This is a genomic window from Pseudomonas sp. Tun-23181, assembly GCF_057415455.1.
Genome location: NZ_CM171630.1, coordinates 776380 through 833821, shown reverse-complemented (window position 1 = coordinate 833821; position 57442 = coordinate 776380). Strand labels below are relative to the sequence as shown.

52 protein-coding genes, 3 pseudogenes and 1 other annotated feature (2 of these 56 running past the window's edge) are annotated in these 57442 nt (G+C 55.8%); of the genes and pseudogenes, 28 read left to right on the top strand and 27 right to left on the bottom strand.

The window, feature by feature from the left end:
- A protein-coding gene (locus ACDI39_RS04310; protein WP_410045657.1) for a GNAT family N-acetyltransferase crosses the window boundary here: on the top strand, window positions 1-385 show its 3' portion. 95 nt of this gene lie to the left of the window's left edge; only the last 385 of its 480 coding nucleotides appear in the window; the start codon falls outside the window, past its left edge; its stop codon occupies window positions 383-385.
- A 254-nt stretch (window positions 386-639) separates the two neighbouring features.
- Here the strand turns inward: ACDI39_RS04310 and ACDI39_RS04305 are convergent, their stop codons facing one another.
- Together ACDI39_RS04305 and ACDI39_RS04300 are read right to left on the bottom strand one after the other, a co-directional pair.
- Window positions 640-1623 (bottom strand): IS5 family transposase, encoded by a 984-nt coding sequence (locus tag ACDI39_RS04305; protein WP_486537746.1) that lies wholly within the window; start codon window positions 1621-1623, stop codon window positions 640-642.
- Between the two features lie 268 nt (window positions 1624-1891).
- Window positions 1892-2785 carry an NAD(P)-dependent oxidoreductase gene (locus ACDI39_RS04300; RefSeq protein WP_410045916.1) on the bottom strand — a complete coding sequence of 298 codons (894 nt, stop codon included), beginning with the start codon at window positions 2783-2785 and terminating at the stop codon, window positions 1892-1894.
- 397 nt (window positions 2786-3182) lie between these two features.
- On the opposite strand from ACDI39_RS04300, the gene ACDI39_RS04295 reads away from it, so the two are divergent.
- The gene (locus ACDI39_RS04295; protein ID WP_410045917.1) at window positions 3183-3497 is read left to right on the top strand and encodes a c-type cytochrome; all 315 of its coding nucleotides are present in this window, start codon (window positions 3183-3185) and stop codon (window positions 3495-3497) included.
- A gap of 327 nt (window positions 3498-3824) precedes the next feature.
- Here ACDI39_RS04295 and ACDI39_RS04290 read toward each other — a convergent pair.
- A pseudogene (locus ACDI39_RS04290) lies at window positions 3825-4737 on the bottom strand (AraC family transcriptional regulator).
- A 137-nt stretch (window positions 4738-4874) separates the two neighbouring features.
- Window positions 4875-5252 carry a PaaI family thioesterase gene (locus ACDI39_RS04285; RefSeq protein WP_410045918.1) on the bottom strand — a complete coding sequence of 126 codons (378 nt, stop codon included), beginning with the start codon at window positions 5250-5252 and terminating at the stop codon, window positions 4875-4877.
- 484 nt (window positions 5253-5736) lie between these two features.
- Here ACDI39_RS04285 and ACDI39_RS04280 point away from each other — a divergent pair, with 484 nt between their 5' ends.
- The 13 genes from ACDI39_RS04280 (at window position 5737) to ACDI39_RS04220 (ending at window position 19634) form a co-directional block, all read left to right on the top strand.
- Window positions 5737-6804 carry an NAD(P)-dependent alcohol dehydrogenase gene (locus tag ACDI39_RS04280; RefSeq protein WP_283725567.1) on the top strand — a complete coding sequence of 356 codons (1068 nt, stop codon included), beginning with the start codon at window positions 5737-5739 and terminating at the stop codon, window positions 6802-6804.
- A gap of 83 nt (window positions 6805-6887) precedes the next feature.
- Window positions 6888-7409 (top strand): nuclear transport factor 2 family protein, encoded by a 522-nt coding sequence (locus tag ACDI39_RS04275; RefSeq protein WP_283725566.1) that lies wholly within the window; start codon window positions 6888-6890, stop codon window positions 7407-7409.
- A 55-nt stretch (window positions 7410-7464) separates the two neighbouring features.
- A complete protein-coding gene (locus ACDI39_RS04270; RefSeq protein WP_283725565.1) occupies window positions 7465-8301 on the top strand; it encodes an oxidoreductase in 837 nt (278 codons plus the stop codon).
- Window positions 8302-8391: 90 nt separating this feature from the next.
- Window positions 8392-9324, top strand: a complete 933-nt coding sequence (locus ACDI39_RS04265) for a DMT family transporter (protein WP_283725564.1) — start codon at window positions 8392-8394, stop codon at window positions 9322-9324.
- Window positions 9325-9701: 377 nt separating this feature from the next.
- A complete protein-coding gene (locus ACDI39_RS04260) occupies window positions 9702-10922 on the top strand; it encodes an OprD family porin (RefSeq protein WP_283725578.1) in 1221 nt (406 codons plus the stop codon).
- A 313-nt stretch (window positions 10923-11235) separates the two neighbouring features.
- The gene (locus ACDI39_RS04255; RefSeq protein WP_410045919.1) at window positions 11236-12141 is read left to right on the top strand and encodes a LysR substrate-binding domain-containing protein; all 906 of its coding nucleotides are present in this window, start codon (window positions 11236-11238) and stop codon (window positions 12139-12141) included.
- Between the two features lie 215 nt (window positions 12142-12356).
- Complete coding sequence (locus tag ACDI39_RS04250; protein ID WP_410045920.1) at window positions 12357-12842, top strand: (2Fe-2S)-binding protein; 486 nt, start codon at window positions 12357-12359, stop codon at window positions 12840-12842.
- Window positions 12839-15028 (top strand): xanthine dehydrogenase family protein molybdopterin-binding subunit, encoded by a 2190-nt coding sequence (locus ACDI39_RS04245; RefSeq protein WP_410045921.1) that lies wholly within the window; start codon window positions 12839-12841, stop codon window positions 15026-15028. The genes ACDI39_RS04250 and ACDI39_RS04245 overlap by 4 nt, the downstream gene beginning before the upstream one ends.
- Before the next feature lie 247 nt (window positions 15029-15275).
- Window positions 15276-15626 carry a Zn-ribbon domain-containing OB-fold protein gene (locus ACDI39_RS04240; protein ID WP_410045922.1) on the top strand — a complete coding sequence of 117 codons (351 nt, stop codon included), beginning with the start codon at window positions 15276-15278 and terminating at the stop codon, window positions 15624-15626.
- Window positions 15623-16768 (top strand): thiolase family protein, encoded by a 1146-nt coding sequence (locus ACDI39_RS04235; protein ID WP_410045923.1) that lies wholly within the window; start codon window positions 15623-15625, stop codon window positions 16766-16768. The genes ACDI39_RS04240 and ACDI39_RS04235 overlap by 4 nt, the downstream gene beginning before the upstream one ends.
- Before the next feature lies 1 nt (window position 16769).
- Window positions 16770-17534, top strand: a complete 765-nt coding sequence (locus ACDI39_RS04230; RefSeq protein ID WP_410045924.1) for an SDR family NAD(P)-dependent oxidoreductase — start codon at window positions 16770-16772, stop codon at window positions 17532-17534.
- An 11-nt stretch (window positions 17535-17545) separates the two neighbouring features.
- The gene (locus ACDI39_RS04225) at window positions 17546-18352 is read left to right on the top strand and encodes an enoyl-CoA hydratase/isomerase family protein (RefSeq protein ID WP_410045925.1); all 807 of its coding nucleotides are present in this window, start codon (window positions 17546-17548) and stop codon (window positions 18350-18352) included.
- 61 nt (window positions 18353-18413) lie between these two features.
- The gene (locus ACDI39_RS04220) at window positions 18414-19634 is read left to right on the top strand and encodes a CaiB/BaiF CoA transferase family protein (protein ID WP_410045926.1); all 1221 of its coding nucleotides are present in this window, start codon (window positions 18414-18416) and stop codon (window positions 19632-19634) included.
- 30 nt (window positions 19635-19664) lie between these two features.
- On the opposite strand, the gene gcvA is transcribed toward ACDI39_RS04220, so the two are convergent.
- Together gcvA and ACDI39_RS04210 are read right to left on the bottom strand one after the other, a co-directional pair.
- Window positions 19665-20573, bottom strand: coding sequence for a transcriptional regulator GcvA (gcvA, locus tag ACDI39_RS04215; RefSeq protein ID WP_283725555.1), 909 nt, complete (start codon window positions 20571-20573; stop codon window positions 19665-19667).
- A gap of 136 nt (window positions 20574-20709) precedes the next feature.
- The gene (locus tag ACDI39_RS04210; RefSeq protein ID WP_486537740.1) at window positions 20710-22143 is read right to left on the bottom strand and encodes an aldehyde dehydrogenase family protein; all 1434 of its coding nucleotides are present in this window, start codon (window positions 22141-22143) and stop codon (window positions 20710-20712) included.
- Between the two features lie 300 nt (window positions 22144-22443).
- On the opposite strand from ACDI39_RS04210, the gene ACDI39_RS04205 reads away from it, so the two are divergent.
- Together ACDI39_RS04205 and ACDI39_RS04200 are read left to right on the top strand one after the other, a co-directional pair.
- Window positions 22444-23784: an MFS transporter gene (locus ACDI39_RS04205; RefSeq protein ID WP_283725553.1), complete on the top strand. Its 1341-nt coding sequence runs from the start codon at window positions 22444-22446 to the stop codon at window positions 23782-23784.
- 286 nt (window positions 23785-24070) lie between these two features.
- Complete coding sequence (locus ACDI39_RS04200; protein WP_410045928.1) at window positions 24071-25780, top strand: ABC transporter ATP-binding protein; 1710 nt, start codon at window positions 24071-24073, stop codon at window positions 25778-25780.
- Between the two features lie 7 nt (window positions 25781-25787).
- On the opposite strand, the gene ACDI39_RS04195 is transcribed toward ACDI39_RS04200, so the two are convergent.
- Both ACDI39_RS04195 and ACDI39_RS04190 read right to left on the bottom strand, forming a co-directional pair.
- The gene (locus tag ACDI39_RS04195) at window positions 25788-26711 is read right to left on the bottom strand and encodes a LysR family transcriptional regulator (protein WP_486537737.1); all 924 of its coding nucleotides are present in this window, start codon (window positions 26709-26711) and stop codon (window positions 25788-25790) included.
- Window positions 26712-26842: 131 nt separating this feature from the next.
- Window positions 26843-27742 (bottom strand): LysR family transcriptional regulator, encoded by a 900-nt coding sequence (locus ACDI39_RS04190; RefSeq protein WP_410045930.1) that lies wholly within the window; start codon window positions 27740-27742, stop codon window positions 26843-26845.
- A gap of 131 nt (window positions 27743-27873) precedes the next feature.
- Here ACDI39_RS04190 and ACDI39_RS04185 point away from each other — a divergent pair, with 131 nt between their 5' ends.
- On the top strand, window positions 27874-28704 hold the full coding sequence (locus ACDI39_RS04185; protein ID WP_410045931.1) for an oxidoreductase: 831 nt from the start codon (window positions 27874-27876) through the stop codon (window positions 28702-28704).
- A gap of 32 nt (window positions 28705-28736) precedes the next feature.
- Window positions 28737-29021: a DUF2790 domain-containing protein gene (locus tag ACDI39_RS04180; RefSeq protein WP_283725612.1), complete on the top strand. Its 285-nt coding sequence runs from the start codon at window positions 28737-28739 to the stop codon at window positions 29019-29021.
- A gap of 311 nt (window positions 29022-29332) precedes the next feature.
- Here ACDI39_RS04180 and ACDI39_RS04175 read toward each other — a convergent pair whose 3' ends face one another.
- Both ACDI39_RS04175 and ACDI39_RS04170 read right to left on the bottom strand, forming a co-directional pair.
- Entirely contained in the window at window positions 29333-29710 is a 378-nt protein-coding gene (locus ACDI39_RS04175) for a hypothetical protein (protein WP_486537734.1), read from the bottom strand.
- A 100-nt stretch (window positions 29711-29810) separates the two neighbouring features.
- Window positions 29811-30779 carry a toll/interleukin-1 receptor domain-containing protein gene (locus ACDI39_RS04170; RefSeq protein ID WP_410045933.1) on the bottom strand — a complete coding sequence of 323 codons (969 nt, stop codon included), beginning with the start codon at window positions 30777-30779 and terminating at the stop codon, window positions 29811-29813.
- 345 nt (window positions 30780-31124) lie between these two features.
- On the opposite strand from ACDI39_RS04170, the gene ACDI39_RS04165 reads away from it, so the two are divergent.
- Window positions 31125-31955: an oxidoreductase gene (locus ACDI39_RS04165; protein ID WP_410045934.1), complete on the top strand. Its 831-nt coding sequence runs from the start codon at window positions 31125-31127 to the stop codon at window positions 31953-31955.
- A gap of 163 nt (window positions 31956-32118) precedes the next feature.
- Complete coding sequence (locus tag ACDI39_RS04160) at window positions 32119-33153, top strand: phenylacetaldoxime dehydratase family protein (RefSeq protein WP_410045935.1); 1035 nt, start codon at window positions 32119-32121, stop codon at window positions 33151-33153.
- 60 nt (window positions 33154-33213) lie between these two features.
- Here the strand turns inward: ACDI39_RS04160 and ACDI39_RS04155 are convergent.
- The 5 genes and pseudogenes from ACDI39_RS04155 to metC all read right to left on the bottom strand — a co-directional run.
- A pseudogene (locus tag ACDI39_RS04155) lies at window positions 33214-33498 on the bottom strand (alcohol dehydrogenase); the annotation flags it as partial.
- 132 nt (window positions 33499-33630) lie between these two features.
- Window positions 33631-34389, bottom strand: a complete 759-nt coding sequence (locus ACDI39_RS04150) for an amino acid ABC transporter ATP-binding protein (protein ID WP_283724213.1) — start codon at window positions 34387-34389, stop codon at window positions 33631-33633.
- A complete protein-coding gene (locus ACDI39_RS04145) occupies window positions 34386-35036 on the bottom strand; it encodes an amino acid ABC transporter permease (protein ID WP_410045936.1) in 651 nt (216 codons plus the stop codon). Before ACDI39_RS04145 ends, ACDI39_RS04150 begins: the two co-directional genes overlap by 4 nt.
- 3 nt (window positions 35037-35039) lie before the next feature.
- Entirely contained in the window at window positions 35040-35861 is an 822-nt protein-coding gene (locus ACDI39_RS04140; RefSeq protein WP_486537731.1) for a transporter substrate-binding domain-containing protein, read from the bottom strand.
- Window positions 35862-35970: 109 nt separating this feature from the next.
- A complete protein-coding gene (gene metC / locus ACDI39_RS04135; protein ID WP_283724210.1) occupies window positions 35971-37137 on the bottom strand; it encodes a cystathionine beta-lyase in 1167 nt (388 codons plus the stop codon).
- A 118-nt stretch (window positions 37138-37255) separates the two neighbouring features.
- On the opposite strand from metC, the gene ACDI39_RS04130 reads away from it, so the two are divergent.
- Window positions 37256-38167 (top strand): LysR substrate-binding domain-containing protein, encoded by a 912-nt coding sequence (locus ACDI39_RS04130; RefSeq protein WP_410045938.1) that lies wholly within the window; start codon window positions 37256-37258, stop codon window positions 38165-38167.
- Window positions 38168-38481: 314 nt separating this feature from the next.
- Window positions 38482-39039, top strand: a complete 558-nt coding sequence (locus ACDI39_RS04125; RefSeq protein ID WP_486537728.1) for a hypothetical protein — start codon at window positions 38482-38484, stop codon at window positions 39037-39039.
- Between the two features lie 700 nt (window positions 39040-39739).
- Here the strand turns inward: ACDI39_RS04125 and ACDI39_RS04120 are convergent.
- From ACDI39_RS04120 to ACDI39_RS04080, 9 genes and pseudogenes are all read right to left on the bottom strand, one after another.
- Window positions 39740-40549: pseudogene (locus ACDI39_RS04120) on the bottom strand (Tn3 family transposase); the annotation flags it as partial.
- A gap of 79 nt (window positions 40550-40628) precedes the next feature.
- On the bottom strand, window positions 40629-41468 hold the full coding sequence (locus tag ACDI39_RS04115; protein WP_228480256.1) for an SdiA-regulated domain-containing protein: 840 nt from the start codon (window positions 41466-41468) through the stop codon (window positions 40629-40631).
- 210 nt (window positions 41469-41678) lie between these two features.
- On the bottom strand, window positions 41679-42443 hold the full coding sequence (locus ACDI39_RS04110) for an IS6-like element IS6100 family transposase (protein WP_043936525.1): 765 nt from the start codon (window positions 42441-42443) through the stop codon (window positions 41679-41681).
- Window positions 42444-42949: 506 nt separating this feature from the next.
- On the bottom strand, window positions 42950-43450 hold the full coding sequence (locus ACDI39_RS04105) for a GNAT family N-acetyltransferase (RefSeq protein ID WP_000376623.1): 501 nt from the start codon (window positions 43448-43450) through the stop codon (window positions 42950-42952).
- 127 nt (window positions 43451-43577) lie between these two features.
- A complete protein-coding gene (sul1, locus tag ACDI39_RS04100; protein WP_000259031.1) occupies window positions 43578-44417 on the bottom strand; it encodes a sulfonamide-resistant dihydropteroate synthase Sul1 in 840 nt (279 codons plus the stop codon).
- Window positions 44411-44758, bottom strand: a complete 348-nt coding sequence (locus ACDI39_RS04095; protein ID WP_000679427.1) for a quaternary ammonium compound efflux SMR transporter QacE delta 1 — start codon at window positions 44756-44758, stop codon at window positions 44411-44413. The genes sul1 and ACDI39_RS04095 overlap by 7 nt, the downstream gene beginning before the upstream one ends.
- 207 nt (window positions 44759-44965) lie before the next feature.
- Entirely contained in the window at window positions 44966-45766 is an 801-nt protein-coding gene (locus ACDI39_RS04090; protein WP_000846390.1) for an oxacillin-hydrolyzing class D beta-lactamase OXA-10, read from the bottom strand.
- A 68-nt stretch (window positions 45767-45834) separates the two neighbouring features.
- A complete protein-coding gene (gene aadB / locus ACDI39_RS04085; RefSeq protein WP_000381802.1) occupies window positions 45835-46368 on the bottom strand; it encodes an aminoglycoside nucleotidyltransferase ANT(2'')-Ia in 534 nt (177 codons plus the stop codon).
- Between the two features lie 108 nt (window positions 46369-46476).
- On the bottom strand, window positions 46477-47277 hold the full coding sequence (locus tag ACDI39_RS04080) for an oxacillin-hydrolyzing class D beta-lactamase OXA-10 (RefSeq protein ID WP_000846390.1): 801 nt from the start codon (window positions 47275-47277) through the stop codon (window positions 46477-46479).
- Window positions 47278-47433: 156 nt separating this feature from the next.
- On the opposite strand from ACDI39_RS04080, the gene intI1 reads away from it, so the two are divergent.
- The 4 genes from intI1 to ACDI39_RS04060 all read left to right on the top strand — a co-directional run bounded on the left by intI1 (window position 47434) and on the right by ACDI39_RS04060 (window position 53686).
- Window positions 47434-48447: a class 1 integron integrase IntI1 gene (gene intI1, locus ACDI39_RS04075; RefSeq protein WP_000845048.1), complete on the top strand. Its 1014-nt coding sequence runs from the start codon at window positions 47434-47436 to the stop codon at window positions 48445-48447.
- Between the two features lie 353 nt (window positions 48448-48800).
- On the top strand, window positions 48801-49361 hold the full coding sequence (locus ACDI39_RS04070; RefSeq protein WP_010921730.1) for a recombinase family protein: 561 nt from the start codon (window positions 48801-48803) through the stop codon (window positions 49359-49361).
- Window positions 49362-49364: 3 nt separating this feature from the next.
- Complete coding sequence (locus ACDI39_RS04065) at window positions 49365-52331, top strand: Tn3 family transposase (RefSeq protein WP_126880448.1); 2967 nt, start codon at window positions 49365-49367, stop codon at window positions 52329-52331.
- Window positions 52332-52463: 132 nt separating this feature from the next.
- Window positions 52464-53686, top strand: a protein-coding gene (locus ACDI39_RS04060; protein WP_126880470.1) for an IS3 family transposase whose coding sequence is annotated in 2 segments (ribosomal slippage) — window positions 52464-52749 and window positions 52749-53686 — 1224 coding nt in all. Because the reading frame shifts where the segments join, the coding sequence is not laid out codon by codon here.
- Window positions 52742-52858 (top strand) — a sequence feature (AL1L pseudoknot). It overlaps the preceding gene by 117 nt.
- Window positions 53687-53781: 95 nt before the next feature.
- Here ACDI39_RS04060 and ACDI39_RS04055 read toward each other — a convergent pair.
- From ACDI39_RS04055 to ACDI39_RS04045, 3 genes are read right to left on the bottom strand one after another with little or no spacing between them, the layout of a single operon-like run.
- Window positions 53782-54183: a Mov34/MPN/PAD-1 family protein gene (locus ACDI39_RS04055; RefSeq protein ID WP_157737748.1), complete on the bottom strand. Its 402-nt coding sequence runs from the start codon at window positions 54181-54183 to the stop codon at window positions 53782-53784.
- Window positions 54184-54227: 44 nt separating this feature from the next.
- A complete protein-coding gene (locus tag ACDI39_RS04050) occupies window positions 54228-55892 on the bottom strand; it encodes a ThiF family adenylyltransferase (protein ID WP_075116584.1) in 1665 nt (554 codons plus the stop codon).
- A gap of 3 nt (window positions 55893-55895) precedes the next feature.
- Window positions 55896-57068: a CBASS cGAMP synthase gene (locus ACDI39_RS04045; protein WP_019396235.1), complete on the bottom strand. Its 1173-nt coding sequence runs from the start codon at window positions 57066-57068 to the stop codon at window positions 55896-55898.
- 81 nt (window positions 57069-57149) lie between these two features.
- Between ACDI39_RS04045 and ACDI39_RS04040 the strand changes: the two genes are divergently transcribed.
- Window positions 57150-57442, top strand: partial view of a Cap15 family cyclic dinucleotide receptor domain-containing protein gene (locus ACDI39_RS04040; RefSeq protein WP_015648365.1) — the 5' end (the start) only. It continues 406 nt past the right edge of the window; only the first 293 of its 699 coding nucleotides appear in the window; it begins with the start codon at window positions 57150-57152; the stop codon falls past the right edge of the window.

The window sequence follows — 57442 nt, the reverse complement described above, 5'->3', positions numbered from 1 at the left end:
TTCACCTGACGTTATCGCTGAAGTTGAGCGTAGTTTCGCTCCAGAAGCCATCAGCGTACTGCTCGATAAGCGCAAGGTTTTCGTCGCTTTGCTAGGCGAGAATATTACCGGTACGGCAAGCCTCGACGGGGAAGTAGTTAGAAGTGTTTTCGTTGATCCTGCGTACCAGGGTGGTGGTATCGGTCGACAGCTGATGGATGTCATTCATGCTGATGCTGCCAGTGCTGGCGTTGGCGTTTTGCGGGTGCCGTCGTCGATTACAGCGGAGAAGTTCTACGCAGCGTTGGGTTATCAGAAAATCCGCGACGAGTTTCATGAGGCTGAGCGCACCATCATTATGGATGTGACCGTCGCGAAATACGGACACTTTCCGTCCCGTCCGTAATTCGCGGCCTATAGCGCTTCCGTTTGCACTCAGGACATTTTTTTAAGAAAGCGCCCTGATTATTTGCAACTTTTTCTAAGAAAGTGTCCGAATTTTTTGCAAACTTTCGGAAAGTGTCCGCGATAAGTGCAATAAGCTAAGGAAACTCCGAACAAGTTACTCATCATCCGGAAATGGACGGCTTGGGAACGCCGAAAAGCCCGATTTCAGACGCTGATTATGGATAACCAAGGCAACGCCTTGGTTATCTGCCCTCACGGGCGCACCTCTCCCGCACCAGACAATAATTGGTGGCGTGCCATCCACAGATTCGACAGGGCAAACAGCGTGGTCAATTGCGCCGTGTTCTTGGCCAAGCCACGGAAGCGGGTCTTCACATAACCGAACTGGCGCTTGATCACACGAAATGGATGTTCGACCTTTGCTCGCACCTGCGCTTTGACCTTCTCGATCTTGCGTCTGGCTTTGTGGAGCACGCTGCGTTTGCTCAAGTGCTTGTAGGTGCTACGACGAGCCGCAATCTGCCAGATCACCGGCCGCCCCTCATGCTCCGGCCGTTTCTCGACGCCGGTATAACCCGCATCGGCACAGACAACGTTTTCATCGCCATGCAACAGGTGGGCGACCTCTGTTACATCAGCCACATTCGCCGCTGTGCCGTGGACGTGCTGCACCAAGCCCGACTCAGCATCGGCACCGATATGCGCCTTCATGCCGAAGAAATACTGATTACCCTTCTTCGTCTGGTGCATTTCAGGATCGCGTTTACCTTCCTTATTCTTGGTCGAACAGGGAGCGTGGATGATGGTGGCATCGACGATGGTGCCCTGGCGCAACGACAGCCCCTTGTCTCGCAGGTAATTGTTGATGGTTTCCAGAATCCCCGAGGCCAGTTCGTGCTTCTCCAGCAGGTGCCGGAAATTCATGATTGTCGTGTCTTCGGGGATCGGAGCACTGAGCGTCAGGCGAGCAAACTGGCGCATCGAAGTGATCTCATAAAGCGCCTCTTCCATGGCTGGGTCGCTCAACGAGAACCAGTTCTGCAGCAGATGAATACGCAGCATGGTTTCCAGTGGATACGGCTTGCGACCACCGCCGGCCTTTGGGTAGTGCGGCTCGATCAATGCCACCAAACCGCTCCACGGTACCACCTGCTCCATCTCGGCCAGGAAACGCTCGCGACGGGTTTGCTTGCGCTTACCGGCGTACTCGAAATCGGAAAAGCTCATCTGACTCATGGGATGGAGGGCTTGTAGAGGGTAGTTGGACGGAGGGCTATTTCAGCACAGGTCAGACGGCCTGTGGTGACTTGATCGGAGAATCCTTAAAAACATTTTTAAGGGTTTATTTTTTAAATTGCCACGCATAATAACTCAGTGGTTACTGGTAGAAGGTGGCTGTACAGTGTTGCAGCAAGGAAAGGCGATGACTTACGATATTATCGTAAGTCATCGCCAGCTAACCACACTCCTTCCTTATGAAGCGAATTTTAATGTGTCTCGACATTTAGCCCTGAATTTTTACTCCCGCCAACCCCTCTAGCACCTCCACAACGTGGCTCATGTCGCGTGCCTTATCGCCCTGGCTCATGGCTTGATCATAGAACTGTTTGACCACAGCGGAGGTGAAGGCAGGCGAACCGTTTTTTTCAGCCTCAGCGAGAAACAGGCGAATGTCCTTGTGCATCAAGTCCAAGCGGAATCCGAAGTCGAATTCTCGACTCAACACTGAGTTCGCGATCAAAGCTTCGCTAGTGAAGCTACGAGCCGTACTTGCGTTGAGGATGTCGAGCATCTGCTTAGGGTCTAAACCGGAGTTGATACCGAATAGCAATGCTTCAGAAGTCCCGACGAGTGTGGAGGCGACGATCATGTTATTGACTAGCTTCAAGGTCTGCCCGAGACCTGGCCGATCGCCAATGTGCTCAATCTTTCGACCGAATGCACCGAATACTGGCAGGCATTGCAAGTAGGCTGACTTATCGCCCCCGACCATTACCGACAAGGTGCCAGCTTTGGCTCCAATGACGCCGCCAGCAAGCGGTGCATCAAGAGCAATAATGTCTTTAGTCGCCAAGACTTGGTGTATGTGCCGGGCCATGCTCGGCCCTGTGGTGGAATGATCTACGACGATCTTCACCGCTTTGCCTTCAATCACCCCATCCACGCCGAGAATCACCTGGTCTACGACTTCTGGAGTAGGGACGCAAGCCAAGACAATTTGAGCTGCATCGGCAACTTCTTTTGGAGAAGCATGGCTGCGTGCACCGCACTCGACCAAGGGTACCACGGCGTTGGGATTGGGATCGTAAACGTTGAGATCGAAACCGTTGACGATTAGATGCATGGCCATTTTTTGACCCATTGCACCAAGTCCGATGAAGCCAATTTGTTCGCTCATTATTGTTGTCCTTATGCGATGTCGGGAATGCCCCAGAAATAGCCAAAGCACGGGGCCGGAATTACGTGCGACTCTGTACATCGCGCCCATGGCCCTGTCCAGTTCCGATCCTAGGCAGGACACCAGGGCGGAGACAACGCACTTATTCTCGCGACTGAGTTGAGAAAAGATCAAACAGGTTCCAGTATCATGACTGAAAGTCCCGCGACTGCTTATTCAAAATCATTGGTTGCAACAGAGTTGCGAGTGGTTATCAATAAGCCAACATTATTTCTGCTTGGCATAAACCATTAATTATTTATAATCATTGCTTTTCACTCATGGTTACAAAAAAATAATCCGACACTTTAGTTCGCAACTAATATCAGCTAGTCAGTTCTGCACTGGAGCAAGGGCCATGAAAAAAATCACATCCGGGATTGCGGTTTTCCTTTCGTTTGCAGGGCAGGGCGTACATGCACAGGATGTACCCAATCTCCTGCAAACTAACGCTTGCACTGCATGTCACCAGGCAACGACCCGCACCGTGGGGCCAGCGTGGAAGGAAATCGCTGATCGTTATCGTGATGGGAGTAAGACCGCGGTTCAGCTCAGCGAGAGCATAAAAAATGGGGGGGCAGGTGCGTGGGGGCAGGTTCCAATGCCACCCCAGGCTCAGCTGAGCGAGGCGGATCGTATCAGCATTGCCAAGTGGATCCTGACCAGCAACTAAATTCTTCGTAAGTAAGCGAAAGAGGTATAGCTAAATCTTGTCGCTCTGATTAGGGACAATGGAAATTTGACTGGCCCTCTGCGCGCACGCTTCAGAACCCTTGGCATTAATAGCTATTCCCAGGTTGGCGCCGGTGCGATAGGGAATCGTTGTTGCGTTAGTAAGCTGCTGTTCGATAATGAGGATCTAGGCCCGGGGCGTTTAGTTCGTCATCGTCTGGTTTATCTCTCGCAGATACGTCATCGGATGGGCTACGGCCAAGTAGGCACCGAAGTTAATCGATAGCTGCTCTCGAATAGCCTAGTAATGTTTATATGCAAAGCGGATCTATCCCGCTTGCGCCTTTAATCGGGCCATGTCCTTGCTCGGTGAAGCGCCGAATAGACGACTATACTCGCGGCTGAACTGCGAAAGGCTTTCATAGCCCATTTTATAGCCGATCGATGAGACATCACTCTGTTCAGCGAGCAAAAGGCGCCGTGCCTCCTGGAGTCGCAATTGCTTCTGGTACTGCAGTGGGCTCATAGCTGTCACCGCTTTGAAACGGTGATGCAAGGCTGAGGTACTAAGATTGATCAACTGTGCCAGGTTCTCGATGCTTAAGGGCTCTGCGTAGTGGTTGTTGAGCCATTCGATTGCGCGATTGACACGATGGGTCTGAGAGTCGGGAATGGCTATTTCGTGTAAGCGTTGCCCTTGCTGCCCCCGCAAAAGTCGATAGTAAATTTCCTGCACTGCAAAAGGGGCGAGGGCTGCAATGTCATCTGGCGTTTCTAACAGACGTAGTAACCGCAGAACAGCGTCCAATAGCGATACATCAGTACGCTCAAGAAATAGCCCTCGCTCGCCATGGCGCGGAACGGGCACTCCGATTGGGCTTACATCTGCGATCAAGCGGCAAAGCTGAGCAGAGATAAGGCTGCTCAGCGCTGGCCTCGATAACCTTGCCTACGATAGGCAGGGTCACCGATACCACCAAATAGTTGAGCGGGTCGTAAATGTAGGTTTCGTTGGCCAACCGCACCTCTTTGCGCCCATCGATGACTACGCATAGTGCAGGCTTGTGTACTTGGTGGAGGTCTTGAGTAGGGTGATCACTGCGGATCAGGTGCAGATCCTTGATCGCGGTCTGGTGAATGCCAAAGCCTGTGGCGAATTTCTTGATTAAGGCCGCCAGTTCGGCCCGTCTCAGATCAATGCCATCCGGAAGCTGCAGATCAGCTGAGGTAGAGTAAGACATACTGGTCACTCTCCGAGGCCTTGGTTGTATCGCATCAGTAAAGCCGATTATGGAGGCGTCGGCTAGTACAGCTGTGTCACACGATCTTGCAAAATCCACCCGTGCTGAGCGTTCGTTCTCTCGGTTACTGAGCCGGCTCATCGACGCTTGAATGTCCCTTGGGCAGTCGCCAGCAGTTCTCCTTGGTTAGATGTAAGCGTGCCCTGGACGAAGTAGAGGCTGCGGCCGCTCCGCGTCACTTTCCCTTTGGCAATCACGGTACCTTCACGAGCTGCACTCAAGTAGGAAATGTTCAGCATGACCGTCACGCCATGAATTTCCTCCTCATGCTCCGATGCGTGAAGGCCGGCATAACCACAAGCTGCATCCAGCAATGTAGCGACCAGTCCACCGTGCAGCATGCCTTGCCGGTTAAGGTGTTGGGCCTGAATGGGCATGTGAAATTCGGCTTCCCCATCAACCCAGGTAACCAATTCGACACCCAGGCCTTGCAAAAAAGGGTTGTTCAACTGCATCCGCTCTTCCTCGTCTAAATGGAACCGATCAGCTATTCAATCAGGTGGGGAGCGTTTGCTTTGCCCTCAAAGTTCTGAAAATACTGTTGAGTCTGAAAAGCCTTGGCAAGTGATATAAACAGCGCTTCGCTTGAGCAAATCTGATGCTGGCTTTCATGCGCGGCTTCAAGGTGACACCCTTGGGAAGGGAAACGCAGCGACCTCAACATGGCCATTGTGAAGTTTTCCTTCAAGCCCCATGTTTGAAAACGCGCCAATTAACTGCGCGAAGGCGTTTTTATTAATAATTTCAACTATTTTCACGTGTTATCTAGTGATTCAGATCACGCTTCGCTCGTTTGGCCGGACAAAATGTACTGTGCTAGACCTTCAAGCTCACGTGCATTTGCAGTGGGTACAGGGAGTCCATGAGGCTACCTTGTTCTGTCGCCTATCACCCCACCACCATGTGCACCCGCTTGCCTACAGACGGTGGAGATTGGTTATGAAAATGCGCGCAGCCCGAATGCACGGCTACAAACAACCGCTTGTCATCGAGGAAGTTGACGTACCGGATATCCTTCCAACAGAAGTACTTGTTCGTGTCGAAGCAGCAGGGATGTGTAGAACAGACTTTCAATTGGTCGATGGCTACTTCACAGCGCTGAATCTTCCTTTCCCAGCAACTCCAGGTCATGAAATTGCGGGCTCCATTGCAGCCGTAGGTACTGGTGTGCCTGCAGCTTCCGGCCTTGCTAAAGGTGATCAGGTCGTGGTGGTCGGTGGCTGGGGCTGCGGAGAATGCGACCAGTGCCGTGTAGGTAACCACCAGATCTGCGGTAATGGACGCTGGCCAGGCTTCGGTCTTTATGGCGGTTATGGCGAATATGTTCCGGTGCCCTACCAGTGGCTGATCCGACTGGGCAGTGAGAACAACCTAAAGCCAGAGGAGTTGGCGCCGCTGACCGATGCCGGTCTGACGCCGTACCGTGGCATCAAGAAACTACAGCAGGCTGGGGTGTTGGGCCCCAACAGCATCCTTGCGGTCAACGGCCTCGGCGGCCTTGGAATGTACGCGGTTCAGTACGCAAAACTGCTGTCTGGTGGCTCCGTTGTGGTGGCCTTGGCACGCAGCGATGAGAAATTGGCAATCGCCAAGGAGTTTGGCGCCGATGTGATCATCAACGTCAGAGGGAAGAGCCTGGATCAGGTTCGTAAAGATCTGATACGGGAGACTGGGCGGGGCGAGTTCAATGCCGTCATCGACTGCTCTGGGGCAGAGGAAAGTATTCGCCTTGGCACCGGCATGCTCGCTACCAGCGGGGCGTATTGTTCAGTGGGGCTAGTTGGCAATCGCATCGACATTCCGCTGTTTCCGCTCGTGGCACGCGAGTACACCTACTACGGCTCATTCTGGGGTAACTACGTTGATCTCAGCGAGGTGATAGAGCTTGCCAAGAAGGGCCAGATCAAACACCAAATCAACATCGTGAAGTTCGAAGATGTAAACGACTGTCTGGATCGACTGCGAGATTCTGACTTCGTGGGCAGGGCCGTCCTGACGTACAAGTGAGGCGATGATACCGGACGCTGACGAGCAACGTGCTAGGCAGCGTCTGAGTGTATTTACCAGAATGACACGACGAGGACTGAGAGATGAAATCCATGACGTGTTCCTTTCGAAAGGAGCTCCTGGTTGTTCCCTGGGCTGTGGTTGGTCTGTTGTTCGTGAACTCGATCAACGTGGTGCAGGCGCAGCAGTCCGGGCTGGACAAGTCAAACAATACGGCCCTGATTCAACAAGCCTTCAATGCATGGGCTGCTGGCACTGGTGGGCCCTATGACTTGCTTGCGGATGATGCTACCTGGACGATCACTGGCAACTCCCTCGCGTCGAAAACTTACAAAAATCGGGAAGCATTCATGAGCGAAGTCATTCGCCCCTTCAATGCGCGGATGGGCGAACGGCTCAAACCAAAAATTACCCGGATCTACGAAGACAAAGGGACAGTGATCGTCCTCTTTGATGCAAACGGTACTGCCAAAGACGGGAAACCTTACTCCAACACCTATGCCTGGTTCCTCGACATGCGCGAGGGAAAAATTGTGAAGTCGACCGCCTTCTTTGATTCCGTGGCATTCAATGAATTGTGGCGTCGGGTTCAACCAACCCCATAGCCCAAGGCTTCGAGCTTTCCAATCGGCATGAGAAAACGCCTTCAAGGGGAAGACGATGAAAACTTGGTTTATCACCGGTGCATCCCGCGGCTTTGGAGCCAGGGTCGCTGAGCTCGCACTTGAGAAGGGCGAGAATGTCGTTGCCACCGCGCGTAACACGGCTGCCTTGATCAAACGGCTGGGCATTCGCCCGAATTTGCTGTCACTCCCGCTAGATGTCACGGACGAAGCTCAGGCACGAGCGGCGGCAGAGCATGCTGTTCACAGGTTTGGTCGCATTGATGTCCTGTTGAACAACGCCGGGTTTGGGCTGGTCGGTGCCGTGGAGGAGGCAACAACGGATGAGGTGGAACGGCTTTTTCGAACCAATGTGTTCGGCGTACTTTGGGTCACCCAGGCAGTGTTGCCTTACATGCGCGCTCAGCGCTCCGGGCGCATTCTGAACATTTCGTCGGTTGGAGGGTATCGAGGTGGAGCCGGTTTCGGTGTCTACTGCGCCTCGAAGTTTGCAGTGGAAGGGCTGACGGAAGCGCTGTACCAAGAGCTGGCTCCGTTGGGTATCCATGCAACCGTGATCGAGCCTGGATATTTCAGAACTGACTTCCTCGACTCGATATCGCTCGCAATGAGCCGTGCGCACATCGAAGACTACGCCAGTACTGTCGGGGCTGTTCGCAACCGCGCCGCTAATATGAACCACATACAACCGGGTGATCCAGATCGCCTCGCACAGGTGATTGTGGAATTCTCTGACGCCCCCAATCCTCCAGTTCGCTTGCCCTTGGGCAGCGATACTGTTTCTGCAATTGAAACCAAAAATGCTGCAGTTGCAGACATTCTGGCCCGCTGGCGGCATGTGTCAGTGTCGACAGATTTCCCGAAATCCGATTGAGACCCACTGGGATCCCCCGGCGCCCGTCGGCCCGTGAGGGAAGCACCAGTGCAAGACAACTTCCCGGCGCTCAGCGTCATTGAGGGGAACATGAAAGCTGACGTGGTGGCGCACTCATCGCAGGCCAGGCGTGAGCGCTATGGGCTTGCTTTCGGGATGATCGCTGCCGTGATTTGGGGCGGCTACCTGGCCGTAACGCGGCAAGGCATATCGGCTGGCCTGACAGCTGAAGACCTATCCTTTCTCCGCTATTCGACGGCAGGCATCATCATGTTGCCATGGATTTGTCGCCATCAGCCCTTGCAGCTTGCCGGCATTGGCTGGGTTAAGGGCTCAGTCCTTGCGCTACTTGCAGGCCCGCCGTTTGTGCTGGTCGGAGCGTCTGGATTTAATTATGCGCCGCTTGCGCATAGTGCAGTGATCCAGCTTGGGACGTTGACGCTGATGGGGATCGCCTTGTCGGTGATCATCACCCGCGAGCGAACTTCGAAGCGACGTCTAGCGGGGGTGGCGATCATCATCACAGGTCTTGCCGTGACCGCAGGGCCCGCATTGTTAGATGGCAGCTCAGACGCGTGGAAGGGGGATTTGCTGTTCGCAACGGCGGGCAGCATGTGGGCGTTATTTACCGTGCTTCAACTGCGTTGGAGGATTGCCCCCATGGCTGCTACAGCAGTTCTTTCGGTGCTTTCGGGGTTGATCTACTCGCCGTTTTATCTAGCCACACATGGGCTTTTCAACCTGATGCGGGTCGATACCTCAATGCTGATCCAGCAAGCGTTCGTACTAGGTGTCTTGTCGGGTGTTGTGGCGTTGTTCACGTTCTCTCGGACGGTCGAATACTTAGGCGCTGCGCGAGCCTCGTTGTTTCCAGCATTTGCTCCAGCGATAGCCATTTTGATTGGCATCCCTCTCACCAAGGAAATTCCGACGCTTTGGCAGATGGTCGGCCTGGTGATTCTCTCGGCAGGCCTGCTGTTGGCGATCCAGGTTACTCATGCGGCCCGCCACACTCCTGACTGAACGAAGACGCTGGAAATGACCTGCTTCTAGTACCTGTATTGCGTCACAGCAATAGGGGGTAACGCCAGCCTGAGGGCTTTGGATTTCGCGCTCTGATACCGGTGGCGACCCTCAGTAGGCGTTCGCCGTAGGGTCGCATTGATAAAAACTCAGCCGTGACGACCCTTTTAATCGATTGTCACTGGGTTTGGCCGGTTTCTACGATCAGCTCCGCACAATGCGATCCGGTAATCGCTCCGGACACAACAAGAATAAGAGAGCTCCTCATGAAATTGTCCCATTCGATCGACCAGATCAACGAATCCTCGTGCCCGCACCTCCCGGTTTTTAAAACTCGTCATCCTGCTCCACACGCCTGGTCACTCCTAATCTGCAGCATGGTAGCGGGGGCTCCGTTCAGCGCCAGCGCAGACTTTATCGGTGACAGCAAGGCCAGCCTGGAAACCCGGAACTACTACTTCAACCGCGACTTTAGGCAAGTAGGCGCAGCGCAAAACAAGGCTGAAGAATGGGCACAAGGCCTGATCTTGCGCTATGAGTCGGGGTACACGCGAGGGCTGGTAGGAGTCGGTGTCGATGCCATAGGCTTGTTGGGCATCAAGCTAGACTCCAGCCCTGATCGCACGGGCACTGGGCTACTCAAATCTGACCGGGAGGCGCCGCACCGGGCACAGGACGAGTACGGTGAAGTAGGCGTGACAGGAAAAATTAAGGTGTCCGACAACACCTTGAAGGTCGGTACATTGATCCCGAAATTGCCGGTGGCATTCTCCAATGACAGTCGACTGTTGCCACAGACATTTCGGGGCGGCTGGTTGAACAGCACGGAAATCGACAATCTGTCTGTGGATCTGGGGAAGCTTGACCGAGTAAACCTGCGCAACTCTTCTGATTACGAGCCGATGGCTGTCTACAACGGGGTGTCACGCAACATTCGACTCGGACGGTATCTGGACAGCGAGAAGTTTAACTTCGGTGGTGCCACCTACAAGTGGTCACCCGACCTGAGCACCAGCTACTACTACGGTGGGCTGGAGGACATCTACAAGCAGCATTACCTGACCCTAAACCACGTGTGGAACGTAACGAAAGGTCAGGCATTGAAGTCGGATGTACGCTTTGCACGCAGTGTCGACGATGGCGAAAGCAACGTCGATAACCGAGCACTGCAGGCGATGTTCACCTACAGCCTGGGAGGCCATGCATTCGGTCTTGGATACCAGCGAATGGATGGTGACACCGGCTTCGCCAATATCAACGGTACTGACGCGTATCTGGTCAACCTAGTACAGATCAACGACTTTGGCAATCAGGACGAGAAGTCGTGGCAGGCCCGCTATGACTACAACTTCGCAGCCCTGGGCATCCCAGGGTTGACGTTCATGACGCGCTACATCTCGGGCGATGACGTCGTGGTGCGGGGCAGGAGTGGGGCAGGTAAGGAATGGGAGCGAGACAGCGAGTTGGGCTATGTGATTCAGAGCGGCCCCCTGAAGAACCTTGGTATACGCTGGAAGAACGCCAGTATGCGAAGTAATTTCACCAGCGACATCGACGAGAACCGCCTGATTCTGACCTACACCGTGGCGTTGTGGTGATGACTTCACCACGGTAAGTGCGCGGCCAGCTCGGCCCACTCAGTGTTACTTGGGGGCGTCAGAGCACGTCGACGTCCTTCTACCTCAACAGGCATACCGTTGCCTGAGTAAAGGCCGCCTCTGGGCGGCCTTTATCTTATTGGGCGCGCCGAAGCCACCTCATCTGTGAAGTCAATGGGTTGAGTATTTCTAAGGTCAGTCGTCCATTTTCTTCGCTTGTCGGGCAGGTGCTCAAGACGGATCTTTGCAATCAAAAGCCTTCTTGGTTCCTAAGTTGAGCTGCAGTCGACAGCAAGGCGTTCGGAGAGCGGTTATGCGCCAAGATCAACTTGATGGTCTGGTGACCTTTGTACAGGTAGCGCGGCAGCGGAGTTTCACTTCGGCTTCACACCAATTGGGTGTATCGCCGTCGGCTGTCAGCCAGGTGGTGAGAGGCCTCGAGCACAGGCTTGGGGTGGTGTTGTTCAAACGCACGACCCGTAGTGTCAGATTGACCGAGGCGGGGGGACGCTTTCTCAAGCAGATCGAGCCCTTGGTGGAGGAGCTAGTAAAAGCGTCACAAGATATTGCAGACAGCGCCAGCGTGCCTTCCGGAGAACTGCGTTTGGTCGCGACAACATCGGCTTACATGACCATCCTGCGACCTGCACTTGGCAGCTTTCTTGAGCAGTATCCTGCCATTGAGGTTGAGGTCATTTTGCATGAATCCAGGATCGATTTGGTTCTGGAGGGCTTTGACGCTGGCTTTGGTTTGCACACCCAAGTCGAACGGGATCTTGTCGCCGTGAGCGTCGGTTCCTCCCTGAGGATGGGTGCCTTTGCGTCACCAGCTTACCTATCTCGTCGACCTGCGCCAGATCACCCGGATGACCTGCATCGTCATGAATGCATTGGCTATCGCCAATCTGAAAGCGGCGCCCTAGAGCGTTGGGCATTCGACAATGGCCAGGAAACCATTCAAGTAAGGGTCAAAAGCCGCTTGATTTACAGTAATCCCATTGCCTTGACACAGGCTGCGGTGGACGGTTTTGGCATTGCCTACATGGCTGACGGTCATTTGGACGCGCTACTGCAAGAAGGGAAGTTGGCACGTGTATTAGCCGACTGGAGCCTGCCAGCTTCACCCTATATGTTGTACTTCCCTGACCGGAGAAGCATCTCCAAGCGACTACGCCTACTCATTGATCATTTGCGTCGAAGCGATGCCATAGGGAACTAACCGACCAGTTACCTTTGGTGCCGGACGCCTTGTCCACTTCGTCAGTTTTCAGTTTTCCTTCAAGGGCTATGCAGTAAAACGCGCCAATTCTGAAGAGCAAACTCTCTACGCTTGGGAGGGGAGAATTGCCCGGAGGCTTTGGTGCGACTTAAAGGATGTTATCTCGGTCGCCCTCCCGCACAGATGGTTCACTACTGAATGGGTCAGGAGGTCGCATGAGCCAAACTCTCAACATCAATGGTATCGCTCATGAAGTGGACGTCGACCCCGACACGCCGCTGTTGTGGGTGTTGCGCGATGTTCTTGGAATGACAGGTACCAAGTTCGGGTGTGGGATGGCGCTCTGTGGGGCCTGCACCGTCCATATGAACGGCACAGCCATACGCTCATGCATGATGCCTGTCAGCGCCTTGGTATCAGCACAGATCACCACAATTGAGGGGGTAGGTGCGACCGAGGTCGGGAAGCGCGTACAGGCGGCCTGGCTGGCTCAAGAAGTGGTTCAATGTGGGTACTGCCAGTCAGGGCAGATCATGTCTGCCACTGCATTGCTGACCAGCAACCCAAAGCCGGACGACCAGACCATTGATGGTGCGATGGCGGGGAATATTTGCCGCTGTGGCACCTACGTGCGAATTCGTGAAGCGATCAAGGTTGCGTCTGGTCAATCTGGACAGAACACAACGGAGCAGCGCTCATGAACACGCCCGCCTCCTTATCGCCACAAGACCCTTCACAGGAATCTGTTGGGCTTAGCCGGCGCAGCTTCATCATGGCAGGCGCTGCCCTCGGCGGTGGCTTGTTGATCAGTTTCTCGCTGCCAATTTCGATGAGGGGCGCGTTCGCGCAGGGCGCAGAATTCTCTCCTAATGCCTATATCCGAGTTGATCGCGAGGGGCGAGTTTTCCTGACCATTCAACCGGTCGAAATGGGGCAGGGTACCTACACCTCCATGCCGGCGCTGATTGCTGAAGAGCTCGAGGTCGGTCTCGATCAGGTCGTGATAGAGCATGCGCCCGCTGACGATAAGCGCTACGCCAACCCGATGTTGGGGTTCCAGGTAACGGGCGGTTCCACGTCGGTACCTGCAAACTGGAAGCCGCTCCGCGAAGCGGGGGCGACCGCCCGGACTCTCCTAATCACCGCTGCGGCGAATCAATGGGGCGTTCCAGCCAGCAGTTGCAAGGCTGATAAGGGCGTCGTCTCGCATCTAGAGAGCGGGAAGCGCGCCGGATATGGAGAGTTGGCAGATGCAGCGGCGCGGCTGCCAATGCCAGAGACTGTCGCGTTAAAGGATCCGCGGGAGTTCAAGCTGATTGGGACACCCGCTAAGCGTACTGACACGCCTGACAAGGTCAACGGGAAAGCTGTCTTCGGCATCGATGCTCGCCCGGAAGGTGTGAAGGTGGCAGCGGTGATGCTGTGTCCCATCGTAGGAGGAACGCTGGACTCTGTTGACCCTGCACCAGCGATGGCGGTGAAGGGAGTTCGCCAGGTTTTGCGCACCGATAATTCAGTGGCAGTGGTTGCCGACCATATGGGTGCTGCGCGTAAGGCCTTGGCGATGCTTCAGGTCAAATGGAATGGCGGCGAAAATGCCAACGTCTCGAGCGAGTCGATGCTCAAGAACATCATGGCAGCGTCAATGGAACCTGGACTTGAAGTGAAGAACGAAGGCAATGCCAAAGAGGCGCTTGCCAAATCGGCCAAAAAAATCGAGGCGGTCTATCAGGTACCGTTTCTTGCCCACGCGTGCCTGGAGCCTGTCAACTGTACGGTGCACGTTCGCAAGGATGGCTGTGACCTGTGGTTGGGCATACAGGTACCGGCGAGGGCGAAGGCCGTAGCCGCGAAAATCACCGGGCTGCCGGAAGAGTCTGTACAGGTGCATAACCACCTTATTGGCGGAGGTTTCGGCAGACGACTGGAGGTCGATTTCGTCGAGGATGCAGTGAAGCTCGCTCGCCAGGTTGATTATCCCTTGAAAGTCATTTGGTCTCGTGAGGAAGACACGCGACATAGCACGCTACGACCGTTCCACTACAACCACCTCAGTGCAGGCTTGGACGACAAGGGAAAACCAATTGCCTGGACGCACAAAGTGACTGGCGGCTCGATCCTTGCGCGCTGGTTGCCGGCTGCTTTTACCGATGGTATTGACCGCGATGCCGTTCGTGATGCCAGCGGCCCGTACGCATTCCCCGCGCTCAGCGTGCACTACGTTCGCCACGAGCCTCCGAAGGGAATTACGCCAGCGTTTTGGCGCGGGGTTGGGCACACTCAAAACGCATTCATGGTCGAGGGACTGCTTGATGAATTGATACAGCTCAGTGGCTCTGACCCGTTTGAGTATCGCTATCCGCTTCTTCAGCATCATCCTCGGGCAGTCAAGGTGCTGCAGATGCTGAGGGAAAAGTCTGGGTGGGATACGCCTGTCCCCCCTGGACATGGCCGTGGTCTCGCCTTGACCTCATGCTTCAGTACTTATGCCGCCCAGGTAGCGGAAGTCAGCGTCAGTCCCGGTGGTGAGGTACGCGTGCACAAGATCTCAACTGTGGTGGATTGTGGCATTGCAATCAACCCTGATAGCGTTGTTGCGCAGGTTCAGGGCGGGACGATTTTCGGCTTGAGCGCTGTGCTATTTGGCAACATCACGTTTAAGGATGGAAAGGTCGAGCAAGGTAACTTCGACACTTACCGTGTCTTGCGCATCAATGAAACGCCCCAAATCGAAACATGGCGAGTTGAAAGTGATGAGTCTCCCGGTGGTTTGGGAGAAGTGTCGACGGTAACCATCGCGCCGGCTGTGGTGAATGCAATTTATGCCGCTACTGGCAAACGACTGCGCTCCTTACCAATTGATCCTGCAGCTCTGAAAGAGGCTTGAGAAAGACGACTGGATGCCCGCCACTCCAGCATCGGCGGGCTCCAGGCAGGCGATAAGCACAGAGCTCCTCACATGCTCTTATGGTAGTGGCTGTGCGAATTTATTAGGTTCGGGTCTCGTTACGACACGAGGTTTGAATTTTTCTCAAACCAAAGGCGTCTTTATATCGTTTGTCGTGCTCCTCCGGACTGTTGAACATGGCCTCCACGACGCCGCGATCGCGGCATCTGTTACTGGAGGTCGAACAATGAATACATCCCTTTGGAGCAGCCAAGCACCTTCGAGGTTGCTCGCATCCCGTCATCGTGTATCGGGTGATCTGGTTTTCCCGCCTGTCTCTGCCCATTCCCCGCTGTCTGAACAGTACGACGCGGTCGTCCTGGCCGGCGAAGGTTGGATTTACAGCTACACCATCATCAATCCAAGCCCCAAGAGCGGGCTGCAGCCGTTTGCCCTTGGTTATGTGGACATGCCTGGCCCAGTGCGGTTGTTCGGTCGCGTGAACGGCCCACGACGCCCTGAGATCGGCGATGTTTGCCGGGTGTTGCCGGACGAAACCTTTGGCTATGTGTTTGAGTTGGTGGAGGATGCGCAATGACAGCCATGCACGTTATGGGCGGGGCGATGACCCGCTTTGGTAAGCACCCAGGGGTGAAAGCCCCGGAGCTTGCTCAGCAGGCGATTCTGGCTGCCGTAGCCGATGCCGGTATTGAGCTCAAGGATGTTCAGGCAATCTATTGCGCCAACGTTCTCGGTGGAATGATTCTGGGTCAAGTGATCCTGCGTGACCTCGGTTTGGCAGGTATCCCGGTTTATAACATCGAGAATGCCTGCGCCAGTGGTGCCACCGCTGTACACCTTGCGCGCCACGCACTGATCGCTGAGCAGTACGACACTGTTCTGGTATTTGGTATCGAGCAGCTGACCCAACTGGGTGGCGGCACCATTCCAATGCAACGCAATGACGAAAAAACCGACCTGTTTGCCCAGGCCGGCATGGTGCTTCCAGCGGTGTACGCGATGCGGGCCACTCGCTTCCTGCACGAGCGTGATGCTCAGCCAGCTGACCTTGCTGCGATTGCCGTGAAGAACCGCTACCACGGCTCACTCAATGAGTTTGCTCAGCAACAAACCACGGTGACCCTGGAAGAAGTACTGGCTTCGCGCATGATTGCCGACCCACTGACGCTGCTGCAGTGCTGCCCGTCTCAAGTAGACGGCGCCGCTGCATTGGTGCTGAGCAAGCGCGCCGGCCCTCACGCCAAGGACGTGCGTGTCCTGGGCTCCACCGTCGTCTCCGGGCTGGTAGAAGGTGCCCGCGACGACATCCTCGATGCTGAAATCACTGCGCGCGCCGCCCGCCAAGCCTACGAACAAGCTGGCATCGAACCTCGCGATATCGGCGTAGTCGAGTTGCATGACGCCTTCACCATCGCCGAATTGCTGTACTACGAAGCCCTGGGTCTGGCACCGCACGGTGAAGCCGTAGCTCTGCTGAAGTCCGGCGCTACTCAAATCGGTGGACGTGTTCCAGTCAATCCAAGCGGCGGTTTGCTTGCTAAGGGTCACCCACTGGGCGCCACGGGTGTAGCGCAAATGGTCGAGCTGATGTGGCAACTGCAAGGTCGTGCCGGTAAACGCCAAGCCAACTCTCCGCGTATCGGCGTTGCGCAATGCACCGGTGGCGGGATTGCCGGGGTTGACCATGCGGCGTCGTCCGTCCACGTTCTGGGGGTGTGATATGTCTGCACAACGTTTTCACAGCGGCCAGGTAGCGGTTATCACAGGTGCGGCTCGGGGTATTGGGTTACGGATCGCGGCAAGGTTGGCTGAATCAGGTGTAATTACTTATCTGTTGGATCGAGATGAGAAGGCACTCGATGAGGCAATTGAGCGTCTCTCAGCAGAAGGATTGCAAGCAAACGGGATCGCTCTGGATCTGACTGAGTCGGCGGCAGTCAATAGTGTCTTCGCTGAAATTGGTGATGCCCATGGTGCATTGGACTTTTTAGTAAACAATGCCGGCGTGGTGCGCGACAAAAGATTCCTTAACATGACCGAAGAAGACTGGGATCTAGTACTGAATACCAACCTGCGTGCGCAATTCCTGTGCTGTAAAGCTGCGGTGCCACTGATGCTGCAACGTGGGTTTGGACGTATCGTCAATATGTCCTCGCGCGCCTGGCTTGGCGGCTTCGGACAGGCAAACTATTCAGCTGCTAAGGGGGGGGTAGTGAGCCTGACCCGTAGCCTGGCCATCGAGTTCGCGGCCAAGGGCATCACAGTCAACACCATTGCCCCTGGGATTGTCGATACGCCGCTGTTCCAAAGCTTTGACGAGGCAGTTCAAGTGCGGCTGAAGGACACCGTCCCGGTCAAGCGTATCGGTACTCCTGACGACATCGCCAACGCAGTGGAATTCTTCCTCGACCCGGCAAGTAGCTACATTACCGGTCAAACCTTGTATGTCTGCGGTGGACGAAGCCTGTCTTCGGCCAGCGTCTGAAGGAGGTTTCCATGCCTGTAACTTTGGAACTCCACGGTGCGGTAGCGAAAATTACGCTGGATCGCCCCGACGCCTTGAACGCACTGAACCTGGACGCCTTGCGCGAACTGCGTACGCACCTGGCAGAGGTGCGCGACCGCCGCGAAATTCGAACTGCGATTATCACCGGCAGCGGTGACCGAGCCTTTTGCGTCGGTGCTGATCTGAAGAGCACACGCGAGTCGTCAGCGTCGTACGCCGAGGCCCTGTTTTTGGAGAACGAGGCAGCGGCCGATTCTGGCCTCTACATCCGGTTGATGGATCTGACTGACCTCGATCTCAGAAAGCCGCTGATCGCTGCCGTAAACGGCCACTGCCTCGGTGGTGGGTTGGAGCTGGCATTGCAATGCAGCCTGCGTATCGCTTCGGGCAATGCCAGTTTCGGCTTGCCTGAAGCGGTGGTTGGCTCCATTCCGGCAGTTTCCGGGCTTCATCGCTTGCTGCGGGCTGTCCCTTCGGCCCATGCGATGCAGATGGCACTGACTGGACAGCGTATTGATGCCGTTCACGCGTCGATGATTGGCCTCGTATCGGAGGTTGTCGACACTCAGGAGCAGCTCGCGGAACGCGCCTTTGCATTGGCTGAGCGCATTGCAGCAGCAGCGCCGCTGGCTATTCAGGCGCTGCAATCTCTGTCGACCCAAACTGCTCATCTGTCCGACCGCGACGCTCAGCGATTGACCGAGCTGTACTGGGGTGTATTGCGTGATACCGAGGATCGCCTTGAGGGTCGCGCTGCGTTTGCCGAGAAACGCTCACCGCAGTATCTGGGCCGTTAGGATCTGGAGGGCATCATGACAATAAAAAATCCCTGCACCTTCAACCCAGGAGGGCGATGCTATGTTGCGTGACGCTTTGAAGGGGCTGACCGTTCTGGACTTCACCCAGATCGCAGCGGGGCCGACCTGCACCATGTTGTTGGCGGACATGGGGGCGCAGGTGATCAAGATTGAGCCACCAGAAGGTGAGTTGGGCCGTACCCTCGGCCCAGCTTGGGTCGGTGAATCCAGTGCACTGTATCATGGCTTTAATCGTGGGAAATTGGGTGTATGCCTGGATCTCAAGCACCCGGAGAGCCTAGCAGTTGTCATGCGCATGGTGGCCGAAGCTGACGTGCTGATCGAAAGCATGCGTCCCGGTGTGATGGCTCGTTTGGGGCTGGGCTATGAGGCAGTGGCTGAGGTCAACCCAAAGCTGATTTACTGCTCGATCTCTGCCTATGGGCAGCATGGCCCGTACGCCGAGCGTGCAGGTGTTGATGGCATTCTCCAGGCGGACTCTGGATTGATGAGCCTGATCGGATTGCCACACTCGCCACCCTGCAAAGTACAGGCGCCTATCGTTGATGTGGTCACCGGCTACATGGCCAGCATGTCAATTCTTGCCAAGCTGCAGGCGCGCCATGTGACTGGATTGGGAGGGCACCTGGACGTCAGCTTGATGAACAGTGCCTTGGCGTTGCAGCAGTCTTCAATCACCAGCTTCCTCCGGGATGGGCAGTTGCCTACGCCGATTGGAAGTGCAGCACCGTATGCGGCACCTAACGAAGCCTTCCGCACGTCGGATGGCTGGATCATGGTGGCCGCGTACAACGGCAATCGCTGGGAACGTCTCTGCACTGTGCTTGGACGTGAAGAGTGGATAAATGATCCGCGCTTCGACAGCTCTAGTAATCGGGTAAGCAATCGGGGAGTGATGCAGGCCTCGCTTGATTCGATCTTCGTCACCCGTCCGACAGACTATTGGCTCGGAGTGTTACGCGAGGCGGATATCCTGTGTGCGAAAGTCGCGGACTACAGTGACTTGCTCAAGCATCCTCAACTAGCCGAGAACGGAATGTTGGCCAGTGTTGAGCATCCCCGGTTTGGTACGCTGCGAACTGTAGGCTTCCCGGTCAACAGTGCGGCTGCGGCGGCCGAGCCCTATCAGCCGGCACCCGACCTGGGAGAGCACTCGCGCAAGGTATTGAGAGGGTTTGCGTTCGACGAAGCTGAGATAGACCGGCTGCTGCAAGGCGGTGCAATACGTGAAACCAAGGGGGCCACGCCCTTCGGTATTTAAGAGATGAATCCCGGCCCAGGCCGGGATTTTTCATTCTGTGGATCGGGTTATGCGCGCCTGCTCCAGAATCCACTGACGGAAGATCGTCATGTCTTCGCGCTCGGGGCGATGCTTGGGAGTCAGCAGATAGTAGGTGTATGCACCACGATCGACAGTTTGCTCGAATGGACGTACCAGCGTGCCTTCGCGAAGCTCCTTTCCGACCAAAAACAACTGGGCCATCGCAATACCTTGGCCACCGATAGCAGCTGCATAGACCATCGATGAGCTCTGGTAGATCATGCCGGCGCTGGCATCGACCTGGCCAATGACGCCTGTTGCCTCCAGCCAGTAGGCCCAGTCATCAGGACGGGCGATGGAATGCAGCATCGTGTACTCGGCGACGTCCGCCGGAGATTTCAGTCCAGGCTCCGTATTTAGCAAGGCGGGGCTGCACACTGGCGCAAGCAGGTTGTCACTCAGCGTATAGCTGTTGCAGTTGGGCCAGTCACCGGCGCCGAGGCGTATGGCTGCATCCAGGTCTTCCTTTTGAAAGTCCACCGGATCCAATGATGCTGTCAGCAACACCTCGATCTTGGGATTCTCTTGATGAAAGCTGGCTAGGCGCGGGATGAGCCATTGCATGGCGAAGGTGGTGTAGGCGCGTACCTTGATCTGCCGGCGCTTGGTCGGTCGCTTCAAGTGGCGTGTTGCACTGCGCAACTCTTCAATGAAGCGTGCCACCGCATTGAAGTACTGCTCTCCAGCGGGTGTCAGGCTGACCTGCCGATGACCGCGGGTAAACAACGGCTGCTCCATGAAATCTTCCAGCGTACGGATCTGTCGCGAAACAGCACCAGGGGTGACGTTCAGCTCTTCGGCAGCCAAAGTAATACTCAGGTGACGAGCAACCGCTTCGAAGGCGCGGACGGCATTGAGCGGCGGCAGTTTGTCCTTCATGGGGATCTTCTTGTAGTGTATAGATGATCGTATTTTTAGCATGACAAAAGCTCAAGCAAAACACTTTGTCAAACGACAGCACCCCGCCGTGATTCAATCACGGAAGGGTGTCGGCTTTCGCGGAAGAGGAGAGGCGTCAGAGGCGGATGATGACTGACTTAAGCTGGGTGTAGTGGGACAGCGCATCAATACCCTGTTCGCGCCCGTAGCCGCTTTGTTTGAAGCCGCCACAAGGGGTCTGTACGAATCCGCCACTGTACTCGTTGACGACGATCCGGCCGGCGTCGAGGCCTGCAGCAACCCGGTGGACGCGACCAATATCGCGACTCCAGATACCGGCGCCCAGGCCAAAGTCGCTGTCGTTGGCAATGCGCAGGGCGTCTGCTTCATCCTTGAATGGAATGACGCAGACGATCGGCCCGAAAATCTCTTCCCTGGCCAGGGTCATGTCGTTGTGCACACCGGTGTAAACGGTCGGTTCAATGTACCAGCCATTGCCCAGGTGTTCGCCGGTTGCAACTTTGCCACCGATAGCTGGTTTGAGACCTTCACGTTCGGCCACTTCGAAGTAGCTTTGGATTTTCTTGAACTGGGCTTCGGTGGTGATCGGCCCGGAGGTAGAGTCAAAGTCCGGCCCGACATTCAGCGCGGCAACTTCAGCGATGAACTTCTCAACGAACTGATCGTGGATGTCTTCTTGTACCAGCAGGCGAGTACCAGCGGCACACCACTGGCCGCTGTTCCAGGTGAATGCGCGGGTAGCGCCTTTGGCGGCAGCGGCCAGGTCAGCGTCGTTGAATACGATGTTGGCAGATTTACCGCCCAGCTCCAGCGTCAGTGGCAGGATGCGCTCTGCAGCAATGCGTCCTAGCTCCTGTCCAGCAGTCAGGCCACCGGTGAAGGAGATCTTCCGCATCAATGGATGGCGCGCCATGACAGGGCCAATGACGCTGCCTTTGCCTACAACGACGTTGAACACGCCTGGCGGCAGACCGGCTTCTTCCACGGCGATACGCGCGAGCTCAACCAGCGACGCAGAGGTGTGCTCAGAAGGCTTGGCAACTACGGTGTTGCCGGTCGCCAGCGCAGGCGCGATGGCGCGGGCGGCCTGATGCAGTGGAGCGTTCCAAGGCAGGATTACACCGATGACGCCGAAAGGATCGCGACGGGTATAGACGTGATAGTTCGGGCCTTGGTTGATGACTTCACCATCCATGACGTTGACCAGACCCGCGTAGTACTCAAAGTACTGGGCAGTCAGATCCATCAGTCCGGGCATTTCTTGGCCAGGCTTACCCGTTTCGGCGCTCTCCAGAGCACCAATATGACCTACGCTCTGGCGCACGATGCGTGCCAGCTCGATAAGGATGCGACCACGCTCCGAGGGGCGCATATCACGCCAGGCAGGTACCGCCTTGTTAGCGTTTTCGATGGCAAACTCAACATCTTGCGGGCCGCTGTTGGCGACTTCGCCCATTTTTTTGCCGCTGCGAGGGTCAATCTTCTCTACGAAGCAGCCGGTGCAAGGTGGCAGGGTAGCGCCGGCGATGTAACTCTCAACTTTTAACATCGGGTGTCTCCTCGGCCCACGCGACAGGCAGTGTCAGCGGGCCTCTTGTTGTTTGAGCTTTGATGACTGGCAGCAGATTCGACCTTTGTGCACGTGTTGTTCAAGGGAATTTTCAGCGGCCTTCGGTTGAGAAAAACTCAGTTACGTGTTCTGCACTAGTCAGAGCCGACCAGTTACATTTAGTCCCAAATTGATTTGATCAAACTTCAACTGAGTACGGCATTAAACTCGCTTCACCACGATGGCTAGCGATGCCATCGTTCCCGTCACAACAAGAAATGTGCTCACGGGAGCCAAGCCATGACTAACGACAAAGACGCGGTTTTTGACCGCATGCCTAACATTGAAACTGCAGCACCAAGCCAAGGTAGGACACTCAACAAAACAGAACGTAAAGCCATCGTCGCGGCCACGTTGGGCACGATCGTCGAGTACACTGACTGGGTGATCTACGCGACATTCTCCTCAATTTTAGCTCGCCAATTCTTCCCGGCAGGTGACAGCCTTACTGCACTACTGTCAGTGCTCGCGGTGTTTGCCGTAGGCTTCCTGATGCGCCCGATCGGTGGCGCAGTACTTGGTGTCTTCGCTGACCGTTATGGACGGAAGAAGGGGCTGACCCTCTCCATTCTGTTGATGTCAGTGGCTTCCTTGGTCATCGGTATCTGCCCAAACTATGAAAGCATCGGCATTGCCGCACCAATCATCCTGGTTCTCGCTCGTTTGACCCAAGGCTTCTCGGCCGGCGGCGAGTTTGGTTCCGCCTCGGCTTTCCTGATCGAATCGGCGCCGTCTGATCGTCGAGCCTTTGCTGGCTCCTGGCAGTGGTTTGCCATCAACGCTGGTACCCTGGTGTCGTTCCTGCTGGGCTATGTATTGGCTTCGATCGGCAGCGACACCGCGCTGGAAGAGTGGGGCTGGCGTGTGGCGTTTGTGATCGCTGCATTGATGGGGCTGCTGACCCTGTGGATTCGTCTGTCGGTGCGTGAGACCGAAGTGTTCCAGTCGCGCGTGAAAAAGAAGGTGGTCGAGAAGAGCCCCCTGCGTGACATCTTTACTAAACACCGGAAAGACGTATTCCGGGTAATCGGTGTGGCAATGGCCGGCAACCTGCTGAATTACGTGTGGATGGTGAGCTACCCGTCACAAGTACATCTGATTACTGGGATGCCAATCCGTGACACTCTGCTGGCTGGCTCCGTAGCGGTTGGTGTATCGCTGCTGCTGATGCCCTTCGCCGGCATGCTTGCCGACCGTATCGGTCGTCGCCCAGTGCTCATCGCCTTTGCGCTTTGCTCTGCTCTTTGGGCTTGGCCAAGCTTCGGGCTGTTGCACCAAGGCATCAGCCTAGTTGAAGTGACCATTTTGCAAACGATCTCAATGGTAATCATGACCGGCTTTGGTGCCGCTTCGGCAGTCACTATGGCCGAGCAATTCCCCGCTGAGGTTCGTGTTACCGGGATTGCCTTGCCTTATGCACTTTCTGTCACGCTGTTTGGTGGTACTTCGCCCTACATCATGACGGCAATGACAGGCTCGGGTTATGGACACTTGTTCTGGATCTACCTGGTAGTGATCAGCCTGATCAGTGCGGTAGTTTACATGCGCATGCCAGAAATGAAGGGGCAGCCGTTGCGTTAAACGTATAGGTGCTCCCAAAGGCCGCCCTAATCGGGCGGCCTTTTCGTTTCAGGAGGTAATTGCTCGGATTGATAAGTGGGGCTTCAAAGGGTGAAGGGCTAAGTCACCTTGTTCATTGGAGCTGAGAAATCCACCATACATCCATCACTACTGAAGGTAATAACGCCCGACAACTGCTAGCTCTGGAGACGACCATGCACCTGATCCCACGCTTCGAGTTCTTCCTCATTACGACGCTGCGCAAGATCATCCATGCCGAGAATGGCGTGAAAGTGAAGGTGCTGTAATGAACGAGCATTTCCGTCCCTATCCATACCGCCAGGTGCTCGGTTTTGTGGCCAGCATGTGGATGCGTCGACGCGGGTATTTCTTCTCCGGAATTTTGCTGACGCTTGCTGCGACGGGCTTTGATCTGTTGTTGCCTTGGGCGTCAGCCAAATTGATCGAAAGCGTTGCCAAGACTGCACATGCAAATGCCGTTTGGCAGAACTGGGTTATGCTTCTCGGTGCCTTCGCAGGATTCACCGTTAGTCGCAACCTTGCTCATCGCTTGTGGATTCCGCTGGCGTCGCGAAATATGCAGGCAGTGCTGTTGCAGAGCTTCGAACATGTGCTGGCGGCTCCAGCTCACTGGCATGCGGTGCAGTCGTCCGGTGACACATTGCGCCGCTTGCGCCGATCAATGTCCGGGTATGACAAGGTCACTGACGCGGTCACGGTGCATCTGGGGCCCGCCCTGATGGTGTTGCTGGGCCTTGTCGTGATGATTGGTTGGCGTGAGCCGTTGGCCGGCGCCTTTGCATTGCTGGTGGCGATTGCCTTCGTGGTCAGTAACCTGATCGTGGGCATGCAGTGGATCCGTCCCGCGCACCTGAACGCCAATTTGAATGATGGGCAATTGAGCGGCCTGGCCGCTGACGTGCTGGCAGCTGCGACCACTATCAAGAGCTTCAGGGCAGAGACCCGTGAGCACGCTCGTATGGAGCAGGTTGCCCAAGAATGGGGGCAGGCTTCCTCGAAGGCATGGCGCCGTGTAGTGGACTTGGGCCTGATGCAGAACTTGCTGCTGCTTCTGTTGCTCGCTGGGTTGAGTGGAGTGGCGTTGCTTGCTTGGTCAAAGGGGGCTACCCGTCCTGGTGACGTAGCGTTCGCAGTGACTTCGTTCCTGCTGATGGCGGGTTATCTGCGCGGCTTTGGCGAGAACCTCCGGACAGCTCAGTCGGGACTGGAGGATGCAGCCGATGCGTTGTTTTTGACGGGGTTGCCGCGGGAGGAGTCCGGTTCCAGCGATTCCTTGCCGAGCGTCGAAAAGCGGCGCGGTGAGGTGATTTTCGAAGGCATCGGATTTACTTACCCGGGCGCAGGTTCAGCCGTACTCGAAAGCTTGAATCTGCACGTACAATCCGGTGAGACCGTGGCCATTGCGGGCGCTAGCGGATCGGGTAAGTCAACCGTATCCAAGTTGCTGCAGCGTTTCTACAACCCTGACAGTGGACAGATCTTGCTGGATGGACGTGACATCTCGACGTTGCCTTTGGATGAACTTCGTCGCACCGTCTCAATGGTTGGACAGGACGCGGTGCTGTTGAGCCGTTCCATCCGGGACAACATCAGCTATTCGCGACCCAATGCAAGCATCGAAGAAATCGTGGCCGCGGCAACTGCCGCCTGTGCCCATGAATTCATCATGTCTCTCCCTGACGGCTATGACACGCATGTGGGTAGCTACGGAGCATTACTGTCAGGCGGACAACGGCAGCGGATTGCATTGGCTCGGGCACTGCTGGCGGACGCTTCAGTGTTGGTACTCGATGAGGCGACTTCAGCCTTGGATTCTCAGACTGAAGCAAGTGTCTTGGCGGGTATTGTGGCGTTCCGTCCTCAGCAAACACGTATCGTGATTGCCCACCGTCCAGCTGCCATCCTTTCTGCGGACAGAGTGGTCTGGCTGGAAGAGGGTGCAGCGCTCGAAACACTGGCCAGCCAGGCGATCTGATATGGGGTTAGAGTATGAGTTCCTCTGTTTGGGACTCTGAGGGTTCGTTTCGCAGAAAGTCTATGAACGCCCGCAATTTCGCTGGGACGCGGCGTCGATCGGGATAGTAGAGGTGGAGGGGGGGGATTGCTGGGCTCCACTCCTCCAGGATCCGTAATAGACGCCCCTGCTTGATGAAGGGCTCAATGTATCCATTGATCATGTAGGCGATGCCAAGTCCGTCTAGTGCTGAGCGAACCAATATTTCGGAGTCGTTGAGGATCAACCGGCCCTTTATCTGGAGATCGATTTTCTCCTGGCCGTTGTCGAACTCCCAGCGCTCGATCTGCCCGCTACTGGAATGCCGGAAGCTGATGCAGTCATGCTGCAACAAGTCACGCGGATGTTCTGGTTGGCCAAACTGCGTGATGTACTCGGGGGAAGCAATAATTTGCGCCTTGAGGGGAGGGCCGATTGCTACAGCGACCATGTCTTTTTCAACCGCGTTACCGAAGCGGATGCCGGCATCGAATCCCTGTCCGACAATGTCCACCAAGTGATTTTCGGCACGGATTTCCAGATTGATTTCTGGGTAAGCGGCCATGAAGCGACGCAAGATCGGCTGCAGAACTATTAAGTAGGCGGCCCGCGGCACATTGACCCGTAGAAGCCCTGCAGGATGATTGGCCTCCCGGCCGAGCTCCTGTGACGCATTGGACAATTGCTCAAGTGCCGGCTGTACCCTTTCCAGGTAGCGCTCCCCTATTTCTGTCAGGCAAACGCTACGGGTTGTGCGGTTGAACAGCACCAACCCTAGCCGTTGCTCCAGCACTCGGATGCTCTGGCTTACCGCTGAAGGTGAAATGCCTAATTTCACTGCAGCATTGGAAAAGCTCTTTTCCTCCGCCACCGCCATGAAGGTTACCAATCCATCCAGGTGATCCTGACGCATGGTTATACTCCGCCACGATGGGGTGTGGTTTCACTGAAGCTTTAGCACCTACCAAATGAGCTTGCACAGGCAACCTTTGGCACATTCGTACCGAAAGATTTCATAGTATTCCATGAGCATGCTCAACTCATTTACTTCTTTGGACGAGCCGCACGGGCAAACTCGATGAATGCCTTGAGTGGCGCTGGTACATGGCGACGGCTGGGGTAGTAAAGGTGCAGGCCAGGATAAAAGGGGCACCAGTCCGGCAACACTTGAATCAATCGCCCGTCGGCCACATGCTCGCTGACCATTTCTTCGAAAACATAGGCTAGACCAATCCCTTGTAGTGCAGGGCCCACCATCAGACTCACGTCACCCAGGGTCAATGGGCCGCTGACTTCAATTTCCTGGGCGATCCCTCCGCGCTCGAATTCCCATCGGTACAGTGAACCACTGGGGAAACGATGCCGAATACAAGGTAAACCGTGTAGATCCTCTGGTTTCTGCGGGATCGCATAACGCTCGAAGAAAGCCGGCGTGCCTACGACCACCGAGCGCATGTTTGGGCCTATTGGCAGTGACACCATGTCGGCTTCCAGGCGGTTGCCAAACCGAACACCGGCGTCAAAACCTCCCGCCACTACGTCCACCAACGCATCGTTTTCGACCACCTCCAATCTGATGTCCGGATATTCCTGCAGGTACTGGCTGACAATCGGTAACAGCACGAGTTCGCATGCCTGGCGACCAGCAGTGATGCGCAAGTTGCCTGAGGGCTTGTCTCGAAAATTATTGAGGTCTTCGAGTGCATCATCAATGTCCCGAAAAGCCGGTTTCAAGCGTGTGTAGAGTCGCTCCCCAGCTTCTGTCAGGGCGACACTTCGAGTGGTTCGGTTGAATAAACGTACGCCTAGGCGGTTTTCCAGGGCGCGCAGAGAGTGACTTAGGGCTGAAGGTGACAGACCCAGTTCGACCGCTGCACGGCTGAAATTCAGGTGCTGCGCGATGGATAGGAATATCGTCAGGTCAGCAGTGCTAGGAGCCTTCATTTATGAATGCCTTTCACTAAGTCATGCAAAATAAATGGGATTATCACATAAGTACCACGACTTTAAAGTGGCATCAACTCATCGAGAAGACCCGCCAATAACGCTCGGGTCGCTGACAGGAGGAGTTGAAAATGCGTACTTGGTTCATTACTGGAGCTTCCCGTGGTTTTGGCACCCTCATCGCAGAACACGCCCTGCGTGCCGGCGACGCTGTGATTGCCACCGCACGTAAACCGCAAGACATTACTGACCGGCTGGGTGCTCACCCGAACCTCCTGGCCGTGCGCCTGGACGTGACCAGCGAAGAAGAATCGCATCAGGCTGTCGCGGAAGGCATCAAGCGTTTTGGCCGTATCGATGTCGTCATCAACAATGCCGGTTTCGGTGTACTGGGTGCGGTGGAAGAAACCAGCGCCAGCGAAACCGAGCGACTGTTCGCTACCAACGTGTTCGGTGTCCTGAACGTAACCCGCGCTGTCCTGCCGCACATGCGTCGCCAGCGTAGCGGGCACATCGTCAACATCTCCTCGATCGGCGGCTACCAGGCTTACATGGGCTGGGGTGTATACGGCTCCACCAAGTTCGCAGTGGAAGGGATCACCGAAGCGCTGCACCAGGAGCTGGCACCCCTGGGCATCCACGCAACGGTCGTTGCTCCGGGCTTCTTCCGCACGGACTTCCTGGACGAACAGTCGCTGATCAAGACCGCCCTGGAACTGCCGGACTATGACGGCACCGTCGGTAAGATGCGCCAGTTCGCCGAGGCGGCTAACCATGCACAACCCGGTGACCCCGTAAAGTTCGCCGAGGCCATCCTGGCTCTGGTGAATGCACCGAAACCGCCACAGCGTCTGGCGCTGGGCAGCGATACCGTCGCACGTATCGGCGAGAAGCATAGCTTCGTTGAAGCGGAACTCAGCGAGTGGAAAGATCTGGCGCTCTCTACTGACTTCAAAGACTAAGACGAACGCTACAAACTTGGAGAAAATGAGCTATGAAAAGTGCTCTGATTTCACTGCTGGGTGTTGGGGGGGCACTGCTGGGTGTACTTATGGTGTCTTCGGCGTTAGCTGCGCAATTAAATTCAACGGCCACAACAGCAACCACATTTACTGATTATCACTATGAGCAACGCTTGGATATTGCTCGGGTGCTGTCGCACACTGAAGTTCCACCTGTGTGTTATGTCGTACCGGTGGAAATGACCTATGAAGACTCGCAGGGAAATCAGCACACGATTCGCTACCACGCTATGGGCACTGGCTGCCTCAGTGGTTGATCTCCACACGCTTACAAAGACCGGGCTAGCCCGGTCTTTGTGCTGGTAGGTACTCTGAGTGGCCCACGTTGCTGCGCGACGTTGAACGGGCGTAAACGTCTGGCAGTAAGCAAGGATGGTCACTACGTATCGTTCCGTGCCAAAAATGGTCGGTGAGCGTCCGAAGCCTACAGCCGCGACAATATTGGCATGTAAGCCTCCTTTTTGACCTTTAAACTGAAATATTTTACGAGTCAAAAATGAGGCTTATAAAATTTGAGCCCTGTCGGTCGGATGAATGATCCTGCTGCCCAGCTCTGCATTTATGCGAGTTAGGTAGTCTGCCGACAAGAGACAAACGGTCTGACATCTCTGTCGTCTACTGCCTGAAGCACGAAGTACTGCCCATTCGCCTTCAGCGCGTGGATGATGCGACATTGGACATAGGCGGTGCTGTATGAGGTGCTCGTGCCTTGGATGTTGAGCACCAATTCTCCTCCGTAGCTGCTCACGTACCTCAAGTCCTTCAAGGCCCCCGCCGTTTCACCATTGGCCTCTGCGATTTCGATTATCAAATTCCGTAAGGTCGATTGATCTGTGTCTGCCACTTCAGCGGAAAACCTGGCCTGCCGCTGACTTTGAAAACCTCCTTCACGACTGGCTGAGCCCAGACGATTGAATGTGATATGAGCGAGCAGGACTACTTCCATGGTCTGAGCCTTCTGTGTAGGTCTTACTTCTCGGTAGCAGGGGGCATTTTATGCAACGCACGGTGCCCCGTGTTCTGGCTTGTTCATATCCGGCAATGACTCACCGATTGCGTTGTAACGGTTCGATGAGAAGGCTCCAAAGCGTCTCCGCACCGCCTTCTTGGGAAAGTTTTTGGTACTGTCGAGTGTGGAGCGCCATGCCAAAAGTTTTGAGGTACAAGGATTGGTCGTCTGTATCTACAGTGAGTGCCTCGTTGTACGAGCCCCCGCCAAACGAATCGCCATGGCTGTAATAGATACCGGCGCCTAGCTGGCCACCGGTGAACAGAGTCGCTTTGGCAACGTTATTGCCGTCCTTGTAAATACTCGCAGAAAAGCGATTGGCATCTATACGACGAAATGCGCCTTCGTACCCTGGGTTGCGTGACTGGAGCTCCAGCAATGAGTTCTCGAAATAGCGGGCAATGTACTCGAAGCTATCGAGCAGAAAGCGGTCTCTGTCAAGCTGGGTGAAGCTCTTGGCCATCCGAAGGTTGCTTGAGCGCGGGCCAGTTGGGGGCATAGGAGCGGGCGCTAAACTGCTATCGAAATTGGTACGCTCAGATCGAGGTAGCGTGCTCGGTTGGTTGCGGCTGCATCGATTGGCGGCCTTCCGCACTTCCTTCGCGACTTGCAAGAATGCTTCGTCTCGATCCGGCCAAAGTGTCACTGGCTTACCATCTTGAGGGGTGCCAAGGAGCTTGCCAAACGGTGCGTAGTGCCAATCGCATGGGCGAAGAATCACAGGTATGACGATCGCTTCCCCTGCAGCATGGCGCTCCATTGCTCGGGCCATCTCGATGTTGTAGCAGTAATCGGAAGCGATGAAGTCAGGGCTCACCAGCAATAGGATGATTTCGTCGCTGTTGATGTGATCATCAATTGCCGCATCGATGACTTGGCCCGCACCGATTCTGCGATCGTGCCATGTGTCAATGACGCCCTGGCGTTTGAGCATGGAAAGCTGCTTTTCGAGCTGATCGCGCAGGGCCTCGTCTGCATGGCAGTAAGAGAAAAACACGTTAGGCAAAATGGTTACTCCCTCTCAGGTAGGTGCTGCTCTGATCATATGATCTGCTCACCGTAGAAGTACAGGTCGCAGGATCGAAGCTCGAACTCGATGACCAGATCGAAGAGAGCTAAATCACGGGTTTTCTCCGCGCTATGAATAGCTTTCCACGTGCGTTCGCATTGTCGTGGTGAAATGATGCGTATATGAAAGCATCAAAAGAAGGGAACAGCTATTTATGAGCACGGCTCACTAAGTCTTGCTAAATCCATGGGATTATCACATGGATGATTCACCTTTAAAGTCGCATCAACTCATCGAGAAGGCCCGGCAATAAAGCTCGGGTCGCTGACAGGAGGAGTTGATATGCGTACTTGGTTCATTACTGGAGCTTCCCGTGGTTTTGGTACCCTCATCGCAGAACACGCCCTGCGTGCCGGCGACGCTGTGATTGCCACCGCACGTAAACCGCAAGACATTACTGACCGGCTGGGTGCTCACCCGAACCTCCTGGCCGTGCGCCTGGACGTGACCAGCGAAGAAGAATCGCATCAGGCTGTCGCGGAAGGCATCAAGCGTTTTGGCCGTATCGATGTCGTCATCAATAATGCCGGTTTCGGTGTACTGGGTGCGGTGGAAGAAACCAGCGCCAGCGAAACCGAGCGACTGTTCGCTACCAACGTGTTCGGTGTCCTGAACGTAACCCGCGCTGTCCTGCCGCACATGCGTCGCCAGCGTAGCGGGCACATCGTCAACATCTCCTCGATCGGCGGCTACCAGGCTTACATGGGCTGGGGTGTATACGGCTCCACCAAGTTCGCAGTGGAAGGGATCACCGAAGCGCTGCACCAGGAGCTGGCACCCCTGGGCATCCACGCAACGGTCGTTGCTCCGGGCTTCTTCCGCACGGACTTCCTGGACGAACAGTCGCTGATCAAGACCGCTCTGGAGCTGTCGGACTACGACGAAACCGTCGGCAAAATGCGTCAATTCGCCGAAGCGGCCAACCATGCACAACCGGGTGATCCGGTGAAGTTTGCCGAAGCCATCCTGGCCCTGGTGAACGCTTCGAAGCCGCCACAGCGGTTGGCCCTGGGCAGCGACACCGTGGCGCGCATCGGTGAGAAGCACAGCTTTGTCGAGGCAGAGCTGAGCGAGTGGAAAGAGCTGGCGCTTTCTACCGACTTCGCGGTGTAAGTCGACCACAAGCGTAAATAAGACACAGAAACCGGGCTTGCCCGGTTTTTGTGTTTCTGGAGGGCGGAATGTCTTGAGGTAACCGCTTACTAAATAGGGAGCTGGAAAGGGAAGCTATAGTGAAAGGATCCAGCCCCGTCTTTACGCCTGTTGGAGACGCATCATGGAATCGGCAATCCCTCCGTATCTGCGTACTGAGCGCACCCAACCTTCCACCATGCCTCCCAGTCATGTTCCTCCATTTCCCGCCTGGGCAGCGCGATTTGATCCACTGGTGGGGCAAGTGGTCATGGCTTACTTCGGCGTGCAATCAACAGCTGAGCTCAGCATTGAAGATTTGAAGCCGATCACCCATCGCTTCGTGTCTTCCAGTGGCCCGAAACACTGGGATCTAGCGCACTGTAAAGACGCAGCAGGCTTCCATAACCTCATCGCCATTGCCTACTGGTCAGCACCTGCTGACTTCCTGAGGTGGCGCCAGCAGAGTGGTTTCGATGTTTGGTGGAACGACCCACAACGCGCTGGGGAGACGGTGGGATGGTTCATTGAAATAGTAAGCCCTACCGCGGATCGCTTTGAAACCCTCCAGGCATCGCTCGGCGCACCAGAAGGAGTCGCCCACCTGGCCGAGTCTTTAAGTGACACCGTCCAGGAGCATGGATATTGGGGCAGCGTACGGGATCGGTTTGCACTTGCTCAGACTGATCCGCTTAGAGGCACTAAGCCTGAAGCAAATCCCAGCCAACAAGGCTCGCCACGTACCCACCTGTCAGGTAGGCAAAATCTTTGTTTGATCCGCTCTGGCCAAGATTGGGGGGCTACTCGTGATAAAGAACGAAACTTGTACCTACACGACATTCAGCCTGTACTGGAGGAGGGCATGACCTACCTTCGTGATCAAGGTGGGCCACTCGGCTGCCTTTCATGCCGTTTCATGAGGGTACTGAACACCACTACCGGCGAACCGCTGGAAAAAAGTTTTGGGCTCGCGCATTTCGATGAGCTGGCGAATTTAGAGGCTTGGGCTAAGACCCATCCGACGCATCTGGCCATTTTCGGTGGATTCATGCGCTATGTGCGAGCATTAGATTTCCAGGTGGCGCTGCGACTTTACCATGAGGTTTCTGTAATCCCGGCCGACTCTCAATGCTTTGAGTACATCAATTGCCATCCAGGCAGCGGATTGTTGGGCTCGTGAAATCATCAGGACACCCGCTAGGCCATGCACAACAAACAATCATGGCCGAGCGGTGGTGAGTCAATTGTTGGCATCCAGCACGACACGGTACCGTGCCTTACCGCTTCGCAGGTGATCGATTGCCTCATTAACTCTGCTCCTGGGGAAATATTCAACCTGCGGAACGATCTGATGGCGATCACAAAACTCCAGCATGGTTGCCGTGGTACTTGGAGACCCGACCGGAGAGGCGGACAAGATCTTTTGTTGGGGGATCAAGTCGGACACATGCACCGGAATAGCAATGGGAACGATGCCAACGAAGTTCGGACGGCCCTTGGCACGAAGTGTGCCAATCATCGCCGATGACGAACACGTGTAGTGGCTCGCCGCCGTGGAGAGGCGTAAAGCCAACATCGAAACCTGACGCTTGAGTCGGAGGGGGGAAATGAGCCTACCGACTCGAGCGCCAGTCCCGGTGCATCAGATCATTGTGGCTTAGTAACGCCTCAAGAAATGTTGGACTCGCTCCCCGCTATCAACCCCGAAAAAGTCGCTTGCGTAGGCGTTTTTCACGATGTTGCCACCCTCCATGAAAATCACACGATCCGCTACCTCCTGGGCGAAGCGCATCTCGTGGGTTACCACTAGCATTGTCATTCCCGCATCAGCAAGATTTCGCATGACTAGAAGCACCTCATCTCGCAACTCAGGGTCGAGAGCGGACGTAGGCTCGTCAAAGAAGATCACCTCAGGATCCATGGACAAGCCCCGGGCTATGGCCACACGTTGCTTTTGACCACCAGATAGCCGGGCAGGGTAAAAGTCTGCTTTAGCAGCCAGGCCAACCTGTTCCAGTAAATCCATTCCTTTTTTTACTGCTTCCTGCTTTGGGACTTTCTTGACGCTGACAAGTCCTTCGATAACGTTCTCAAGGGCCGTGAGGTGTGGAAAGAGATTGAAGGACTGAAACACCATGGCTGTCTTCTGGCGCAGCTGAGCAAGTTCATGCTTGTCTGCGCGACTCATGCGTTTCCCGGCAATCAGGTCAATCCGATGTCCGCAAATCTCCAGAATCCCGCTATCGGGCTGCTCCAGAAAATTCAGTGAGCGCAACAGCGTGGTTTTCCCTGAGCCTGATGGCCCCAGAATTACCACTACCTCGCCAGCCTCTACTCTCAAGTCCACTTTGTTCAGAACAACATTGTCACCGAAGGACTTGGAGACGGCAGTGACCTTGATTTTAGTGTTGCTCATCGGTAGCGCCTCGTCATACGCCCTTCAAGATAGGTTTGAATTAACGTCAGAATCTGGTTGATGAGCCAGTAGACCAGACCAATCATCAGGAACATTTCCATGTAGCGGAACGTCGACGCACCTACCTGTTCTGCTACACGGGTCATCTCAACAACAGTGATGGTTGACGCGAGAGAAGTGTCTTTGATCAGGGCAATCAAACGGCTTCCTACGGGTGGCAGTGCAATGCGAGTGGCCTGGGGAAAGATGATTCGACGAAGGCACGTCCAGTAACCCATCCCCATAGCCTGCGAAGCCTCCCACTGACCAGGATCCACGGCATTGATACCTGAGCGAAAGTTCTCGCTCAGGTAAGCGGCGGAGAACAGTGTCAGTGCCAGCAGGGCCGAAGGGATCGGCGTCATCGTAATGCCATAATGAGGCAGGCCGAAGTAGATCAACAGAAGCTGAACCAGCAACGGTGTCCCACGGAAAATCGACACATACATGAACGCAACTGACCGCAAGATTGCGAGGTTGGAGTTGCGCATAAGCGCAACGCATATACCGAGCAAACTGCCCAATACAAAAGCGCCCAACCCTAGTCCAAGCGTGACCAGTACAGCCTGCTGAAGCAGTGGCCAAGCGCGCAGGAATAATTCCAGCATCAATCACTCCTCAGCCAGGGCTTTCTTGATACCCGAGAGCATTTGGTAGTCCGCACCAACGTAATGCTTGGAGTAGGCTTCCACGGTGCCATCGGCAATCATTTCACTAATCGCCTTGTTGACCGCTGTTTTCAGACTTTCGCTGCCCTTGCGCATTGCCGCGGCAGACACCTGGTAGGTGAGGGGGGCGCCTACTGCCTTCAACGGCAGCTTGTTGACCACACGGTAGTTTTCACCGCTGAACCACGACGCGATCACCACGTCGACGCGACCGTTGGCCAGGTCATTGAACACCAGCCCGCCGTTGTCATAAGTGCGAATAACCGACTGGGTCAGATTCTTATGAGACCACGACTCATTACTGGAGCCCGCCGTAACCCCCACTGATTTACCGGCCAGATCTGCTCGCTCATGGATATCGGTGTTCTTGGCGAGGAGGAAAATACGAAACTCTTCCACGCCGTATGGATCGGAGAAATCGACTTGCAGCGCCCGCTCTTTAGTGGGAGTGAGATCGTTCATCACCAAGTCGTACTTGTCAGCTTTGAGGCCTTCTACGAAGTTTTTGTAGGTATCGGCAATGAAAACGACTTTTGGGACACCGATACGCTTGGCCACTTCCTTCGCCATGGCCACGTCGTAACCTGACGGTTTGTTTTCCGCGTCGATGAAGCTCCAGGGGGGACTGGTCTGTGTGTTGGCAATACGAATCTCGCCAGCCTCCTTGATACGCTGCAGAGAGTCATCCGCGCTTACGGAATTGACGCCCAGGGTTGCCAATGCGAGCAAAGAAATTGCAAATCGAATGCCGGTGATTGTTTTCATAATCCATCCTTAATTTATTGATCACCGCCCCAAGATTGGGCGGCGAAAGGCGGCAGCACTTCGAAGGAAAAGGGCGGCGAAATCTTGCGCTTCACCTACCCCGTGGGTGTTACACGATTGCGTGCTCAAGACGGGCTTGTTCGTAGCACTTCAATGCATTGTCGAGATCGCCGATCAGCACCTCTGGGTCTTCAAGACCTATGGAAACCCGAACGATTGGCTGGTTGGTAGGCGGGTATTGGCGCGCCTGCTGCTGACTGGCAGGGTAGTAAGCAACTAGACTGTGCGTCCCTCCCCAGCTTGCGCCTATTGGGAAATGCCGGAGCGCATTGAAGAAAGCACTGAAGGCCGCCTCACGAGCTGGCTGGAGAATGAACGAGAACAGGCAGCCATTGCCTTCAAACTGTTTCTTCCATAGCGCAAACCCAGCATTGGACTCCAGTGCGGGGAACATCACCTCGCCAACCATGGGGTGGGCATCCAGCCAGCGGGCAACTTTTAACGTGTTTTTGCTCTGCTCCTTCATCCGTACCTGAAGCGTGTCCATTCCTCGCATGACCAGAAAACAATCATCGGGGCTGACCGCCTGGCCGAGAATACTTTGAGTCTCACGCAAGCACTCGTAGTACGACGTGTTGAGCATACTGATACTGCCCATGAGCACATCCGAGTGACCACCAAATACTTTGGTGACCGCTTCAACCGATAGGTCGATACCATGCTCAAGGGGGCGGAAATACAGCGGGCTTGCCCAAGTGTTGTCCATCATGGTCATGACACCATGACGTTTGGCGACCGCCGCAATACCGACGATGTCCTGCATTTCCATCGTGATTGTGCCTGGCGCCTCCAGACAGATCATCTTTGTGCTTGGTTTAATCAAGCGCTCAATATTGGAGTCGATAGTGGGAGGGTAGAACTCCACCTCTACACCTAAATTCGCCAGCCAGTTTCGAGCGAAGGTTTTTAAGGCACCATAGCAAGCATCTGAGATCAAGATGTGATCACCGCTACGCACGAACCCCATCACGGCAGTGATAAGGGCAGATGCACCAGATGGAGTAACCACGCAGTGACTGGCGCCTTCCAGTTGCGCAATCCTGTGCTCCAGGCTCCGTGCTGTTGGTGTGCCGGTAATACCGTAGCTGTAGCCATCAGGCTGACGAGATTTGCGCGCGACAAAATCTTCGAAGGTATCAAAAACTACGGTCGAACCGCGCCATACAGCAGGTGACAAGCTGGCAAAGGGGTTGTCCGCGTGATCGGTGAAGCTCATTGTGAAGGTGCCCCCAGAGGCAGTTGGTTATGGCCTGATTCTAGGGGTATGAAAATCTTGCGAGCAAGACGGTGAATTATTTACTCTATAAGTTCAGGTTATAGCTTAGAGAGACTTCATGGGCATTCGAGAAATTGAAATGTTTCGCGCCGTAATGACCTCCGGCACGACCAGTAAAGCAGCAACGATGCTGGGTGTATCGCAACCGGCAGTCAGCCAGGCGATTAGGAAGCTGGAGGTCAGTGCGGGGCTACAGCTGTTTGTACGCTCTCGCAGCAGACTGGTACCCACCCAAGAAGCGGTTGCGCTGATGGCGGACGTAGATCGCTTCTTCATGGGCTTTGAAGCCATCGAGCATCGACTGAAAAGCCTTCGCGATCTGGGCATAGGGCGTTTGAACATTGCCGTGCACCCGGCGCTTGGCGTGTCGTTTCTTCCCCGGGTGCTGGCGGATCTAGACCTCGCCAAGCGCGACATGCAGGTGTCGTTGCGAGTATTGAGTTCGAAAGAGGTGCACCAACAAGTATCTTCCGGGCAATGTGATTTTGGACTGATGGCTGATGAGATGCCTGTCGCTGGGCTTGAGCACTCAGCGTTTCTCGATAGCAATGGTGTGATTGTCATGCACGCCAGCCATCCACTGGCTAAGCAATCGATTATCACGCCTCGTGACCTAGGTGATGTGGATTTCCTTGCATTGAATCCCGAGGACAGCAGCCGTCACCGATTGGAGGCAGCGATGCGGGAGGAGGGCGTTGAATTGAAAATTCGGGTCGAAACACCGTACGCCCACACCCTGTGTGAGCTGGCCATGCTTGGCCTAGGGGTGGGGTTTGTGAACCCGGTGGCGGCGCGCGACTTCCTTGATCGAGGGCTTGTTGTCAAACCCTTCAGTATTGATGTCCATTTTGCCAGCCTTTTGGTATTCCGCCCTGGTAAACCTTTACCCGAGAACGCACGGCAGTTCATACGCGTTCTGAGAATCCGCCTTGAAAAAGACCTGAAGCAGCTCAGAACCAAGCTTGGGTAAGTGTAAGCAGGATTTTGCGGTGTTCTACTGCATACAACCCCGCAGGAACGGCGTCGCCTGGTGGAAGCGTTGAGACCTGCTCTCGAACCTGTGCATGAAGCTGTGTCAGACGCCTTGCGAATCGTTAGTCATGCCCAGGATGCCATTAACAGCAAGCAGAATCAGGCAAATCGAGAGCAGTACTCGACTAACTTCAGTACCGCACCGAGCCGTAGTCTGAACCCATGCAGAAACACACCTGCAACGGGTTAACCAGACGATGCTGATCTGAACGACCCGGCCCTAAATCCTTGATTACGACCGGAGTCACCGCCATGAAAACCATTAGCCAACTTATCGCTGCTGTTACCTTCGCTCTGAGCGCCACCGCATTCGCTGTACCGAGCAACCAAGAAGTTCGAGTCTACTCCCAAACTGCCAAAGAGCAGCAGACTGTCGCTGAAGACGGCTCGGATCGCACTCCAGGCTTCAAAGTCGCTGAAGGCGGCTCGGATCGCACCCCAGGTTTCAAAGTCGCTGAAGGCGGCTCGGATCGCACCCCAGGTTTCAAAGTCGCTGAAGGCGGCTCGGATCGCACCCCGGGCTTCAAAGTCGCCGAAGGCGGCTCGGATCGCACCCCGGGCTTCAAGGTTGCTGAAGGTGGCTCGGATCGCACCCCAGGCATCAAGGTTGCCGAAGGTGGCTCGGATCGCACCCCAGGTTTCAAAGTCGCTGAAGGTGGCTCGGATCGCACCCCAGGCATCAAGGTTGCCGAAGGTGGCTCGGATCGCACCCCAGGTTTCAAAGTCGCTGAAGGCGGCTCGGATCGCACCCCGGGCTTCAAAGTCGCCGAAGGTGGTTCAGATCGTACCCTCGGCCGTCGCCAAGCATAAACTAATGTGGCAACCCACATCGGACGGGGACAGAATAGTGAAAAAGCCCTACAGGCTGAACCCTGTAGGGGTCATGCCGAGATAAGGGGAAAATTCACTCACTTCCCCTCTATCCATATGATTAATATCACAATTTTAAAAAACCACATGGGTATCGCGATGCGGCGATTCTGACGTGTGTCACCCAGGTCGATCGCTGCTACACGGCGAGGAAAACATGGTTGGTGCCGACGTGGGTTACAGGTGTAGGAACAAACAGTTCCCTGATGCTTAGGAATGAGGTCGATTAACAACCTCAGAAGATCCTTCAGTTGAACCGGTCGCGGCAAATCAGGCAGCCGGAATGAATGATTCTATAATCACTCTATAATTGACTATAAAGACCGTCCTAGAGCGGCAGCTAGGCTGCTCCCTGTGACTTGAGGCTTCCCCTCCCTGTCAGACTTGTTTCGCACGTCTGGGTATTGCGCCCCCGCTAGCCGTTAGCAGCCTGGCATCCTCGTCTGGGCACTGGTTTGGACCGGCTGTGAGAGAATGAGGCTGGCCAGTACGACAACAATGCTGGGAGCAATGATTGGCCCATATGCCCAAAACCTATGGCACGCATTGTTCAGGGGGATGTTATGGACAAGCTCTACGACAGGCTGGTTTTGCCGAGAGGCCACTAGGGGTCGCCTCAGAAAACGGAAAATAAAGCACGCTAAGCCGGTTGCAGCGGTCGTAGCGGCCTGAACTTGCCCGCGCCGATCTTGGCGCTGCTGCGCCAGAGGTAATCGCCGGTGAGGTTGATGTGCTCCCAACCGAGCGGCGACAGGTACTGCAACAGCGCGTCATCAACGGCATGGCCGTTGCCACGCAGCGCGTGCGCAGCCCGTTCCAGATAGACCGTGTTCCACAACACGACGGCAGCCGTTACCAGATTGAGGCCGCTAGCCCGGTAGCGCTGCTGCTCGAAACTGCGGTCGCGGATTTCACCCAGGCGGTTGAAAAACACTGCCCTGGCCAGCGCATTGCGCGCCTCGCCCTTGTTCAGGCCGGCATGCACGCGGCGGCGCAGTTCCACGCTTTGCAGCCAGTCCAGGATGAACAGCGTGCGCTCGATGCGGCCTAGCTCGCGGAGCGCCACGGCCAGGCCGTTCTGGCGTGGGTAGCTGCCGAGCTTTCGGAGCATCAGGGAGGCCGTCACCGTGCCCTGCTTGATCGAGGTGGCCAGCCGCAGGATTTCGTCCCAATGGGCGCGGACGTGCTTGATGTTGAGCGTGCCGCCGATCATGGGTTTCAGCGCGTCATAGGCGGCGTCGCCCTTCGGGATGTAGAGCTTGGTGTCGCCCAGGTCGCGGATGCGCGGCGCGAAGCGGAAGCCCAGGAGGTGCATCAGGGCGAAGACGTGATCGGTGAAGCCCGCCGTGTCGGTGTAATGCTCCTCGATCCGCAAGTCGGACTCGTGGTACAGCAGGCCGTCGAGCACGTAGGTCGAATCGCGCACGCCGACGTTCACGACCTTGGTGGGGAGCCCGCAGAATTCGGAAAAAATCGTACGCTAACAGTTCAAGCGTCCCGGCCACGCCTGACTGTAGCTTGTTGACTGGTCAATCTGTCTCGCGGGTAAAGCGATAGAACAAGTTCGGCTCGCTGACCACGTACAAATACCCTTCATCGTCGATGGTTACGCCTTCGGCTTGGGGTATACCTTTCAGCAAACCAGCAAACCCCCTCGCCAAGGAGCGGAAACTCACCACCTTGCCCTCGTCGGTCATTTCAATCAGCAGTTTCGACTCGTCGCTGAGCAGGATCAGATGGCCGCTCTGTTGATCGAATACAACCGAAGACAAGTCAGTGGCAAACACCTTGTCTTTTACTAGGTTGGACATGTCGCGGACGTGCAGGGAAACGCCTCCTTCCAGGCTGGCACGAAGGCCGCTCACTTCCAGTAATTGCCGGGGGTCACGCTCCTTGGTCACAAACAAACGATCACCTTTTAGGTCGTAGGCGAGCCCTTCAAGGCCTTTGTTGTCCTCCTTGCCAAGCGCCAAGGTTAGCGCTGAATACTGGTCTAGGCTCAATGGTCGATCAGGAGAAAGCTTACCGTATTCGTCGATGGGGATATCCACGATAACCAGGCTCTGCCGCCGCTCTTCGGCAATGACCAGTTGACCGTTGCCGGCATAGGACACCGCTTCCACGTCGTGGAAGCCATCCAGGCTGTAACGTCGCTCCACGTCACCGTCACGACTGAGGGCCAGCAGCTCGTTCGGGCCATTGGTAACCGCCCACAGCAGATTTAGGTCAGGATCGAAGGTCAGGCCCGAAAGGTTGTTGTCCACACCGGGAACCGCCTTAGCATCCAGCTCAACCCGATAGCCAGGCAGCCACACAGAGCGCTCCTGCCAATCGTCTGTGTGCCAGTGGGTCTTGATCCAAAAGTACAGACGATGTCATTTTCAGAAGACGACTGCACCAGTTGATTGGGCGTAATGGCTGTTGTGCAGCCAGCTCCTGACAGTTCAATATCAGAAGTGATCTGCACCAATCTCGACTATGCTCAATACTCGTGTGCACCAAAGCGAGGTGAGCATGGCGACGGAGGCTCTGTTGCAAAGATTGGCGGCAGTCAGAGGTAGGCTGTCGCTCTGCGCCGATCAGGCGGCTGCTGCGAAATGGTGGTTGAGCATGCCCATGGCCTCCGTCAGCGCCGAGGGCCCAATGCCAAAAGCTCTCTCCACAAGGCGCACCTCGCCCCTGATGCCGGGCTGCAGGCACCAGGGGCGAGCCTGTCCTTTGCGCAGGGCTCGCATGACTTCGAATCCCTTGATCGTGGCATAGGCCGTGGGGATCGATTTGAAACCGCGCACCGGCTTGATCAGTATCTTGAGCTTTCCGTGATCGGCCTCGATCACGTTATTGAGATACTTCACCTGCCGGTGGGCCGTCTCCCGGTCCAGCTTTCCTTCGCGCTTCAATTCGGTGATCGCTGCACCATAGCTCGGCGCTTTGTCGGTATTGAGCGTGGCAGGCTTTTCCCGGTGCTTCAGGCCTCGCAGGGCCTTGCCCAGGAACCGCTTCGCTGCCTTGGCGCTGCGGGTCGGCGACAGGTAGAAATCGATCGTGTCGCCCCGCTTGTCGACTGCCCGGTACAGGTAGGTCCACTTGCCCCGCACCTTGACGTAGGTTTCATCCAGGCGCCAGCTCGGATCAAAGCCACGCCGCCAGAACCAGCGCAGCCGCTTCTCCATCTCCGGGGCGTAGCACTGGACCCAGCGATAGATCGTCGTATGGTCGACCGAAATGCCGCGTTCCGCCAGCATTTCCTCAAGGTCGCGATAGCTGATCGGATAGCGACAATACCAGCGCACCGCCCACAGGATCACATCACCCTGGAAATGGCGCCACTTGAAATCCGTCATCGTTCCGTCCGTCCAATCTCCGCCAAGCATGCTCAAGCTTCACGATTTTTGCAACAGAGCCCACACGAGTATTGAGCATAGTCGAGATTGGTGCAGATCACTTCTGATATTGAACTGTCAGGAGCTGGCTGCACAACAGCCATTACGCCCAATCAACTGGTGCAGTCGTCTTCTGAAAATGACATTTGGTATCTCTCATAAACGGATGTTTTTGAGAGAACTATCTTCGGCCTTCACACGCACGAAAGGCGGCGAAGCTCCGCCGTTAATCCGTCCGCCGGAGATCTCGCCCAGGCAGGCTGAAGGCCGAGCAAGCCTGACAGGCCCGAAAAGCCCGGCACGGGCGTCGGCGGCGATGACGGCGGCGGCATTATCCAGGGTTGATGATGGAAGTGGAGGATATCGACAACCTCTCGCGCAACCAAGACATCGCGGTCGGACTGCAAGTGATCTTGAAGCCACGGGCCCGTCCCACCCCGACATGGACCTCGATGCCCGAACGGACGTTAGATTTCGAGTTCTAGGCGTTCTGCGATGAAGGTTGGATCCCAGCCGGGATTGAAAGTGTCGACGTGGGTGAATCCGAGCCGCTCGTATAGGCCACGCAGGTTCGGGTGGCAGTCGAGCCGCAGCTTGGCGCACCCCTGCGTTCGCGCGGCATGGCGGCAAGCCTCGATCAGCGCGGAGCTGACACCCCGGCCCGCATGTGTCCGTCGCACCGCGAGCTTGTGCAGATATGCGGCCTCCCCCTTGAGGGCGTCGGGCCAGAACTCGGGATCCTCGGCCGACAAGGTGCAACAGCCGACGATGCCGTCGCTGCAACTCGCGACTAGGAGCTCGGATCTCAGGACGAAGGTCTCCGCGAATGTCCGGTCGATCCGCGCGACGTCCCAGGCGGGCGTTCCCTTGGCGGACATCCACGCCGCAGCGTCGTGCATCAGCCGCACAACCTCGTCGATATCACCCGAGCAGGCGACCCGAACGTTCGGAGGCTCCTCGCTGTCCATTCGCTCCCCTGGCGCGGTATGAACCGCCGCCTCATAGTGCAGTTTGATCCTGACGAGCCCAGCATGTCTGCGCCCACCTTCGCGGAACCTGACCAGGGTCCGCTAGCGGGCGGCCGGAAGGTGAATGCTAGGCATGATCTAACCCTCGGTCTCTGGCGTCGCGACTGCGAAATTTCGCGAGGGTTTCCGAGAAGGTGATTGCGCTTCGCAGATCTCCAGGCGCGTGGGTGCGGACGTAGTCAGCGCCATTGCCGATCGCGTGAAGTTCCGCCGCAAGGCTCGCTGGACCCAGATCCTTTACAGGAAGGCCAACGGTGGCGCCCAAGAAGGATTTCCGCGACACCGAGACCAATAGCGGAAGCCCCAACGCCGACTTCAGCTTTTGAAGGTTCGACAGCACGTGCAGCGATGTTTCCGGTGCGGGGCTCAAGAAAAATCCCATCCCCGGATCGAGGATGAGCCGGTCGGCAGCGACCCCGCTCCGTCGCAAGGCGGAAACCCGCGCCTCGAAGAACCGCACAATCTCGTCGAGCGCGTCTTCGGGTCGAAGGTGACCGGTGCGGGTGGCGATGCCATCCCGCTGCGCTGAGTGCATAACCACCAGCCTGCAGTCCGCCTCAGCAATATCGGGATAGAGCGCAGGGTCAGGAAATCCTTGGATATCGTTCAGGTAGCCCACGCCGCGCTTGAGCGCATAGCGCTGGGTTTCCGGTTGGAAGCTGTCGATTGAAACACGGTGCATCTGATCGGACAGGGCGTCTAAGAGCGGCGCAATACGTCTGATCTCATCGGCCGGCGATACAGGCCTCGCGTCCGGATGGCTGGCGGCCGGTCCGACATCCACGACGTCTGATCCGACTCGCAGCATTTCGATCGCCGCGGTGACAGCGCCGGCGGGGTCTAGCCGCCGGCTCTCATCGAAGAAGGAGTCCTCGGTGAGATTCAGAATGCCGAACACCGTCACCATGGCGTCGGCCTCCGCAGCGACTTCCACGATGGGGATCGGGCGAGCAAAAAGGCAGCAATTATGAGCCCCATACCTACAAAGCCCCACGCATCAAGCTTTTGCCCATGAAGCAACCAGGCAATGGCTGTAATTATGACGACGCCGAGTCCCGACCAGACTGCATAAGCAACACCGACAGGGATGGATTTCAGAACCAGAGAAAGAAAATAAAATGCGATGCCATAACCGATTATGACAACGGCGGAAGGGGCAAGCTTAGTAAAGCCCTCGCTAGATTTTAATGCGGATGTTGCGATTACTTCGCCAACTATTGCGATAACAAGAAAAAGCCAGCCTTTCATGATATATCTCCCAATTTGTGTAGGGCTTATTATGCACGCTTAAAAATAATAAAAGCAGACTTGACCTGATAGTTTGGCTGTGAGCAATTATGTGCTTAGTGCATCTAACGTTGGAGCTAAGGGGCAGGCACAGGCGGCGCATAAAATGCGAAGCATGCGCCGACTGGGACTGTCCAGCGACCGCAGGGAGCGACCTTGAGCGACTTGTTAGCCACCAATGATGCCCTCACTTTCCATGATTTTGGTGGGAATGGATTTTCTTAGCGGCAACTTACTTTCGTTGTCTATATCCATGTTAAAGGCGAAAAAGTAAACCTCTGTCTCCTTCTCAACCCACCCAACCCACCATGCGACACCAGGATTTGACTCAGTTCCCACACCAGAAAAACCAGTTTTTGAATGCACTAGATATTCAGGTGCCGCCTCCGTTACCAAAGCCTCTTTTACTATTAGCTGGTTTTCTTTAGATGCTGACAATTTATTTAAATATAGAGACTCTAGAAACTCCACTTGATTAACTGCGGAAATTCTAAGCTGGCCTTCCAACCAGAATTTGTCAATGCCACCACTGATATTCTGGTTGCCATAGGAAAATTTTTTAAGGTATTTCTGCATTCTTACTTCGCCAACTTCTCTGGCGATTTGTTGAAATACGGGAACAGCTGAAACTTGTATTGCCCCTCTTAAGGTCAAGTCTCTTTCCCATTGCTTCATGGCTCTTGGCTTTCCGTCCCATTTGAAAACCTGATGCTCATTCTTTATGACACCAGTTTCTAGGCCGATAATTGCGTTGGGGATCTTAAATGTTGATGCTGGAAGATATTCCTTTGATGCACGAGCTAAGTCATTGGTAGCGCAGGATTTACTGCTACTTTTACAAAGCACGAAGACACCATTGACGGCTTCGGCAGAGAACTCTTTGTTCCAAGACGTATTTTCTGTAATTGAACCAGCTAATGCCGTACTCGAAAGACACGCGATAATTACATATGCGGCAAATGTTTTCATGGCACCTTCTTGGTGGCTAACACCTGAGTTAAGCCGCGCCGCGAAGCGGCGTCGGCTTGGACGAATTGTTAGGCCGCATATCGCGACCTGAAAGCGGCACGCAAGACCTCAACCTTTTCCGCCCCGAGTGAGGTGCATGCGAGCCTGTAGGACTCTATGTGCTTTGTAGGCCAGTCCACTGGTGGTACTTCATCGGCATAGTAAAAGTAATCCCAGATGATCGCCTCCCAGCTGTTACAACGGACTGGCCGCCCGGCGATGACGCCCTCAGCCGCCTCTGGGCACGAGCCCTGCGGAGCCTCCGCGATTTCATACGCTTCGTCTGCCCACCAAGCAGGTTCGCAGTCAAGTAACTCATCCCCGATCTCCGCTAAGAATCCATAGTCCAACTCCTCCATGACGCGCCCGCCGAGCATTTCAACTATTGCCTCGAGCTCGCCGCGCCTCTCGCCGGGAAACGTCAGATCAATATCATCGTGCTTGCGTGTTACACGCCCTAGCCGTGCATCGATCGCCCAGCCCCCACCGATCCAGAGCGGCAGATTTCGCTCATCTGCCGCAGCTAGAATTTTGTGTATCAATGTGACCTGCGTTGTGTCCATGCGGCCTAACGTTGGAGCTAAGGGGCAGGCACAGGCGGCGCATAAAATGCGAAGCATGCGCCGACTGGGACTGTCCAGCGACCGCAGGGAGCGACCTTGAGCGACTTGTTAGCCACCAATGATGCCCTCACTTTCCATGATTTTGGTGGGAATGGATTTTCTTAGCGGCAACTTACTTTCGTTGTCTATATCCATGTTAAAGGCGAAAAAGTAAACCTCTGTCTCCTTCTCAACCCACCCAACCCACCATGCGACACCAGGATTTGACTCAGTTCCCACACCAGAAAAACCAGTTTTTGAATGCACTAGATATTCAGGTGCCGCCTCCGTTACCAAAGCCTCTTTTACTATTAGCTGGTTTTCTTTAGATGCTGACAATTTATTTAAATATAGAGACTCTAGAAACTCCACTTGATTAACTGCGGAAATTCTAAGCTGGCCTTCCAACCAGAATTTGTCAATGCCACCACTGATATTCTGGTTGCCATAGGAAAATTTTTTAAGGTATTTCTGCATTCTTACTTCGCCAACTTCTCTGGCGATTTGTTGAAATACGGGAACAGCTGAAACTTGTATTGCCCCTCTTAAGGTCAAGTCTCTTTCCCATTGCTTCATGGCTCTTGGCTTTCCGTCCCATTTGAAAACCTGATGCTCATTCTTTATGACACCAGTTTCTAGGCCGATAATTGCGTTGGGGATCTTAAATGTTGATGCTGGAAGATATTCCTTTGATGCACGAGCTAAGTCATTGGTAGCGCAGGATTTACTGCTACTTTTACAAAGCACGAAGACACCATTGACGGCTTCGGCAGAGAACTCTTTGTTCCAAGACGTATTTTCTGTAATTGAACCAGCTAATGCCGTACTCGAAAGACACGCGATAATTACATATGCGGCAAATGTTTTCATGGCACCTTCTTGGTGGCTAACTTTGTTTTAGGGCGACTGCCCTGCTGCGTAACATCGTTGCTGCTCCATAACATCAAACATCGACCCACGGCGTAACGCGCTTGCTGCTTGGATGCCCGAGGCATAGACTGTACAAAAAAACAGTCATAACAAGCCATGAAAACCGCCACTGCGCCGTTACCACCGCTGCGTTCGGTCAAGGTTCTGGACCAGTTGCGTGAGCGCATACGCTACTTGCATTACAGTTTACGAACCGAACAGGCTTATGTCCACTGGGTTCGTGCCTTCATCCGTTTCCACGGTGTGCGTCACCCGGCAACCTTGGGCAGCAGCGAAGTCGAGGCATTTCTGTCCTGGCTGGCGAACGAGCGCAAGGTTTCGGTCTCCACGCATCGTCAGGCATTGGCGGCCTTGCTGTTCTTCTACGGCAAGGTGCTGTGCACGGATCTGCCCTGGCTTCAGGAGATCGGAAGACCTCGGCCGTCGCGGCGCTTGCCGGTGGTGCTGACCCCGGATGAAGTGGTTCGCATCCTCGGTTTTCTGGAAGGCGAGCATCGTTTGTTCGCCCAGCTTCTGTATGGAACGGGCATGCGGATCAGTGAGGGTTTGCAACTGCGGGTCAAGGATCTGGATTTCGATCACGGCACGATCATCGTGCGGGAGGGCAAGGGCTCCAAGGATCGGGCCTTGATGTTACCCGAGAGCTTGGCACCCAGCCTGCGCGAGCAGCTGTCGCGTGCACGGGCATGGTGGCTGAAGGACCAGGCCGAGGGCCGCAGCGGCGTTGCGCTTCCCGACGCCCTTGAGCGGAAGTATCCGCGCGCCGGGCATTCCTGGCCGTGGTTCTGGGTTTTTGCGCAGCACACGCATTCGACCGATCCACGGAGCGGTGTCGTGCGTCGCCATCACATGTATGACCAGACCTTTCAGCGCGCCTTCAAACGTGCCGTAGAACAAGCAGGCATCACGAAGCCCGCCACACCGCACACCCTCCGCCACTCGTTCGCGACGGCCTTGCTCCGCAGCGGTTACGACATTCGAACCGTGCAGGATCTGCTCGGCCATTCCGACGTCTCTACGACGATGATTTACACGCATGTGCTGAAAGTTGGCGGTGCCGGAGTGCGCTCACCGCTTGATGCGCTGCCGCCCCTCACTAGTGAGAGGTAGGGCAGCGCAAGTCAATCCTGGCGGATTCACTACCCCTGCGCGAAGGCCATCGGTGCCGCATCGAACGGCCGGTTGCGGAAAGTCCTCCCTGCGTCCGCTGATGGCCGGCAGCAGCCCGTCGTTGCCTGATGGATCCAACCCCTCCGCTGCTATAGTGCAGTCGGCTTCTGACGTTCAGTGCAGCCGTCTTCTGAAAACGACACAGGGCCGCGCCGCTTAGTCAGAATAGAGTCATCTTTCGCATTTTTTGACACATGCCTGTGAAGGTCATAGATTTCAGCCTGACAGAAACGGGGTTTGAGGCACAACGGAACAGAAGGAGCACTTAAGCCGCCTTCAACCAAGGAGACATCGTGCAGGGGCACCGCATCGGCTACGTCCGGGTCAGCAGCTTCGACCAGAACCCGGAACGCCAGCTGGAACAGACACAGGTGAGCAAGGTGTTCACCGACAAGGCATCGGGCAAGGACACCCAGCGCCCCCAGCTCGAAGCGCTGCTGAGCTTCGTCCGCGAAGGCGATACAGTGGTGGTGCACAGCATGGACCGGCTGGCCCGCAACCTCGATGACCTGCGTCGCTTGGTACAGAAGCTGACTCAACGCGGCGTGCGCATCGAGTTCCTGAAGGAGGGCCTGGTGTTCACTGGCGAGGACTCGCCGATGGCCAACCTGATGCTGTCGGTGATGGGGGCCTTCGCTGAGTTCGAGCGCGCCCTGATCCGCGAGCGGCAGCGTGAGGGCATCACCTTGGCCAAGCAGCGTGGCGCGTACCGGGGCCGCAAGAAAGCCCTGTCCGATGAGCAGGCTGCTACCCTGCGGCAGCGAGCGACGGCCGGCGAGCCCAAGGCGCAGCTTGCCCGCGAGTTCAACATCAGCCGGGAAACCCTCTACCAGTACCTCCGCACGGACGACTGACACATGCCGCGTCGCTTGATCCTCTCGGCCACGGAGCGGGGCACCCTGCTCGCGTTGCCAGAAAGCCAGGATGACCTGATCCGCTACTACACCTTCAACGACTCCGACCTGTCGCTGATCCGTCAGCGGCGCGGCGACGCCAACCGCCTCGGCTTCGCCGTGCAACTCTGCCTGCTGCGCTACCCCGGCTATGCGTTGGGCACTGACAGCGAGCTGCCCGAACCGGTCATCCTGTGGGTGGCCAAGCAAGTCCAGACCGATCCGGCGAGTTGGACGAAGTACGGCGAGCGCGATGTGACCCGTCGCGAGCACGCCCAGGAACTGCGCACCTACCTTCAACTGGCCCCGTTCGGCCTGTCCGACTTCCGCGCCCTGGTGCGCGAGCTGACCGAACTGGCCCAGCAGACCGACAAGGGCTTGCTGCTGGCCGGCCAGGCGCTGGAGAGCCTGCGGCAGAAGCGACGCATCCTGCCGGCGTTGAGCGTGATCGACCGGGCTTGCTCGGAGGCCATTGCACGGGCCAATCGGCGGGTCTACCGCGCCCTGGTTGAACCGCTCACGGACTCGCATCGGGCCAAGCTGGACGAGCTGTTGAAGCTCAAGGCCGGCAGCAGCATCACCTGGTTGACCTGGCTGCGCCAGGCACCGCTGAAACCCAACTCTCGGCACATGCTTGAGCACATCGAGCGGCTGAAGACATTTCAGCTGGTGGACTTGCCCGAAGTCCTGGGCCGGCACATCCACCAGAACCGCCTGCTCAAGCTGGCCCGCGAGGGTGGGCAGATGACGCCCAAAGACCTCGGCAAGTTCGAGCCGCAGCGGCGCTATGCGACCCTGGCCGCCGTGGTGCTGGAGAGCACCGCGACCGTGATTGATGAACTGGTCGATTTGCATGACCGTATCCTGGTCAAGCTGTTCAGCAGCGCGAAGCACAAGCATCAGCAGCAGTTCCAGAAGCAGGGCAAGGCGATCAACGACAAGGTGCGCCTGTACTCAAAAATCGGCCAGGCTCTGCTGGAAGCCAAGGAAAGCGGCAGCGATCCCTACGCGGCCATCGAGGCGGTGATTCCCTGGGATGAGTTCACCGAGAGCGTCAGCGAGGCCGAGCTGCTGGCCCGGCCGGAGGGCTTCGATCATCTGCACCTGGTCGGCGAGAACTTCGCCACCCTGCGCCGCTACACGCCGGCCCTGCTGGAGGTACTGGAACTGCGCGCCGCACCGGCCGCGCAAGGCGTGCTGGCAGCCGTGCAGACCCTGCGCGAGATGAACGCCGACAACTTGCGCAAGGTGCCGGCCGATGCGCTCACAGACTTCATCAAGCCGCGCTGGAAGCCGCTGGTGATCACCCCGGAAGGCCTCGACCGGCGCTTCTACGAAATCTGCGCCCTGTCCGAACTGAAAAATGCCCTGCGCTCCGGCGACATCTGGGTCAAAGGCTCGCGGCAGTTCCGCGACTTCGACGACTATCTGCTGCCGGCAGAGAAGTTCGCCGCGCTCAAGCACGAGCAGGCCCTGCCCCTGGCGATCAACCCGAACAGCGACCAGTACCTGGAAGAGCGTTTACAGCTGCTGGACGAGCAGTTGGCCATCGTCACCCGCCTGGCCAAGGACAACGAGTTGCCCGATGCCATCCTCACCGAGTCCGGGCTGAAGATCACCCCACTGGATTCTGCGGTGCCGGATCGGGCGCAGGCGCTGATCGACCAGACCAGCCAGTTGCTGCCGCGCATCAAGATCACCGAACTGCTGATGGACGTGGACGACTGGACGGGCTTCAGCCGCCACTTCACCCACCTGAAGGACGGTGCCGAGACCAAAGACCGGACGTTGCTGCTGTCCGCAATCCTCGGTGATGCGATCAACCTCGGGCTGACCAAGATGGCCGAGTCGAGCCCCGGCCTGACCTACGCCAAGCTGTCCTGGCTGCAAGCCTGGCACATCCGCGACGAAACCTACTCGGCGGCCCTGGCCGAGCTGGTCAACCACCAGTACCACCATGCCTTCGCCGCCCACTGGGGCGACGGCACCACCTCATCCTCCGATGGCCAGCGCTTCCGCGCAGGCGGCCGGGGCGAAAGCACCGGGCACGTCAACCCGAAGTACGGCAGCGAGCCGGGACGGCTGTTCTACACCCACATCTCCGACCAGTACGCGCCGTTCAGCACCCGCGTGGTGAATGTCGGCGTGCGCGATTCCACCTATGTGCTCGACGGCTTGCTGTACCACGAGTCCGATCTACGGATCGAGGAGCACTACACCGACACGGCCGGCTTCACCGATCACGTCTTTGCCCTGATGCACCTGCTGGGCTTCCGCTTCGCGCCACGCATCCGCGACCTCGGCGAAACCAAACTGTACGTGCCGCAGGTCGTGCAGGCCTACCCGACGCTGCGCCCGCTGATCGGCGGCACCCTGAACATCAAGCACGTCCGCGCCCATTGGGACGACATCCTGCGCCTGGCCAGCTCGATCAAGCAGGGCACGGTCACCGCCTCGCTGATGCTGCGCAAGCTCGGCAGCTATCCGCGCCAGAACGGCCTGGCCGTGGCCCTGCGCGAGCTGGGCCGGATCGAGCGCACGCTGTTCATCCTCGACTGGTTGCAGAGCGTCGAGCTGCGCCGCCGCGTGCATGCCGGATTGAACAAGGGGGAAGCGCGCAACTCCCTGGCCAGGGCGGTGTTCTTCAACCGCCTCGGTGAGATCAGGGATCGGAGCTTCGAGCAGCAGCGCTATCGGGCCAGCGGCCTCAACCTGGTGACGGCGGCCATCGTGCTGTGGAACACGGTGTACCTGGAGCGCGCCACCCAGGCGATGGGCGACACGGGCAAGCCGGTAGACGGCGAGCTGCTGCAATACCTGTCGCCGCTGGGCTGGGAGCACATCAACCTGACTGGCGATTACGTCTGGCGGCAGAGCCGCAGGCTGGAAGACGGTAAGTTCCGCCCGCTACGAATGCCCGGAAAACCTTAGCGTACGATTTTTTCCGAATTCTGCGGGCTCCCCTAAAGGAAGTACTCACGAAGCATAAGACAGCAACAAAAAATCAACAACCTGAATCGCCCCGGGTTTCGTGGAGGCCTCAACTCTTGAGAAGATGAGGCCATGAGAAAGACTACGACCTACTCCCCCGAAGTCCGTGAACGTGCTGTGCGCATGGTTCTGGAACACCTGAACGACTATCCGTCCGAGTGGGCGGCCATTGAGGCCATCGCGCCGAAAATCGGCTGCGCAGCGCAAACCCTGCATGGCTGGATTCGCCGCCAGCAGATCGATGCCGGTCAGCGCCCTGGTCAGACCAGCGAAGAGCGCGAGCGCATAAAGGCCCTGGAGCGCGAGAACCGCGAGCTGCGCAAAGCCAACGAGATTCTGCGCCTAGCCAGTGCGTATTTTGCCCAGGCGGAGCTCGACCGCCGCACCAAGTCCTGAGGGCATTTGTCGATCAGCATCGTGACCGTCTCGGGGTCGAGTCGATCTGCCGTGTCTTGCAGATCGCCCCGTCCGGTTACCGCAGGCACGCGGCTCAGCAGCGCAACCCGGCATTACGTTGCTGCCGCGCTCGACGCGATGACGCATTGATTCTGGAAATCCAGCGTGTATGGGACACCAACATGCAGTGTTATGGCGCGATGAAGGTCTGGAAGCAGCTCCGGCGAGAAGGCACCGAGGTGGCCAGATGCACGGTGGAGCGGTTGATGCGTCGGGCTGGATTACAGGGCATCAGGCGCGGCCAGGTCATGCGAACAACGGTGGCTGGCGACAAGTCGCTCTGTCCGCTGGATCGTGTGCAGCGCCAGTTCCATGCCGACCGTCCAAATCAGCTGTGGGTGTCGGACTTCACGTACGTGTCGACCTGGCAGGGCTGGCTGTATGTGGCCTTCGTGATTGACGTGTTTGCGCGGCGGATCGTTGGCTGGCGAGTCAGTACCAGCATGAAGACCGACTTCGTGCTGGATGCTCTGGAGCAAGCCCTGTATGCCCGCCAGCCGCATTGCACGGGTGGTCTGATCCATCACAGCGACCGTGGCAGCCAGTATGTCTCGATCCGCTACACCGAGCGGCTGGCAGAGGCCGGTATTGAACCCTCGGTTGGCAGCAAGGGCGACAGCTACGACAACGCCTTGGCTGAGACTATCAACGGGCTGTACAAGGCTGAGCTGATACACCGTCAATCATGGAAGAACCGCGAAGCTGTTGAGATGGCGACTTTGAAATGGGTGCACTGGTACAACCACCAGCGGCTGTTGAGCTCAATCGGGTATATCCCGCCTGCGGAGGCTGAGGCAAACTTCCACCAGCAACAAGCAAATCAGGCCATGGCGGCCTGACTTAAACGAAACGGCCTCCACGAAACCCGGGGCGATTCAACCAGACACCAAACAATCATTACCAAATAAACACTAGCCGATACGAGAAGTAAATACTACAAAACGACGTGAAGTGGGCTAATATCGCGCTGGGTGACCAATGAAAAATAATTTGCTTTCCGCCCAACAATAATCATGATCAGCGAGCATTTATGATGAGTTGCTGCGCGCTGCCATTCGCTTAAATCTAAAGTTGACGGCAACGGATAATCTTCGGGATGGGTATGCCACTCACCCAAGTAATTCTCCTCCCCCCTGCTTTCTACCCAATGTCTTTTAAGCAAATCAGAGTGCCCTTTTTCTACACGCTCAAATCGGAACCTTGATCGCTTATCCGAAATCTGGGGCATCGTAGCGGCAGTAACTTCAAAATGCTCACCCCTTCGTGTGCCGATCAATATCCCTCCAGACTCTGAATCTTTCTTCCCTGCCTGCCTATAACGGGTGACCAACTCCATAACTGATGAGTTCACGACCACTAGCCGCCCCGAGACAGAGTCCATTAGTGCGAGGGGTTGCATATTTCGCAGTTCGCACGTTGCTGAGGAGAAATGGGCTTCACAAGTTTACCTTGCACATTATCCAGAGTAATACTCCTCAAAGTAGGCTTGGACACCCCATTCGCCCAATCAAGAGAGATTTCAGCAGCGAGTGAGGCAGCATGCAGAGCCGCAGAAGCAGGAAATGGGACTAGCCAATCGCCACACCCCCCTACATTCTTAACCTCCATCTTATAGTCTCGCCCCATGACGGACAGCTGGCCACCAGGCTTTGTATGTTCCAAACAACCTATACATGCCTGCTTGGGGTCGTGTAATAAATAAGCTTGCGCCCCACAACCGGCCCCGATAACCCATGAAAATACAATAGGGGGCAGCTTTCCTGATAGAAAGCTTTCACCTAAATATTGGGAGAAAGCCTCGTTACCAGTAGCATCCACGACCAAACTGACTTGCGAAAGAGAACTTAAGCCCCTAACTCTCTTAGGTATGAAACTCACCTGTACTTCTGGATACTTAGCCCGCAGCTCCGCACAAAGAGCAGCGGCTTTATTTTGACCAATATATTCAAAACCGAGAAAATGCCGTCCCAAGTTCCCCACAGACAACTCATCATCATCAATGAGCACCAGCGACCCACCTAGAAACCCTGCACCCGACTTTACAAGCAAATCAGCTAAGTACCCACCAATCGCACCACAGCCAACCAAAGCAATGTTTTTACCAGCCAGTCCTGTAACCCCGCCTGCCAAGTTACGGGTTAACCAAGATTCAGCATCAACCGGAACGCACCCCAACCTAGTAACCTTAACATTTTTTGGGTAACTTTTTAGAGCAGAGCGCATAAATTGATCAGCTGACTTAGCTTTAATGACTTTCCTAGCGATAGAAAGATCAAGCAGAACTGCACAGGAACAATTTGGCGCACGAATCAAAAGAAGCACAAGATTCTGACGAAGCCTGTAAGCGTCTTTCAAAACAGACATTAAACCACCATGGGCTCTATAGTCCGCAACCTGAAGCCACTGGGAGAGCTGCTTGAGATCTTTAGGCGGCCACTCTTCCGAAATCCCCAGAGGGGTATCTGAATTTACGACGCGCAAGGTTAGATCTGAAAAGAACTCTTTTCCACCCCAAAATTTATACCGTGCAGCTAGAGCCTTAGCATCATCCCCCAAGACCCATAACTCGTCACGACCTTCAATACTTGGAAGACTAACTATTGCGAAGTGCTCATAAACGCCTTCAGATTTTGACTTTGGGATATCCAGTAGCAGATCAGCCCCACCCCAGTAGATCAAAAATTCATCGCGAGTATCAGAGAGGGAATCACCATCAACCAGTCGTTCCAGAAGCTGCCGGGCCAGCTCCAAACACCCTAAGACTGCTCCTCCGATATTATTCCTAGGGAGGTAAGCTTGATCTCTCCCCAAGTAGCAGAGAAAACCATTTGGACTGATATGAGCACATATTTTTGGCAGCCCAACTGGACGTTCAAGAAGTTCGATTGATGGGATAGAAACGAGTGCCACATCCGACAGATGCAACCGGATAGGGATAGCACTTCCCTTGGGATGGAGAAAACCGCTGTATATTGGATAAGGGGAGCTTTGCAGTAGTTCAAACCCGTTACCAACCAGCGCGGCATGGACTTTGCTCAACTCCACAAGTCACCCTGCCGTCATGATTCCAACAGGGGACACCGCCTTCGACTTGTCAGCTGGAGTACTTTGAACCGTATCAATCACTACTCGCCCTGGATCATAGGGAACACGATTACCGAAGGCATCGCGCAATAATCTACAGGCCTGCTCGGGGGAGCTTGAGCGGTAAATAGCCTCATCCAGTTGTTGGCCTAAGCGAGTAAGCCGAGCCACTACATCAGCGCGTATGCCATCTTTATCCAGGCGCGCAGCAAGATCCTCCTGCTCCTCGACGGGCTTCATGGCCGTCGCTGGGTTAAAGACTTTGCCCTGAAGAATCTTGGGTAGTGCCTTTACTACCTTTAGCAAAGCAAGGTCATCCCGCCTAGGAACTGCCACATCGAGCGCCTTCGCAACGGCAACCATCAGAAGAATCGACTTAGGGTCTTCGCTTTCCCAGACCTGATAATCGCGCCAGCCCTTGATGTACCGCATGAGGCGCCGAAGCTGCTCGGTTTTCAACGCCACCTCAGACTCAACCCAATCCTTTATCGGCCGAGGATCATTATCGCGCCAACCCCGATCTTTGGTGGCCATAAGCACGCCATGAGTAGGCATCAGATCCCAATTATCATCCTCCTCTAGCTGCGCCTTAGCCAATACGCTGTCAAAAGCATTACAGATGGCTAGAGCTCTGCTTTCCCTGAGTTCCTCGAACTCTTCATCCGGAATACTGTAAGCGGGGACGTCAATATGCTTGTCGCTTGCGATCTCGAGACGCGTGCAATTGGGATTGTCATCAATCAGCTTCCAGCCTTTTTCATCCGCCAGGTCTTGCAATACCTCTTCAACACACGTGAAGAGCACATTGCTCATGACAGATGGTGGGGTGGCTTCGAGATAGCTAAATGGTAGATAGGTTCCGTCATCGAGATCCGCCTGCTGCGGATCTTTGCATGGCGCATTAAGCGTCTTGTACGCCCAAGAGCCTTGAGTAAAGAAGCGCGGTTTACGCACCTGCTGGTCACTCCCCAACGCCCGCTGAAGCAGGGCGGGTAGCCTAGTTCTAAGCCGATCACGGATTTCAGTACGAGCGCTCTGCATGTGTTCACGCTCGTCGCTCGCGAGCGTCAGCCCGGCAAGAAATGTGTCCGCGTAGACAGTGCTATCCAACAGGCTGTGCAGGTTGAAGACTGGCATACCATCGCTCCATTGACCTTAGGGCGACACCACTATATGGTGTGTCAGCCACGGATGTCCACCACAACATAGAGGATTATCATGTACGCGGTCTTCGGCCTCAAAAACCTAGTCCTAGGCTTGCTCGCGCTGATTGCCCTGATCTTTTTCGGATTCATCTGGTGGCTATCACCTCAGGACGCCATAGGCCTAATATCCTTGCTGTGGAAGGTCGCCAGCATTACGGTTACAGCAACATTCATCTTGGGTAACATACGCCCAGTCTTCAAGCATCTCTGGAAGCTTGGAGAACTTTGCTCCAGTAGCTTGTTCCCTGATCTATCGGGCTCATGGAAGGGCTACCTGCGCTCAAATGTCTCAGTACATGATGCGAT

Coding starts and splice junctions, on each gene's coding strand:
- ACDI39_RS04255 (WP_410045919.1), top strand. CDS start 11,236: ATGCGCCAAGATCAACTTGATGGTCTGGTGACCTTTGTACAGGTAGCG.
- ACDI39_RS04195 (WP_486537737.1), bottom strand. CDS start 26,711: ATGCGTCAGGATCACCTGGATGGATTGGTAACCTTCATGGCGGTGGCG.
- ACDI39_RS04265 (WP_283725564.1), top strand. CDS start 8,392: ATGAAAGCTGACGTGGTGGCGCACTCATCGCAGGCCAGGCGTGAGCGC.
- ACDI39_RS04280 (WP_283725567.1), top strand. CDS start 5,737: ATGAAAATGCGCGCAGCCCGAATGCACGGCTACAAACAACCGCTTGTC.
- ACDI39_RS04295 (WP_410045917.1), top strand. CDS start 3,183: ATGAAAAAAATCACATCCGGGATTGCGGTTTTCCTTTCGTTTGCAGGG.
- ACDI39_RS04080 (WP_000846390.1), bottom strand. CDS start 47,277: ATGAAAACATTTGCCGCATATGTAATTATCGCGTGTCTTTCGAGTACG.
- ACDI39_RS04210 (WP_486537740.1), bottom strand. CDS start 22,143: ATGTTAAAAGTTGAGAGTTACATCGCCGGCGCTACCCTGCCACCTTGC.
- ACDI39_RS04130 (WP_410045938.1), top strand. CDS start 37,256: ATGGGCATTCGAGAAATTGAAATGTTTCGCGCCGTAATGACCTCCGGC.
- ACDI39_RS04240 (WP_410045922.1), top strand. CDS start 15,276: ATGAATACATCCCTTTGGAGCAGCCAAGCACCTTCGAGGTTGCTCGCA.
- ACDI39_RS04065 (WP_126880448.1), top strand. CDS start 49,365: ATGCCGCGTCGCTTGATCCTCTCGGCCACGGAGCGGGGCACCCTGCTC.
- ACDI39_RS04235 (WP_410045923.1), top strand. CDS start 15,623: ATGACAGCCATGCACGTTATGGGCGGGGCGATGACCCGCTTTGGTAAG.
- ACDI39_RS04220 (WP_410045926.1), top strand. CDS start 18,414: ATGTTGCGTGACGCTTTGAAGGGGCTGACCGTTCTGGACTTCACCCAG.
- ACDI39_RS04305 (WP_486537746.1), bottom strand. CDS start 1,623: ATGAGTCAGATGAGCTTTTCCGATTTCGAGTACGCCGGTAAGCGCAAG.
- aadB (WP_000381802.1), bottom strand. CDS start 46,368: ATGGACACAACGCAGGTCACATTGATACACAAAATTCTAGCTGCGGCA.
- ACDI39_RS04250 (WP_410045920.1), top strand. CDS start 12,357: ATGAGCCAAACTCTCAACATCAATGGTATCGCTCATGAAGTGGACGTC.
- ACDI39_RS04205 (WP_283725553.1), top strand. CDS start 22,444: ATGACTAACGACAAAGACGCGGTTTTTGACCGCATGCCTAACATTGAA.
- ACDI39_RS04180 (WP_283725612.1), top strand. CDS start 28,737: ATGAAAAGTGCTCTGATTTCACTGCTGGGTGTTGGGGGGGCACTGCTG.
- intI1 (WP_000845048.1), top strand. CDS start 47,434: ATGAAAACCGCCACTGCGCCGTTACCACCGCTGCGTTCGGTCAAGGTT.
- ACDI39_RS04045 (WP_019396235.1), bottom strand. CDS start 57,068: ATGCCAGTCTTCAACCTGCACAGCCTGTTGGATAGCACTGTCTACGCG.
- ACDI39_RS04300 (WP_410045916.1), bottom strand. CDS start 2,785: ATGAGCGAACAAATTGGCTTCATCGGACTTGGTGCAATGGGTCAAAAA.
- ACDI39_RS04165 (WP_410045934.1), top strand. CDS start 31,125: ATGCGTACTTGGTTCATTACTGGAGCTTCCCGTGGTTTTGGTACCCTC.
- ACDI39_RS04245 (WP_410045921.1), top strand. CDS start 12,839: ATGAACACGCCCGCCTCCTTATCGCCACAAGACCCTTCACAGGAATCT.
- ACDI39_RS04105 (WP_000376623.1), bottom strand. CDS start 43,450: ATGGACAGCGAGGAGCCTCCGAACGTTCGGGTCGCCTGCTCGGGTGAT.
- ACDI39_RS04270 (WP_283725565.1), top strand. CDS start 7,465: ATGAAAACTTGGTTTATCACCGGTGCATCCCGCGGCTTTGGAGCCAGG.
- metC (WP_283724210.1), bottom strand. CDS start 37,137: ATGAGCTTCACCGATCACGCGGACAACCCCTTTGCCAGCTTGTCACCT.
- ACDI39_RS04055 (WP_157737748.1), bottom strand. CDS start 54,183: ATGGAGTTGGTCACCCGTTATAGGCAGGCAGGGAAGAAAGATTCAGAG.
- ACDI39_RS04260 (WP_283725578.1), top strand. CDS start 9,702: ATGGTAGCGGGGGCTCCGTTCAGCGCCAGCGCAGACTTTATCGGTGAC.
- ACDI39_RS04090 (WP_000846390.1), bottom strand. CDS start 45,766: ATGAAAACATTTGCCGCATATGTAATTATCGCGTGTCTTTCGAGTACG.
- ACDI39_RS04110 (WP_043936525.1), bottom strand. CDS start 42,443: ATGACGGATTTCAAGTGGCGCCATTTCCAGGGTGATGTGATCCTGTGG.
- ACDI39_RS04200 (WP_410045928.1), top strand. CDS start 24,071: ATGAACGAGCATTTCCGTCCCTATCCATACCGCCAGGTGCTCGGTTTT.
- ACDI39_RS04160 (WP_410045935.1), top strand. CDS start 32,119: ATGGAATCGGCAATCCCTCCGTATCTGCGTACTGAGCGCACCCAACCT.
- ACDI39_RS04145 (WP_410045936.1), bottom strand. CDS start 35,036: ATGCTGGAATTATTCCTGCGCGCTTGGCCACTGCTTCAGCAGGCTGTA.
- ACDI39_RS04225 (WP_410045925.1), top strand. CDS start 17,546: ATGCCTGTAACTTTGGAACTCCACGGTGCGGTAGCGAAAATTACGCTG.
- ACDI39_RS04285 (WP_410045918.1), bottom strand. CDS start 5,252: ATGCAGTTGAACAACCCTTTTTTGCAAGGCCTGGGTGTCGAATTGGTT.
- ACDI39_RS04190 (WP_410045930.1), bottom strand. CDS start 27,742: ATGAAGGCTCCTAGCACTGCTGACCTGACGATATTCCTATCCATCGCG.
- ACDI39_RS04150 (WP_283724213.1), bottom strand. CDS start 34,389: ATGAGCAACACTAAAATCAAGGTCACTGCCGTCTCCAAGTCCTTCGGT.
- ACDI39_RS04230 (WP_410045924.1), top strand. CDS start 16,770: ATGTCTGCACAACGTTTTCACAGCGGCCAGGTAGCGGTTATCACAGGT.
- ACDI39_RS04140 (WP_486537731.1), bottom strand. CDS start 35,861: ATGAAAACAATCACCGGCATTCGATTTGCAATTTCTTTGCTCGCATTG.
- gcvA (WP_283725555.1), bottom strand. CDS start 20,573: ATGAAGGACAAACTGCCGCCGCTCAATGCCGTCCGCGCCTTCGAAGCG.
- ACDI39_RS04175 (WP_486537734.1), bottom strand. CDS start 29,710: ATGGAAGTAGTCCTGCTCGCTCATATCACATTCAATCGTCTGGGCTCA.
- ACDI39_RS04125 (WP_486537728.1), top strand. CDS start 38,482: ATGAAAACCATTAGCCAACTTATCGCTGCTGTTACCTTCGCTCTGAGC.
- ACDI39_RS04275 (WP_283725566.1), top strand. CDS start 6,888: ATGAAATCCATGACGTGTTCCTTTCGAAAGGAGCTCCTGGTTGTTCCC.
- ACDI39_RS04185 (WP_410045931.1), top strand. CDS start 27,874: ATGCGTACTTGGTTCATTACTGGAGCTTCCCGTGGTTTTGGCACCCTC.
- ACDI39_RS04095 (WP_000679427.1), bottom strand. CDS start 44,758: ATGAAAGGCTGGCTTTTTCTTGTTATCGCAATAGTTGGCGAAGTAATC.
- sul1 (WP_000259031.1), bottom strand. CDS start 44,417: ATGGTGACGGTGTTCGGCATTCTGAATCTCACCGAGGACTCCTTCTTC.